Genomic DNA, 57,671 nt, shown 5'->3' on the forward strand with positions numbered 1-57,671 from the left:
TTAAACATGAGACTCATTCTTGGAACATTTAAGGGGGGAAGAGGAACTCACCATTATGAAAGTGCAAGAATAATTACCGGAATTGGAGACTTAATAACTGCACAACCAATTACACCTGACACTCTCCCACATACAGCTCATACAATCTCTCCCACCACATCACCAAATAAAGAAATTAGTCTTGATGCAGTTTGTGAACTCGTAGGAATTAATAAAGTTCGCGCAAGATATGTTACTCGCAGATTAAGCGATGATAATCTTCTTAAAACATCCGAAGTTGATGTAAAAAAAGCTTTTGTATTTTGTCAATGGACTGCAGCTCAAATTTGGTATCCTGAAATATCAACTATTCCCCCCAAAACTGTAAAAAAAATTGTTGATTATTTATTTTCAAGAAAAGATTCTGAAGAAATTGCTCAAACTGCAATTAGAGATTGCCTAGGAATAGAAGATCGAAACCAAGTTTATTATGTTGTAAAAAAATTAGTTCAAAAAGGTTGTGTTTCAAAAACCAAAGGAGAACGAGATAACTTAAAGTTAATGCCAAGAGCAGCTTTACTTCAAACTTATGACGTTCTTAAAACTATTGAACAAGCAATTCAACAATATCTCTCATCAGATCCTAATCAAGCATTATTAAGAAAATTAAACCAAGGACAAACCAATTTGATGAGTCAGTGAAAAGCAGGAAGCGACATAAGAGCAAAAATTGTGGCAACATATTTAGAAAACGCACAGTCTCAAACAAGACCAACTAGACCAACAACAATACCTAATTATTCCGAAACTTATGCAACTCAACAATCACCCACCAGAAGCAGACACCATTAATTAAATAATAAAAATAACAACATCAACAATAATAAATATAATAATAAACCAAACATAAAATGGTCAAAGAAAAAATACAAAAAAATATTTTAATTAACTTTATATTTTAACCTTACTCTTTTTCAGCCTCAGATTTTTCTTTTTCTTCAGACATTTCTCGAGTTAATTTTTTTGCTTCTTGTTTTAATAAATTTAATTCTTTTAATTTTTCTTTCAAATGTTCATGAACTTCTTTTTTTGATTTTCCTTCAAATGTCTCAGAAGAAAATGCCTCATCACCATGTTTTTCTTTAAGCCAATTTGTCATAGTTCTTTTTTTTTCACGAACAAATTTAGTGAATTCTTCTTCAGGTATTGTTTGAATATATTCGACAAGGTCCGCTAAATTATCCATTTTAGTTTCATCATTCACGACAAATGAATGTTCTTCAGAAGTTTCTACTGGCGTTGCACCTAAATTATCAGCCTCTTCAGAGGTAATTTCAAATACTTTTTTTTCTTCACTCATTTATTTCTCACCCATGTTTTAATCCTAATGTTTTCAATTTTCTAAGTAAGGTTTCATATCTCAACCCAACTTTTTTTGCAATCAAAGTTAAATTTCCTTCAGATTCTTTCAAAACTTTTTGAAAAAATTGAATCTCAAATTCTTTTTCAGCATCTTTTAATGAAAAGTTTCTAATTGGAATATCATCAAGTATATCTTTAGATAATTCATCAACATTTTGATATACTTCTTTTAATTTTATTGGATGAAGAACAGATTTATAATTATCAAGTACGTCTTCAATAACATTACTAACTGCCTTTTGTTTTATTTCATACGGTTTAATCATATCTTCTCTTATTTTTGAAACATCAATACCTGCATCTTTAACAAGCCTATGTATTGATCTTCTATCAACACCTATTTTTTTTGCAACCTCAGATACATTACCATAACTCACTCGCAACATTCGTCTTAAAAATTGATTTTTAAAATCTTTTTTTGCTTGTTTAAATTTTTTTGAAGTATCAATGTCAAACTCAACTAAGGGATTTCTAAAAAGTTTTTCTGATATGTCTTGATTTAATTCTTCAATGCTCACACCTAAAAATCTTTGCATAGTAATTTCTACTGCAGGTTTTATTTTTTTAGAAAGCACAGTTTCAAGTCCTTCTTCTAATCTAGGTTCTTTTTCTTGTCTAGATTCTTTTTCTTGTTTAACTGATTCAGAAACTAATTCTTTTTTAGTTTTCTTCATAGCATTGTCTTTAACCATATCAATTGTATTAATTGAACTATTTTATAAGATTTATGATATTTTAGTAAAACCCCGCGAAACATAACTACACTATTTGAGAATAGTCACAAACATTTATAAGCGCGTTTCTCTCTTTTTAGCCTTACAATGGAGATTAAAACTGAAACACCGATAAATCCCAACATAAAAAAGTATTCTAAAGAGGATTTTGATATTGCCCATAAATTTGCAGGCGAAATGTATAAAGAATTTGGCAAGTTTATTGCTTGTTGTGCTTTATTTGGTTCCACTGCAAGAGGTGAGAAAAAAAAAGGTGGAGATATTGATATTTTAATAATTGTTGATGATCTTAGAGTTAACATGAATGATGAAGTAGTTGAAGCGTATAGAATAATTACAGATCAACTTGTTGCAAAACTTAGTAAAGATTTGCACATAGTATCATTAAAACTTACTTCTTTTTGGGAATATGTAAGAGCAGGAGATCCTATTGCAATAAACATTTTACGAGATGGAGTCGCATTAATCGATAATGGTTTTTTCGATCCTGTTCAAGCATTATTAATGCAAGGACGTATTCGACCAACAACTGAAGCAATCTGGAATTATTTTGCAAGAGCACCAAAAACAATTATTAATTCTAAATGGCACATAATGCAAGCAGTGGTTGATTTATATTGGGCAGTTATTGACTCATCACATGCAGTTTTAATGAAAATGGGTGAAATTCCCCCAAGTCCAAATCATGTTGCAGATTTATTAGAAGAAAGATTAGTCAAACATAACCTTTTGGATAAATCTTATGTCTCTACAGTAAGAGAATTTTATAAACTTCAAAAAATGATAACCCATAGAGAAATTAAAGAACTTAGAGGAGAAGATTTTGATAAATATCTCGTCGAGGCTCAAGCTTTCATCAAGGAAATGGAAAGAATAATTGAGATGGGCATGAAACCTAAAAAATAAATTAAATCAAACTCACATCAATTTTCATTCTGACTTTTCTGTCTCAGATCTAATGTCCAAACCATGAATTTCTTTTTAAGTTCACTTATCCTTATTAGATTCATTATGACATATTTGAGTAATAGAGTGAGTAGTGGGGGATATTGTGGTGGTTGTTCTAAAACTTGCAGCCCATGCAAATCAACACAAACAAATCTAGAAACAGCCATTTCTAGTTCTTATGCCAATCCAACCAACACACCCATTTCTCACTCCATTTCTGCTCAAAAAAGTTTAGACACACTAACTTATTCAAATAACTCATCAAATTCATCAGGATATTTTATTTCTCTAGATGCGCGTCCCGAATTTATTCAACCAAGAATAGGTTATGCAGTTTCAAATCAAACACAAACTCCGCATAATTCGTATCAACAAAATCAAGAACAAGAAATAACCCAATCGCCCCAATTAACTTATTCAAAAGGTCCAACAACTACTATTTTAAAATCTAATCGCCCAACAACTCAATTTATTGATAGTTCAAAAGAAGTTAAACCATTAATTGAAGAAACATTTGAACTTTTAACCAATCAAAAACTTCCAACAAACATTGAAATTAATATTTGCACTATTGAAGAATTTAAAAAAGCACATAAATCATTTGGAGGAAAATGGACTCCAGGGATTCAAGGATTTGCAATAAATAACTATCCTAAAACAAGCAAAATATTTGTCTTACAAAATCATTTAGATTCTTTAATGTTAACTTTAGGTCACGAAATTGGCCACGTCTTAACAACTCCTCTTGATAATTTGCATGATGAAGAAGCAAAAGCATTTGCATTTGAAATTGCATGGGTAAAAACCATCATAGAACATGATGTAGGAGATCTAACTCAATGTTTTAATCCAGAATTTAAACCTGCAAACAATGGTTTACACAATATTGCGTTTAATTTTGTAGTTAATTGTGTTAAAAAGGGAGAAAGTGCAATAACAATATATGAAAAATTAAAAGAAAAAGTTTTGACTGTGTTAAACTTAGATTTAACTCTTAAAACAAGTTAATAAAGCCTTAAAACCCTTTTAAATCCTAATTTCGACAAATTTATCTGACTTTTTTGTCTCAGAAGATTATACGCAACCCAATAATCATTTAAATAGTTCTATGTCTTTATAAACAACTATATGATCATACTGTCATATAATAATAGTAAAAAAAAACATCCTAATTTATTGGAGGACTTAAAATGGCTATGAAAGAAGTAAACGAAGCAGATGCTAAACAAGCAGCAGAAGACGCATTAAAAAATGTTTCAACAGATGAAAGAATTGGATTCCATAAAGGTGCACTTTCAACACTAGTTAAAGAAAGAGAAGAAATGGCAAAAATCCTTGGAATTGTAGAACAACTTATGCAAATGCATGTTAGTGCTTTAAAAGAACTTGGTGTAGATTTAGAAGCTATGGCAAAAGATGCTCAGCAAAGTCAACCTGCACAACCTAAAGTAAATGCGGCACCATTAGAAGACGTTATTTAGATAACTAATTTTATTAAAATTTTTTATTTTATTATCATTATTTTTATTATTATCAAACATCAAAAATATTATTCAAATTTATATCAAAAAATTAAACAAATTAAAATTATTAAAAAGATAAGAATGTCGTGTTGAGATCATATATACATTCTAAAAAAAGGTGAAAGGACAGTTTTGTCACAGTATTGATTATTGGACTAAAACAATGTTCATATGTTTGAAACCCATATATGTAATTAAGAAAAAAGTTGCGACGCATCGTGTCGCACAAATTAATTAACATATACGAGGATGATAAATATGTGGGACTATAAACAAATTCCAGAAGTACTTCGCGACAAAATTCCTAAAAGAACAAATGACATATCACTTGCTATGCTTCATGAAATGACCAATTTTATGTATAGTGATTCAGTCGAAAAAAATCCTGATGGAACAGTTAAAGATCATAGACTTAACAAAGATCAAGCAAAAGAGTTATCAGGAAAATTAATGCCTATTATTCAAACTGAAGTAATGGCGGCATTAACAAAAGGAAATTATGGTGGATCTGAAGGAGATTATGATTCAGCAATGGTCGAACAAGTTGCAGGAATGTTAACTGGACTTAATGAATCAGTTGTTTTAAAAAATCTTGAAAATCAAGAACTAACTCCTGACTTAATGACTGGTCTTGCAAAAGCTCCCGGTTCAAACTGGGGAAAAAACGATAAGCAAATGTATGAAACTGCATTAGATCACGCAATACAAGACGACGATCGAAAAACAGAACTTGGAAGTTTTGTAAATGAACAATTAGGTCAATTCGGAGTTAAAGCAAATATGGACCGATACTTAAGTGGTTCAGAAGTTATGAGTGGACTTGAAGCCGCAGCAAAGGGTATTGGAGATCCAGAAAAATATGTTGCAGCAGCTCCTGAAGTTTACAGTTTAAATTAAACTAAAATTTTTTAAAATTTTTATTTTTTTTAAATTTTTTTATAATTAATTACTAACACAACTAAAAAAAACTAAAAAACATATCGCACAAAAAAATAACAAAACAAAAATAAGTGAAACACGATGGGAAAATTATATCAATTAAGAACTGCAAAAGAAGATCCTGTTAAAGCGCTTTACAAAAAACCAGAATATGTTGCGCCAAAAGCAGAAGCAGATCAAACTTATGAATCAGATGTAGGGTCAATTATTGAAACCGCAGTAAATAAAGTAATCCCATTTCCCTTTCAAGAACCAAAAGCAGTTTTAGCAAAAGGTTTAGAAGATGTTGCTTATGAATCCGCTAAAGGAAAACCTTACACTCTAGACACTGCAAGACAAAGATTTGAAAACTATTTTTTTAAAGATCAACTAAGAGACAATTACGGAAACATTTCTCAAGTTGCACGTCAAACCGGAGTTAATCGTAGAACAATTCACAGAAAAGTTAAAGAACATGGTTTAGAAGGTTTTGTTGATGCTTATCGTCCACAAAAAGATGATGAATTAAATTTAGAATCTCAAACAAAATCATTATTCGATGAACAAAAAGTTGCGTCAGCATTAAAACAAACTTTAGGAGATTACAAAGGTAGTTTGCACCCTAATGTATATTCCCCAATAGAACAAAACGTATCAGGACTTGCAAAACAACTTACAACCGAATTAAATGGACAAAACTATGGAATTACTCGTGATGAAAAAATTAGTTCAATATATTCAGGGATTCAAACTGCTGATTTTAAAGAAGCAAAAAATCAGTTTGAAAAAGAATTTATTTATGGCACTCTTGCGGAAACTGGATTTGATAAACAAAAAACTGCAGAGTATTTAGATATTGATCTTAGATCTTTGAATAGAAAAATTAGTGATTTAGGAATTCCAACTTCAGAGGAAGAAGCACACACTCAATTACAAGAAGTTAATCAAGCATTAGTAATGTATTACTCAAATAAAGATCAAACTTCAGAAGAAGAAGCAAGTACAAGAAATCCCAATAACAAACCAAGCATCACAAATTCAACTAAGGATACTGGCAACACTCAAGTAATTAATTTAGATAGTAAAAGATCAGATTTAAATTCCAAGCCTCAAAAACCAAAAACAGAAATTGAAAGGTTACAGGAATTAATTCTAAAACAAGAAGCAGCTTAAAATATATTTTAAGTTTATTTTTTTTATTTATATTACTTTTTCTTTCACACCAATCATAAATTTCTAACCCGAGACAAATTTGACTTAATTTTTATTTCCGACAACTTTGTCACAATATTCTATATTCTCGTCGATAAATAACTATAAATTAGATTCACTTATTAGTATTTAGGCAGAAACAAACTGCACTAATGTCACAGGTGAATATAATGAGATCGTATGGAACAAATCAAATGCCTGCAGTTCAACCAGCAGGTTCAAAAAATTATGCAACTCCTTCAGGATTATTTCCCGCATGGGGATATGATAAAAAATCAGAGAAAAAAAGTAAAGAAAAAAGAAAAAAGTCTAAATCAAAAACTGATCCTGAAGATGAATTAAACGAAGTTTTAGAAGCGTTAGGTTTAGGTGGATTCAATAGTCAATATGGAAATCAACAAATTGCCAATGGCGCAGGAATGAACCCTGCAAATCCAACACAACAAAAATCTGCTCAAGATATGTATAGACATTTTTTTGAACCAGGGTTTGGTTTAGTTCCCAGAGGAAATAGTTATGGAATGCCTCAAAGAATGCAAGGCGGAAACTACGGACCATTAAACAGCGGTCAACCAGCAGGCCAATATCTTGGAGCCCAACAAGGGAATCCTTTTATGGGACAATCAATGCAGAGCCAATATCCAGGAATGCCTGCATTTGATGTTGAAAAAACAAAAAAAGGAGGATACAAATTAACTCCAAAAACTCCTGTTGCAATTAATTTAACATATCAAGCAGCAGATGGAAGTACATACACTATGAGTGGAAGCTCCCCCACAGGAGATCATGAAGCAGTTGCAAGAAATATTGTGACTGGTTTGTATGGTCTAATGACTGACTTTAAAGGATATAGTCCAAGCGCAGGAAAAGCAGAAAAACAATATGGTGGAGGAATGAAAGGAATATTTGGCAAATACGGAGGAGGATCTAAAAGTACCCCTTACAAAGGAGGTTCTGGAGGATATAAAGGAGCTAGCAAAAACTAATGTTCACACCAAGAATCTAAAAGAGGTGACATTTTTTTAAAACTTTTATTTCATAACTCTTTTTTTATTTTTTCTTATATTCTATCCGGATTAAGTTTATATGCACCTTATGACTAAGAAAACTAATTATGTGTGCCTGCGGAAATAAACATGAATATTCAGGAATGAATGCGATGATATCTGATTCTCAGTCTAGAATCCGAGCTTATACTACTAGAGAAAGTCCTATGTATCAATCAAATTCAAACACACTTAGAGTAATGTATGCTCAAACAAATTCTAATCCACTGTATTGATTAATTAAGAATCAAATTAAACAATCCCAAATTAAATATGTTAAATTTAAATATACAATTAACTATTTTACCATAATATAATTGAATTTTAAATAAATCAGGAGGAATATATATGAAATCAGACGTTATTGAAAAAATTGCGGCATTAATGACTGCAGCATTTGGTTTAGTTGCAGCACTTGCGTGGAATGATGCGATCAAAGCTTTGTTCAAAGGTCCTTGCGGAACTGAAGGTTCAGGTGCATTATGTATGTTATCATCTGGAGGTCCATGGGCATATGCAGTTATTATTACTATAATCGCAGTACTTGCAACAATTTGGATTGCAAAATTTGCAGATAAACATAAAGAATAAATTTTGTTAAAAAATTTAATCTAAATTTTTTATTTTTTTCAATTTTACCAAAACAAACAAAAATGATTATTTCAACACAAAAATATTTAAACTCATTCTTCTTAAAATAATATTATGAAACACACATTTAAACTAATTGACAAAATACGAAATTTCATAGTTACATTACCATATCACTTAAATTCAGATCAGGATATAGCTGACGCAAAAAAAGGTTTAGAACAACTTCGAAGATTTGATCGAATGCTAAGAAAAATTATTGATGCGCATAAAACTACTGAACATTTACAAAAATTACATGCGTGTCATGTTGATTCAATTCCTGATTGGGCAAAAAGAGTTAACGATCAGTTTAGAAGATTAGATGGATTTTTAGCAGTATTAGAAGACGACATTCCCAAATTACTTGCAATTCTTGATGGCGGATATAAACTTCAAATTGAGCCTAAAGGAAATAACTGGAAAAATAAAATTGGCGACATGAATTATGGATTTGTGATGGCAGGGTTTACCCGTGCAGAACATGATATGAAAGAATTAAGAGAGGCTGAAATTCTTGAAAGACATCATTTAGAAGAAATTCTTGATGAATTAGAAGATGTTGAAGAGTTATTAAAATAAATTTAACTCAAGTTCTTCAGGAACATATGCAAAACGTTCTAATTTAGATAATTCTTCAGAAGATATTTGAAAAAATCCTGTTTCATCTCGTACATATTTTAATAAATCTGCCCTCACTCCTTGTTTTGAATCAATTAATTTTGCAACTACCGAATTATCAGTTAATTGAAACTTATAATCTGCCTCAACAGACTCCAATAAATATTTTGCAAATGCGCGTTTCATAGGTTTTTGTCCTGTTTCTTGAACTAACAATAACTCAAGAGTCATACTATCTTGCGAACTTGCAATAACCATTAAAGGTTTTGAATCAATAGGAAAACAATTATTAAAGTCATAAGTAAAATCACGTACGTCTGCAAAATTAATAAAAGTTTGAAAAGTTGGAAAACAATAGTTAAATCTTGGAACTGATTTATAAAGTAAAATTGGAAAAACCCCCCTCCCATAATCACCTAATTCAAAGTTAGGTTCTCTACCAATAACTTTTCTTGTATGAATATCTGCAAAATAAGATTCAGGAGCCAATCCTTGCTCTGTAAAAACTGGAGATATAATTGTTGAACCTGCACTAACTGGTTTGACGACATTAAACGCATAAGTTTCTCGAAAATTATGTGCTCTAGTTAATGCAAGATCAATTTTAGTTCTAAACTTATTTGAACCAAATAATCTTATTAAAAAGTTTTTTGAAACTGGTTTTAATTTTACCATAACCAAAAGAAAACAAGTTCTCTTTATAAGATTAAAAATAGAACAATAATAGAACTGAATATTAATTTATTTAAAAGAACCCTATTTTAAAACTCATCAAGTTAAATAAAAATCCTAAATTATCAACCTCATTCTCTAATAAACAATAGCGCCAACTATAACAAATGAATACGCAAGTATCCAGGAAAAATGAGAAATAATTAAAACTTTATTTTTATTCAAAACTCCATAAAAAAACCAAGATATTGAAACAAATAAAAAAAATAACCAAGATGACAATAATATGGATGATGCATTTTTTTCAGCAAAAATTTTTACTATTTGAGGAATCATCATCAGTGGCCCCATTAGCCCAATAGGATACATTACTTTCTCTAAACTTCGTTTCAAATCAATAGATCTAACTAAGTTTCTATACCTAATAATGGGCTCAGCAGTACAACTTAATACAGCCAATCTATGTCGAGCTAACCCCATATCTCTTCGGTTATATTTTATCATAAACTCGCGCAGAATTCACAGGATATATATAAAGTTAACTAAACAGAAATTGTGAGAATAAACAAATCACTCAAGAGAAAAAAACTAAATTAACAATTTTTGTAAAGTCTAAAATTCATTCCTTTAACATTTAGAGTTTCAATTAATTTAAGATTTAAAGGCAAGAATAAGTCATTCATAACAATTAAGCGCGCAGTAGCGTTCATTTCAGCACGCAATTTTGTTTCTATTTCATAAAGTCGATTATCTGGATTAAGAAATATCAAATCAAATTCTTTCAAATCAACATCTAGAAAATTTTTATTCACCAATTTTGCATGTTTCAACCTCAATTTTTCTTTTTTGAGTTCAGTTAAAATATCTTTTTGAATCCTAATAGAATCATCAAATAGTTTTTTATCAAGCTCTACACCCACAGAATCAATCCATAAAGATGCCAGCATGACAACCATTCCATCCCCACTTCCAAGATCAATAATTTTAGAAAACTTACCAATATCAATCTTCCCAAATAATTCTTTGATCATCTCAAAGTCAGTATAACTCCAAAATCCATCACCATCTAAAGTCACTCTACTTGGAACATGTCCTTTCGAAATATAAGTCCCATAATATTTTTTGTAATGTTTATGAATTATTTCAAATTTTTGTTTCAATTTCAAATACCTTAAGAATTAAAAATAAAGTAAAAAAAATATTTAAAAAAATTATTCTTGTTTTCGAATCATAACAAATCCACCAACAGTTAATGCTAACAATAACATAATAGCATAATCTGAAAATTCAGGAACTGCTGCAGGAGGATCTCCCTCACCTTCACCTTGACCACCATAGCCTTCTCCTTCACCACCACCTAAAACTGAAAAGTTTGAGAAGTGAGTAACATTAAAAGATATTGAATCAGCAGCAGAACTAATAAATTCACAATGATCACAAAAATCATCATTTTCAAGTATTGGAGTGAATTCATCAGGCATAATATCTAAACTGTATAAAGTGATTATTGCAGTTCGATTTAAATCGCCTAACAATCCAGATTCAGTATTAATCCCTGCTAAATTTTTGTCAATAATTAAATTATCTGAACCAACATAAAGTTCAGTCCATGAAGAAGCACTAGTTAAATCTTCCCAAACAATAGTTGAATTAACAGATCCCAGTTGCAATCTTGCCATACTATCTGAATCCACAGAAAATGTGGAATTAATAAAAACATTTTCAGTTAAATTAACTGAAGTTGCATTCAAAAGAACTAATCCATAATTAACAAAAGCACTTGAACTATACGAAAATCCAGGAGAATTATATCCGCCAGTAATTGTAACAATAGTTCCGTTAGTTGGATTTGAAAGTTCAGTTGAATTGTAAATGTAATTATTTGTAGTTCCATTCTCTAAAAGAATATCATTCACATAACCAATACAAGTTGCATTCTCAGGTAAAAGTTCAGAATCTACACCTGTACAATTAGTACTTAACGAAGAATCAAGATAAATAGTTTCATTCAGAATTGTTCCTTCAACATCAATTTGAACACATATAACATCAACATCATCTGCACCTAATATTGTTGAAATATAAAAATTATCTTGCTCAATCGCAGAACCCATATAAGAAACAGCTGAATCACAATCAACTCCATCAACAGTTATTGGAGATCGCATTGCCATAAACCCACCAATTACTGCGCCGCTATGAACTATTCTATTTTCTAAAACAGTAGCATCATTTAAATTTTCTAATTTAAGTGCATCACTTTCATAACTAGTTATATTGTTATTATTAATATAATTATTATTAGAATCTGAAATTCTTAAAGCACTAGTATATAAAAAAGAATTACTCATGCCCAATAAAACATTAATTACATTATTTGAGATCTGATTATTTTCCGATTCATTTGTTAAAACAATAGTATTTCCAGTATTAATAAATGTATTTCCTGAAATAATTGAATCATCAGTATTTTGAAATCGTATCATATCATAATTTCCAGGATAACCTGGTCCCTGAGTAAAAGTACCAGTATAATTAAAAATATTATTAGTAATTGATGATCCAGTATCGTTATACAAACAAATAGCACTATCAATATTATTATCATTTGACAATACAAAAGTATTATTGGTAATATTCCAGGATTTAATTAATGGCCCACTCTCACCAGAATAGGTACTCATAAGAATTGGACAATTATTCATAGATTCAGCATAATGATAAAATATACTATTCTTAAAAGTTACATTGGGTCCCATGCTATAAATTCCACCATCCGCCCCAGTTCCAGATTGATAATTATAAACTTGAATCGTATCAATAATGATATTATTATTAGTTTCATCACCTAAAAACATAATTTGACTAAAATTGGTAAGCGTCAAATTTCTAATAGTGATATTTTCAACATCCGGATAAATTGTTAATCCTGCATAAGTTAGATTATCCGTAACAACATACCCCCCACCATCAAATACCACATTACTTTCAGAAATTACAAAACAAGTATCATTAGTTGCAAGTCCACTTGAAGTACTATAATTATTAGTCAAATAATATGTTCCTGAAGCAGTCATATTATCACACCCAGAAATAGTATACGCAAAAACAAAACTTATTGAAAAAATAAATATAACACTAAAAATAAGAAGCTTAAATAAATTTAATTTACCCATACATTACTCACCTTTTTTATTAATAACCTAATAAAACTTAATAATAATAATAATAATTTAACATAAAATAAGATTAGACATTATATAAATATTATGAAAAAAAACTATTTTTGAACTGATTTAATCTCAGCTTGAACCCAATCAGGAAAATCATTAAATTGTTTAATAAATCTAGTCCAACCAAATCTTGCATCATACTGTCCAGCCATTGAATCAACTTCTGACTTTTCAAGTCCATAAAATAATATTGGCCCTGAATAATCTCCTTGATAAGTCTCCCCTTTATCTTCTTGAAAGTCAACCATGGCAAAATAACCAGTTTTATCTCCCAGAGGTAGCATATTGAATGGAATCATTTGCCTGAGCAACCTACCAAAAACTCGAAAAGGATCATGCGCATTTGGAGCGGATTTACTTAACTCAGTCTTTAATTTTTCAACTTGGGCAGGATCATAAAAAATCACATTTTTATTTACAAATTCTTTTACAAAATCTGAATTTTTAACCTTGCCATATTCATCAGGAAAATTAAAATCTCCTTTTTTGATTTGATCAGTTCCTTCAATAAATCCCGAAAGATTTGGCACCAGTGCAAAACTTGAAGTAAGATCACAAGTTGCACCAGGAGAATATGCTCTTCCTGCATGAAACTCTTTAGACCACAAATGAAGTTCTGGAACGCATCCTCCAGTTGAAGGTCTTAAAGCAAATTTTTTGTTTTCAACAACTTTAAGTGCATTGAAAATAAATCCAATTTTACCATAATTAACATCAGGCCCTAGCCCAAATGCTAAAGACCAACTAGGTTTATGTCCCCAAACTCTAGCTCTCCCACTAGTTCCACTACCCGCAGAACCATTATCTTTTTGATATTTTGTACATGCAAGTTTACCAAGAAATAATATTCGAAAAAAACTTTTAGGCTTAGGTTTATCTTTATTGCCTCTAAAGTGAGTTGCTAAATGTGTAGAAAGCCATTTTTTTATGTCAAGATTAGCATTTTCGCTAAAATCAATTAATTGAATACATCTATAAATCAAACTTTCAGTACTTTTAATTAAATTATCAAAATTAGTATCTTGATAACCTTCAAATTGACTTTTTAAATTTTTTAATTTTACTAAATAAGTTTTTAAAAAATCTACTTTTGAACCGAGTAAAATTAAATTTTCATTTTGATCTGATTCTTTCCCAGGATAACCCCCTAATTGAGAATGTTCAAAAAAAGTCATCCCAAATTGTCTTAAAGAATAATGATTTTGCAATCTTGAAAACTCATCATGTAAATTATCCATTTTTTGTTTAAGTCTATTTGTCAAACTATAAATTTCACTATGCACATTACTTTCAAAATCTTTAATTTTATCTCTAGAATCTTTTAAATTTTTTTCTTTTTGTTCTAATTGTTCCAAATGTTCACTTATTGATCCAATTGCATTTTCTAACACCTCAACAAAATAAAAACTATGATCTGCTCTTGTATCCAATACTTCTATTGATTCACAAACATGAGTTTCTATTTCTTTTAATAAATTTAATAACTGAGTTGTTGCTATTTCTTGCACATCAAACAAAAGATTATACTTTTTATTATTATTTAAAAATAAAGATCTCTTATGAGTTAATTCTTTACGCTCCTGTTTATATTCATGGATATATCTAAAACGACCTGATTCATGATCAAGTTCAGTAACATCAACAAGCAAAGTAATTAACTGTTTATTAAGATCAGTTAAATCATCATGAAACATACTTATGCCCCTATCAAGATCAACTCGCTCCCATTTTTCTTTTACCATATGTAAATAGAACTTAACTTGACTAAAAGTGTGTTTTACATGACCAACATAAAGACATGCCTCTTCAGGATTTTTTTTCCATTCATTTAAAGCACGAAGTTTAGCAGCATTTAGAATTTTTTGTTTTTGATGATGTTCCCACCAATTCGAAATATTTGTAAACGGCCACATTTTCTACTCAAATGGCACTCCAGACCATAAACTCCAATCATCACTCGTCCTATATTCACCAACTACATAGTTAGGAGGATTTGCCCGACCAAAATAACTATTTTGTACATCACCAAATGTAGTGCTTGCACCTCCGGGACGACCAAAACTATAAATTGGCGAACCAAATGATTCCCAAGTTCCAGTCATGATTTCTCGTAAATCTCCAGATGCCTCTGAACTAATAGAAGTTATTCCTTTTTCTTTTAAGTATTCTACTGCTTCAATTACTGGAAGCATACCTTTTCCTGCAGCCAAGTGTGAATGTGATCTTCCAAAACCATCAACAACGTGAACATTTCCAATAATTCCAGCATCAGCCATTTCTTTTACTTGACCCATATACCATTTTTGAAATGCTTCAATTCTTTCTTTTTCATTCATTCCAGGTTTTGGTGACTTAAAATGTTTATACCAAAGTCCTAAATGTGATGTATCAAGTGTTGCACGAATGTGTTGTTTTGCTAAATCTTCTGCTTTTTCTTTACTCATTCCAGAAATATAATCGGGATTACTAACCATTGCAGGCCTACCATCTTCACCTAATTTTCCTGCCGGATCTGCAATTTGTCGTTCAGTTAAACGTTGAACCATTTTTTTTCGTCCACCTTTAACTATGTTAATTAATTCTTGAGGGTGCGCTCCATATCCCATTTCAGGTATCATGTTTTCAGGAGTTAAATAAACTGGATTTTTACAATCTTTTGATTGGGATTCGCGCCAGGCATAAACTCCTAATTCTCCTAATGTATTAAAACTTTTTTTAAGCGCATAATCTCCTAAAAGTTCTGCATTTTCTACTAAGTCTTGTACTTGTCTTGCTCTTGTTCTTCCAGAGACTGATGTTTCTCGACCATATGCAATTTGTCTTGTAACTTCATTAAGCATCTCTTTTAGTCTTTCAGTAGGTCTCATCGGATCTCCCGATGGAAGCATTTCTCCAAATTGTTTTCTAAATTTTAATTTTAAATCTTCAAGTGATTCAGGATCTGCTTTTTCTTCTATTTTTTGCCAAAAACTCATTGCTTGCAATATTTTTGTTCTTTGCTCAAGACCTTTATAGTAATGCTGTTCAAACTCTCTTGCACTTCCAAGTGCATTAGAAATTTCTGAATCATTAGTTTTTTTGAAAAATTCTTTTACGAGTTCTCTTTCAGTTTTTTTTGGATGTTTTACTAATTGTTCTTCTTTGTAAATTTTAAATGACATTTTTCTAGTTTCAATATTTTTTTCATTATCCATTTTCCATACTGGAACTAAAAATCGTTTTAAATCAGGATCATTATCATCAAGTGGCCTACCAGTTTTTGAATCAAATTTATGGGGGTATCTTGTTCTCCAAAATTCATCAATTACAAATTCTCCATTTTCATCTTTTAACCATTTTTTTCCTTCAGGTGCTCGCCCATTATCTTCTTTATTTGAGTCTGATTGTACTGGAACCCATACTTCATCATTTTCTTTTACAGTCATAATTTTTCCTGTTCGAGGATCAATTAAATGATGTACTGCTTCCTCTTCTTCGCCAGGATATCCCCAAAACTCTTTTTTAGTATGTTCTCCATGTGCAAGAGATCTTGGAAACTCTGCTGTATGAACTACAATTGATCCACCATTAGCAACATCTGCTGCAAAATCTATATGTTTTTTTATCTCTTCCATCCCATTGTATCTTGCTTGTTCTGAAAATCCATCTCGAGTCATCCCACTCAGATTACTTACGGTTTGATGAGGTACATGAACTGATGTAATTGAAATATCATTTATTTCTGCTAATTGTCTTATTTCTTTTCTTTCTTCAATACCATACTCTTCTACTTCTCCACCACCTGATTGTCCTCCAGGAATCGGTTGAAATTCTACTCGACAAACTCCATCTCGCATCGCAGCAGATAATGATTGAGTAAACCGTCCAGCATTTTGTCCATCAATAACAGTTTTACCAATATCTTTTATACCAACAATAGGGGTTCTTTCAGCAGGTTTAGAATTAGTAAAATCAGCCTGAGTATGATTCGAGTCATAATATCTTTGGTTATTAAATATCATTTTTAATTCGATTAATTTAATTATTATATATTATTTTTAATTTATTAGTTATCCACGTCTGAACCAATTTGTTTTATAACCAATATCTTTTAACATTTTTCTTGTTGCAATTAATTTATCAAGCATTTCTTCATTTCTTTGATATAATGTTTCACCTTTATTGGTTTGATCAAGATGTTGTTTAACAGATTCATATTCATTTGTTACTTTTTCATATAATTCTTTTATTGCATCCTCATATTCATCACTTAAATCACCAGAGTCAGCTAATTGATGCCAACGATCTAAATTATTATACATCTTAGGAGATGTTAAATATTCTACAGAACCATATTCTCGTTCTTGTTCAATTTTAATTTTTATTTTTTCTTTATTAACTGCATCTTCTAAATCGTTTTGATCTTGTTTTTTTTTCTTTTGTTGATCTTCCGCATCTCTCCCTACTTCTTCTTCCTCTTCTTTTTGGTCTTCTTGAACTTTTAATTCTGAAAAACTATCTTTTAGTGCTCGTTCTGCTTCTTCTTTTTCTTTTTTTAGTCGTGTTTCTTCTTTTTTTCGTCGTGCATCTAATTCTTTTAATTTTTGTATTCTTTCTTCAGGAGGAAGTTTTTTAATCTCATCAAGAGTTAATTCTTTTTCAAATTCTTTCTCTGATTCTTTCTCAGCTTCCTTTTGATTTGTTTTATCTACCATGATTTTACCAAGTAACCATTTTATGTGCTTTCTTAAAATTTTTATAAGTATTCCAAATAGCTACATTACCCGGACCTTCAGCACCTTTAAGTTTTCCTTTTAATTCATAATCAGACGGTATTGCTTTTTTCTTTTTACGGGCATCCTTATCAGCATATTTCTCAAGTCCAGGTATAAGTGATGTAAATATTTCTCCAAATCCAGATAATAATGATTTAAATGGATCTGCCATTCCAGGCAACTGAGTTTCTTTCTCAGTTATTTTTTTAAGTTCTTCTGCTTTCAAATCTTCAGGTAATTTTTCACCATGAGATTCTCTTAAATATTTTTTCAATTCATCTCCAAGCGCATCTAATGCATCTTTAATTCCTTGATCAATTGATCCGATAATCTCCAAATCTTCTGCTTCTTTAAATTGCATAAACTTATGTAACTGGTCATTTGTCCAAGCATAACTTCTAAGAGTGATCTCAGTACGCCCTACATGAACTGGACCTTTATGTTGATATCCTTCTGCATGAAAATCCATACTAGGTCTTGTTCTAAAATAAATACTGACGAGAACTATTGAATTTACATCATATTTTGCATTTTCAGATTTATAATCAGGATTCTTACCTGGTTTTCTAAGTAAAATTTCAATATCAGTAATACTTCCCTCAAATGCACCAATTAAATCTTCACTTTCACTTTTTTGTTGACTCATACTTAATTTTTTTACATTTCGAAGATATGGTTTAATCCAATCTAAATATAATTGAATAGAATTATAATGCTGTCTTAAATATTTTAATACAAATGTTTCTCTTGTTTTAAGTTCATGATAGGTTGCTTCTTTCCAAATTAAAAATTGTTTTAGTTTTCGTTTTAATACTTCTTTAACTTTGCGATTAAAATCTAACCCGTTCACATATTTATCAACTTGAGTTGCTTTTAGAGGGGGTGCTGCAAAGAATAAATCAGGCAAAGTTGAAAAACCTAAATTTGCAGCCATTCCATATACGGATGCAGGACTTTTTGCACCGCCATCTTTTAAATCTACCCAATAACCTCTTAATGCAATTTCTGCAGCAACATTTATTGGAGATTGTTTAAAATCTTTATCATTAACAAGTTTATTACTTTCTTCATATAACACTAATCGTTCTTTTAAAATACGTATCTCACGCACAATCATAAATAAATCTTTTAACAACTTACCTATAGTTTGCAAATAATTTGAAACTTGCCCTTGTTGTATGCTAAGTCTACTTTGTGATTGTCCCCAAAACGCACTTTGTTCTGAAGCAGTAAAAATATCTTTAATTTTGATTGCATCATAAAGTCCAAAATCATCTCTTAAACTATTCAGTAACCAATAATATATTTCTTCTACTGATTGACTAAACATTTCTTGAATTAGCTTAAACCTTCTTACAGGTTTAGGATATCCAAGAAGCGGTTTGAATACTTGAGATTTTCCACGTACTACTTCTTCTTTATCAACTGCCGAAAATCCATAGTCCGATAATTTTACCATTTTTTATTATTTCTCCCGCTTGTTCTAGCTCTTTTTGAGACTCCATATTATTTATATATTGTAATGAACCTTTTTGTTTATAAAGATTTATTTTTTCTCTCATGTTTTTATGCGACATTTATTTCCTCCACAAATTAAATATTCAATCTATGCACCCATATATGCGTTTGAATATGAACTGTCAATCATTACACACAGTAATTTTTCAGATTATTTACCAACCTTTTTTAGTAAGCATTTTTCGATTTTTTGATTTATTAGTGCCCCCACGTTTTGGCCGCTTAGGTTTAGGTGCAGGTTTTGATCCAAACTTAGGTTTAGATTTTGATCCTGGTTTAGATTTTGATCCTGCGCGAGTTCTTGGATTTGCAACAGTTCGTCCAACAGACGTAGATGATGCTTTTGCTGAAGCTTTACTTTTTGGTTTTGATACAATTCGCGGTTTAGCAGCAGATCTAGATGCAGGTTTAGCTCCTGAAGATTTTAACGTACCTTTTGCTCGAGCACTAGATCTAGAACTTGATCTGCGAGAAAGTGCTTTTCTCATATCAATTCGCTTATACAAAACAATAACATTACCAATTAAATCAATTAATTCTGAATTTGTTTGAGTAGCTAACTTATTTGCAAATGCTTTTTTTTCAGCACGTGCATTATCTAATGAATCAACAAAAGACATCAAAAGTTTTACTTTAATGAGGCCTCTATTTTTTAAATGAGTTATTAATTCATTAAGCAAATTTTCAGTTATGCCATTTTTTCCTATTCTAATTATTGCAGTTAAAGCCTTTGATTTTGTTTTGAATTCTTTTTTTTGTTCTTTTGATATCATTTTTCCCTCGAATTTATGTAAAATAAATATTAATTAAAAATACTCATTAAAAATACATATTAAAAATTTACAGGATAATTATGTCCTAAATTTTTTCTATTAGTTAATTCTTCTATATGTTTAAATCGTTCAGTGTGTATTGTTGAAAGATCTTTTTCCATTTCTCCAAGTATCATAGATACATAATTTCCACCTAAAAAGTGAGGTAATATTACATAGTCTGCACCATATTTATACAAATCTAACGCTTCATCAATTCTACTTGCAGTAACAAAAACTTTAATATTTTTATTCATTCGTTTTATTGTTCTAAGCAAACATTCATTATCTTCATATTTATTTGCAGTACTCACAACTAATTGAATTCTATCTAAATTTAATCTCTCTATTACTTCATGATCACATATATCCCCATACATACAAGGAATTTTACTTTGAGCTAATGCTTTAATAACATCAGGATTATAATCAATCACTAAAACATTTCTTTCTTTCTCACGTAACGTTTTCAAAATACTATAGCCCACTCTATCATGCCCACATAATACAATTTCATAATCTTTAGAGGGTGTTGTTTTTTGTTGTTCTGAATGTGCATGAGACAATAATGGTTTTAATTTAGGTATGAGTCTTGAAAAAGAGGAATAAATCAAATGTTCATACTTCACTAAATATGATGTTCCAACCATTGTAAGTATCGCAACAAAAATCGTTATGGTCAATAGATCGTGAGATATTTGTCCAAGAATAACTCCTTGTGCGACTAGTATTAATGAAAATTCACTAATTTGTGCAAGACTAAGTCCTGCTTCAAAAACAGTTTTTTTACTATAATCATAAATCGAAATAATGAGCATAATGAGTAACGGTTTTAACACAACTGCAATAAGTGTTAACACAATAATAGGAACTATATTTGCAATCACTCCGTCAAGTTGTAATTGTAAACCAAGTGATGTAAAAAATAAAATAAGGAAAAAATCTCGCAAAGATTTTACTCTTCCAATTATTTCAATGTTATAAGGTAGATTAGCTAAAGTAACTCCTCCAATAAATGCGCCAATTGCAATACTATATCCCACCGCATGAAGAAGTAATGAAAACAAAAAACAAATACTCAAAGATATCAATAATAAAAGTTCTTGATTTCTTGCTGCAAGTTCAAATACTTTTGGAAATAAATATTTACTACATAAAACTGCTATTAAAAATATGGCCAAGCCCTTAGCTAAGAAAATTAACACATATAATACAGTAATTTCTTGTGTTGAACTAAATGCAGTTAATGCGAAAATTGCAAAAAAATCTTGTAATAATAATATTCCAATTGCAAGTCTCCCATGTAATGTTCCTAATTCTTTATTATCAGATAATAATTTAATTACTATGAGCGTTGACGAGAATACAACCATCGCACCCAAATAAACACTTTCAAGTTTACTAAACCCAAGTGCACGAGTAATAAAATAGCCTAGAATAAATACTGTTACCACTTGCAATGTTCCCGTAACTGTGGCAACACCACCCATTTTTTTAATTTTCTTAAAACTAAGTTCTAATCCTACAATAAAAAGAAGAAAAGCAATTCCAATTTCACTTAAAGTATAAATTAAATCAGTATTAATTTCACCAAATAAGTATCCCACAATAAGACCTGCCAAAACATATCCTGGCAAGAGTGGTTGCTTAATTAAGCTTGCAAAGTATGCAAATATTGCCGCAAGTATTATTATTACTCCGATCTCAACAAATAAATTCATTTCTTCACTCTCCTTTTAGTGGATTTAACCAATTTGGGTTTAACTAATTTAGATTTAACTGATTTAGGTTTAATTAATTTAGATTTAACTAATTTAGATTTAACTAATTTAGATTTAACTAATTTAGACTTAACTAATTTAGACTTAACTAAATTAGATTTAATATATGATTTAGCCTGAATTTTTTTAGATTTAACAGATCTTAATTTTAACTGTTTAATTTCGTTAATAAAATCACTAGCAACAAATCCTAGCCCATAACCTGTTTTTTTAAATAGCAAATCTCCAATTTTTTTACATTCATAACTTGCAAGTCCAGCACTCATAAATAAGTCTTCTGTTTGTGAAATAAAGCCAGCACAAATGCCAGCCAGAATATCTCCAGAACCACCAACAGTCATTCCAGGATTTCCACCTTTATTAACTAAAATCTGGTTTTTAGAGATGATCAAATCTATTTGTCCTTTTAGTAAAATAACATTTCCTAAACCAAAAAAATCTCTTAGTCTTACTTGAATAAGTTTTGCCAATTTTAATGAATTTTTACGATCTTTAATTTCTTCTAATAAAACTGTTTTACCTGAATTTTTGAGCAATATTTCAAATTCAGTTCTATGAGGCGTAATTACACAATCACAAATTAAATCTAACTTAACTAATTTAATTGCATCAGCATCAATTACTCCAAGACAGGATTTATTTTTAAGCAAATTCTTTACAAGCGTCTTCCCTACACTCTTGCCAGATCGCAAACCCAAACCAGGTCCGATTAAAACAACATCGCAATTTTGAATCAAAGTTAATATTTTTTTTGTATGACTTACATTCAAATAATCTCCTTTAAATTTATGAGTTATGAGATCTAAACTAAATTTATTAAGTGCCCAAGAAACATTTGATGGAGCAGCAATAGATACTAGATCTGATCCAGTTCTGAGTGCTGCAATTCCTGCTAAACCTACTGCTCCAACAAACTCTTTACTCCCGCCTACAACCAGGACACGTCCATTTTGTCCTTTATGTGAATCTAATTTCCTCACAAGCTTACGCTTTGTTTTCATAAAATCTGATTTTTTTATTACAACCATTTTTTAGTTTTCACAACTTTAATTTTTAAGATTTATTTTTTTAAAATTATTTTCCAAAATAAAATCAAAAAAACACACAATCCAAATATAACTCATAAATTTCGGAGTGCTTTTTCGTTTTTATCAACCCATTTTAATTGTTCTATTGCTTCAATTGCCATACTCATCATTGTTGGATCAGACTGTTCTTTGTATATTTTATTTAAACAAAACATGTATGTATCCATGAGGTCCAATCTAAGAAAAAATGGTATGTCTTTACTTTCTAATTTAAATCCTCGACCATATTTTCTAGCATTTTTAAAATATAATTTTAAAAAGAATTTTGCTTGATCAAAATTAAATTCTTGATCTTTATTTATCGTTGCAAAATAATACATGCTTTTAATCAAATCATATTGTCTTAAATCAGTATGACTATTGTCAAAATCAATAACTGCTTTTACTTGATCTTGATCATAAATTATATTTCCTTCATGAAAATCAGCATGTATAGTAATAACATCTTTTCGACGATAATTTAATGATTTACTATGTTTTTTTAATTTTTTATAATTCTTTTTTAAATATCTGCTATTCTTTTTAACAAACTGATCAAATCCACTTTGCTCTTCATTTTGTTCAATTAATGATAAAAATGATTCTCCACATTCACAATCTTGCCATATTGTTTGCAACATATCAAACGATAAACAACTCACATCCATATTTTTAGGTTTATCTTTAATTTTCTTTTTACTAATAACTTCATGATATTTTACTAAGTGTTTTACTGATTCAATTATTCTGGTATGAACTCTTTGATTGATTTCATCTTTAGTTCCCTTAAATAAATCTTCATAAAATCCCCTGCCATCTATAAATGAAAATAAAGTAAAGAAGTGATCCCCCTTCATAGTAAATGTCCCACCTAATTCATTTTTCACAGGCACCGGAACTGAAAAATTATTTTGGTAAAGATATTTTAAAATATCATGTTCATATCTTATTGATTCGGCTTTTGTATTAGGATTCTCAAATTGTTTTATTGCATGTTTTCGCAAAACAAATCTGCCTTTAGTTGTTCTAACTTCCGCATTAAGATTCATCAAACCATCTTTTATCGTTTTGTATCTTTCTAATTCTCCCAAATTATATCTACTTAGAACTTGCGTTATTTCTTGCCTACTTGTTCTCATTCACTAGCACCTCTTTTCCCTGCATTTTGCGTTTTTTTCTGGCTTTTTTTAGGAGTTACAATTACATCTTTTTTGAGTATAATATTTCCTTCAGAATCTAGCATTACCTTGATTTTATCGCCCTTTTCCCAGCCCTTTGCTTCAACTATAGCCTTGGGCAAGGTCAGTTTATACTGTTTATTCAAATCAAACTGTAATTTTACCACTTTTCACGCTCTTTTTTCTTAAAACGGCTTTATTTTAACTAAAATTAAATCAAAACCAACCACAAAAATAAATTATACATAATCCCAGGCATAATTTAATACCTCAAATAATGCTTCATACAATACCTTAAATTATACATATTGTATATAAATCTTTTGGTTTCTATAAATAAAAACACATCCCAAACAAAAAACACAAAAAAAATCATAACAAAAAAAAGTAGGATAAAATACTACCAAGTTAAAGAATATAAATAAGTCTTAAAATACAATAAATAAAAAAACATAACAACAAAAATAAATTAATTAAAACGAGAGACGATAAATGAATTACAAAAATCACGCACCAAATCAAATTAAAAAAAAATCAAATTGTATTTTTTGTGATCGAGAAAAAGTAAATAGTGAACTCCTTTTTGAAACATCAAATTTTTATGTTAAACACGGACTTTGTCTAATCTCCCCCGGACATGTTATGATTATCCCAAAAAAACATTTTAAATGTTTTGGCGAACTTCCAGATTACCTCGATGAAGAATTTTTAGAATTAAAACAAAAATTAATCAAATTTATAACCAAACATTTCTCAGAACCATTCCTAATAGAACAAGGAAATTGGGCTCAAAGTGTTTTTCACGCACACATCCATTTAATTCCGCACAAAACTAAAAACCATGACATAAATATCATACAAGAAATGGTCATCCCAAGTAAAATACCATTCAAAAAAACTACTTGGAAAGAAATAAAAGAAATTTATGAAAAAGAGAATGGATATGTAATGTATGAACAAAACAACCAATTAATCATTTGCGACATTAAAGGAATTGATGAAAATTCAACAAAACATCACAAATATCTAAGTTATAGAGGATTCCTAACTAAAATTGTCGGATTAAAACACATTTTAGACTGGAGAATCATGACAGAAGAAGATAAAATAATTGATCAAGAAAAAATTAAATTAACAAAAAAAATATTCAACAAATTAAATACCCAATCAAAACTAAATTTAAAATCAGAATCAAATATACTGTTTACCGCAGAACAATCTCAAATTCCACAATAAATCACAATTTAATATTACCATAAAATAAACACAAAATAGAACTAAAATAAAAAATCTAAAATTAGAATATCCTCAAGTACCAAAATATTTATTTATCAACTAATTCTGCTTTTTCAACAATTAAATCACCGCAATTTTTTGCTTCCATTTCTTTGCGAGATTTAATAATTTTTATAGATTTTTCAAAAATAGGTCCATCAAGCATCAAACTTTCAAATTCTCCTCCTTCGCCCGCAACATTAAACCCAAATTTAGAATCAAATTCTGCTAATTTATCAACATCAGAATAATAAATTTCCCTACCCAACCAACTTTCGTCTAAACCTTCTGCTGCAACTCGAGTCATCATAAATTTAAATCCGGAATCTAGTATTTGTTTCATTTCAACTTCTTGATTAATATGCCATAACGGCGAAAATATTTTTAATCCAAGGCAATCACAAATTGTTTCTATTCTTTTTCGTTGATAATTCGAAAACAAAGCTCCACTTACGACCCCTTGAATCCCATATTTTTCTTTAGCAAGAATTAATGCAGTTTTCAAATCATCCAACTCTTTTTCTTTTTCGCCTTTTGTTTCTTGAATAATTAAAGGAACGTTCATCGACTCTGCTTGTAATTTTACCAAATCAATTGCAGGATAATGAAACATAAATGATTCGGAATTTTCACTTTTTATTGTAATAAAACATCCAAGTTTATAATTTTGACGAAGCATAGTCCACGCAGCATAAATCCCATCTTTTCCAGAACTAATAAGCGCACCTAAATTAACATTATGTTCAGGATAAAATTGACGCAGATATTCAGATTTTAATTTAAACCCATTTTTTTTAGTTAATTTAATTAATGCTTTATGTAAATTAGATCCATATTGTGCTGCTTTTTTCCGTCGATAAACAAACTCTTCAGAAAGTCCTAATTTTAAAGCAACTGAACGCAACACAAATTTTTCATGACCTTCACAAATTTTGTATTTAGCAGGAATTTTAAGTGCATATTCTGCCAAATTACAATCAAGTAAAGGCAATCTTAACTCAAGATGATTAAACATAGTTATCACATCATCACGATAAAGATCACGCTCATAAATTTTTATGAGTCCAGAAAGACATTCATTATTCACATTTTGACTTTGTTTATGTCGATTATATCCTGCAAATATTTCTTCACTACCAAGCCCCGAAAATATTACTTTATTTCCATCTTTACTTGCTTGTTCACATGCTGCAAAAAAAGTTAATGCAACACCCACTTTTACAACATTAGAATCTTCAATTAATGGAACTATTTTCTTTAAATATTTTTCAACATCACCTATTTTAATTTTAATTATTTTTAGGTTAAGTCCAATTTGTGCTGCAATTTTTTTAGCATAAAATAAATCTTCAGGTTCTTTTAATGCAGGATCCTCAAAAACTGTTGTATAACAATCAAATTCATATCCTTTTTGTTTTAGAATCCAAGCAATTATTGTAGAATCAATCCCTCCTGAAAAAAGTAATGCAAATTTTTTATTAGGAACTCTTTTAAGAATTGCTTTATGCAATAAATCATCTACCTTTTTTTGAATTTCTTCAAAACTAGATTGTAATTCAGGTTCTATTTTAAAATATTCGCGTTCTTTAAAACTAATTTTTTGCGTACTTAAATCATAAATTAAAATTTTTCTAGGATTAAGTTCGAGTACATTAACATATCCAATTTTTTCTAATGCTTTTTTTTCTGAGCTAAAAGAAAACTTTTTTACTGGACTATACCATAAAGGTTTTATTCCAATTAAATCTCGAGCTAAATAAATTTTTTTATCAGAAAAATATACAAACGCATAAACTCCATCAAGTTCTTTTAAAATTGAATCCAAATTATCAATTCCTTTTTGTTGAATTAATTTAAAAATTAATTCTGCATCATTTTTTGCTTTAATTTTATATTTCAAACAAAGTTCTTGCCAATTATATATTTCACAATTAGCCGCAAATACTACTTTTTCATCACCACTACCAAATTCAAATGGCTGCAATACTGGCTCATTTTTACAATCAACAACCGAATGAAGAACATGACCAATACAAACCGAATCAACATATTTAATATCAGATCCATCCCTGCCCCTATATTGAATTAATTTTAATCCGTTTTTTACAGTTAAAACTAACTTGTCTTTAACAGTTTCTGAATCCACAACACCTAAAATTCCACACATAAAATAAAAAAATAGAATGACTATTTTTAAATCTTACTGAGTAATTCAATTTAAAACTTCAAAAACTATACGCACCAATTGCTGCTTGTCTTTGAGTTGTTGGAGGTTTTGCTATTGCTTCTAATTCGGAAAATTCCATAACAGAAGGATTACAATGATTTTCAGTTAATCGTTCAGCTAACTTCGGTTTTGAACTCATCAATGTAGCATAAGCACTAGATATGTCCCCACCAACTAATTCAGACGATTTCACCATAACAGTATGTGTTTTTCCTGCAATTTTAACAGTGCAAACCCCATACACAGAATCACCCGCCACCCGACAATTTATTTTAGTTCCTGGAAGAAGTTCAGTTTTATATCGTTGCACACAATTTTGAACATATCTTGCAACTTCATCAACAACTGGCACACCAGATACAGGACATTTACCCTCACAACCCTCATTTGGACTAGTTACAGGATTAAGTTCTGCCTCAGTCATCAAATATTGAGAAAGATCAATTCGCAGACTAGGTTTAACTCTAACATCAGGTCTACTAAAAACAACTTCCGCCTCAACAGTTTTTGGAGCTTCAACCAATTGAGTTGCAATTATTTCTTCTTGTAATAATTCATCCAACATCGCTCGCTCTCTTTGTTGCGCACTCATTCCAGTAGCACAAGCATTCAACGTCAATGCCGCAACAACCATACTTGCAATATATCCTAAAGATCTCATTTATTTCACCCTTGTAAACTTGTTTATTCTGATTAAACTACATAAACCAACATAACTAGATTAAATTAACCTAACAAAAATTGGCCATAATTAGAAATATTTATATAATAATGAAACTTTAAACAATTTTATGGAAAAAATGAATTCAAAACAAGAGAAAATCCTATCCATACTAGACAAAGATGCTCGTTTAAGCCACTCTAAGATAAGTCAATTATGCGGAGTACCTAAAAGCGTAGTTACCTATAACATAAATCAACTGATACAAACTCAAATCATCAAAGGATTTACCACTTTAATTGATCATTCAGCATTAGGTTTTGTTGAATTAAGAGGATACATAACAACTTATGATACTAATATAGACAAAGAAAAAAAATTTATCGATTATTTAAAAAAATTAAAAAATACAGGAGTAGTTGTTAAAAGCGCAGGAGATTATAGCATAGTGGTTAGTTTCTACACAAACAATCTTTCTAATTTCTGGGTTGAATGGTTCGATATTCTTAAATTACACAAAGAAGTTATTAACAAATATTTTTTTAATATAATTATTGAAAAGCAAATGTTTCCGTTTTTTGCAGATATCCAAAAAAGAACTAGTTCTCAATTTATTATTGGAAATAAAAAAGCTCAAGAAATTGATGATACTGATAAAAAATTAATTGATTTTTTAACAAAAAATTGCAGGCAACCAATTCATGAAATGGCAAACGCATTAAATCTTAAAAGTAGTTCAATTATTTATCGCATTAAAAGATTAGAATCAAAAAATATCATTTTAGGATATTATACCATATTTGATTTATCAAAATTAAATAAAGAATATTGCAGAGTTCACTTCCAATTTGATAATCTGTTAAAATTTGATAATTTAATATTAAACTTAAAATCAACATCACAAGTTTTAAGTTTTGCAAAAACAATTGGTGCAGGAAATGAACTCGAAGTTGATTTTGTAGTTGATAATCTAGATGAGCTAATTAAAACAATAAATAATTTTAGAGAAAAATTTCCTGGCTTAATTAGAGGATATAAATATTTTAGAATAATTGATATTTACAAATGGAACCACAAACCTAATTTTTAAGAGGAAAGCATCAATAGTGTTACCTTGACAACTAACCCTAATAAAATTATTAAAATATAACAAATGATCCCATAAAATTTATAAACCACCCATCCCAAATTAAATATTATGAATAACACAATTATTTTTTGGAGACACGCAAAAACATTGAAAGATAGTTCAATTCCAGTTAGTCAATGGATTCTTACAGAAGACGGAGTAAAAAATGCTCAAGAAGTGGCAGAAACTAAAGTTTTTGATGATGTTGATATTATAATTACTTCTACAGAACCTAAAGCGTATGAAACCGCACTTCCAGTTGCAACTAGACTTAAAAAAGAGATTATTAGAATTCCAGAACTTAGTGAAATCAATAGAGATAAAGGCAAAATGATGTCTAAAGATGAATATGATTTCATGAAAAAAAAGATTTTTGAGGATTTAGATTACACAGATCATGGCTGGGAAACTTGCAATAGTGCTTTAAATCGATTTTCTACTGCAGTAAAAAAAATAGATGAACAATATGAAAATAAAAGAATTCTTATTGTGGCTCACGGAACTGTCATGAGTTTATTTTTTGCATCTCTTCAAGGCAAACTTGATAACTTAATGAGTCGTTGGAAAGGTCTTGGTTTTTGTGACTTTGGAATTGTTAAAGATAACAAAGTGTTAAAAGATGTTATATAAATAAACATACTGCATACGCATACAAACAAATCTAACAAAAAAAATTCAAGAAAAAAATAAAAATTAAATTATTTTTTCAAATTTATTCTTTAATCCCATAAATTGGATAATATTTCTCTTTAAAATAATTAATTAAATCAACATGAGTTAATTCACGACCAGTTGCTTTTTTAATTATTTCAGGCGTGCTCATCGTGCGCCCATGTTTATGAATTTTTTCTCGCAACCAATTTCTAAATCCATCAAATTTTCCTTTAGAAAATTGTTTTTCAATATCAGGAATTTCTTTTTTGATTTGATTAAATAACATGGCAGAATACATCGTTCCAATTAAATAAGTTGGAAAATATCCTAAAAATCCACTACTCCAATGAACATCTTGCAATACTCCTTCTGAATCATTACGAGGAGTAATTCCTAAATATTGTTTATATCTTTTATTCCACTCTTTTGGTAAATATTTTACTTTAATTTTTCCAGCAAATAAGTCTTTTTCAATCTCATATCTTATAATAATATGGATTGCATAAGTTACTTCATCTGCTTCAATTCTAATAAATGAAGGTTCAACTTTATTTACTTGAAACAAAAATTCTTCAAATCCTAATTTTTTTAACTCAGGAAATTTAGCCGCAAATTTTTTCCAATAAAATTTCCAAAAAGGTTTTCCCCTCATTACTTGATTTTCCCAAATTCTTGATTGAGATTCATGAATACCAAATGATGGTGCATCACATAATGAGCCTCCGGAAAGATTTGCACCCATTCCGAGTTCATACAAAGCATGTCCCGATTCATGTGCAGTTGACGTAAATGAAAACAAAGGATCACTTTTTCTATACGCAGTTGTTTGACGCACATCATTATAAGACATCCTAGTAGTAAATGGGTGTACAGATTTATAATCAAAAAATCTATCAGGACAATCAACAATGTAGCTAATAACATCCGCAACTGCTTCTTTTTGTTTGTCTACTGAAAATTTAAGTTTTGCAAATTTATTTTTTTGTTGTTTATACTTTTTAGATGATTTAATTTTATTGATTATTTCAATTAATTCTTTCTTAAACTGATCAAATACAGGATCTATTTGAGCAATTGTTGTTCCCTCTTCATAATCTTGCAACAATACATCATACGCATTTCTTTTTGAATCAATTAGTTTTGCTTCTTTTTTCTTCATAGCAACAACTTTTTCTAAATATGGCTTAAACAAACCATAATTCTTTTTTTCTCGTGCAACTTCCCAATAATGTTCTGATTCCGCAGATAATCTTGCAAAATCTTCAACATGTTTTTGAGGAATTTTACGTTGTTTTGATAAATCAATTTTAAATCTTTCAACTAAGGAACAATCAATTTTAGAGAGTTGATTCTTATATTTAAACAAAAAATTAACAAGCGAATATAACTTTGAATCCGTAGCTTTTGAATGTGCAAGCACACCTAAATAAGCTAATTGATCTCCTCGTTCTTCAACTGCAGAAACTGGCATTTGTGTTGCGCGATCCCAATGAAGTAATGCAGAAACACCAAGCAAAAGTTTTAACTCTTTATCTTTTTCTTTGAGTTCTTTAATTTTCGTAACAAGAATTTGTTTAGAAACTAATTTAGTTTTTGTTTTAGCTTTTAATTTCATTTTTACCTCTTTTATAATGATGAATAAAATAATCAACCAACATTAATTAATATAATCAACCAAAATTATATTCATAATAATAAATTAGTATTTTAACCATTTATAATATTTTCTAATTTAAAAAATAAATTTATCACTCAACCAGTATTTAAAAAATAAACAAGCTAAACTTAATTGTAAAAAAACAAGAAGATCGCATAAACTAAATAATTACACTAAGCATATCAATTTTTCTTTTGATATTTTTTCTTTTTCACAAACTTTTCATATTCTCCCAACATAAATTTATTATTTGGGCATTTTAACAGTTTACAAAAAGGTTTATGATGGCCCATTCGCCATTTTGCATTATGAAAATGACAAGGTTCATCAACTATTTTTTCACCTACAGGCAATTTATGAGGAAAATAATGAGGAGGACAAAATCTAGTTTTACTAATTATTGTTTTATCAAGTATATTCATAAACCACGGTTCACCTTTTTTCTTAGGTTTTTTAAAACTTGATTTTTTATTAATTTTTTTTTCTTTTTTATTCAAACTGCAATCACCTAAAACACGCCAAGTCCAATATCTGCAACCACAACTTTTTTTCCAAACTGTTCTAGCCCAGGTTTTGTATCATGAATAGCAATTATTAAATCTGCATTAATACTTTGTTCAGAATATTCTCCAGTATCAGGATTAACTCCTGTTGGAACATCAATTGAAATCTTTTCTACTTTTCTTGAATTAATCCATTGAACTGCAGTGGTAATTGGTTCTCTTAATTCACCTTCAACACCAATGCCAAGTAATGCATCAACAACAACGTCACACTTCAAATCAGCAACCGATTTTACAAAAATTTCTTTGTTTTCTTCTTTTTGAATTTCATACAATCTTTTAAGATTAGTTTCTGCTTCAAATTTTAAACTACTTGCATCACCTATAAAACTTAATTTAACCTTATATCCACAGTCAGCCAAGTATCTTGCCGCAACAAAACCATCTCCACCATTATTGCCATGAAAACACATAAATAAAATTCTTTGATCTTTATCATAACGTTTTTGAATTTCCTCAGAAATAGCCTCGCCTGCTTTTTCCATCAAGTCAAGTTTAGACATCCCATTTAATTCTGCTTGATTTTCTAATTCAATCATCTCAGCGGTTGTTATCATAATTTAAGAAAAAGTTTCATTATTTATATATTTTTAGAAAACTACCTTGCTCGAGGTGCAAAATTTCTTAATTGCATTTGTACAAGTTTAGGTTTTTTTGCAGGACCTTTAACTCCCACATAATTTTGAGTTAAGGTGGGACTTGCATATAATCCAGAATTAAATTGTCCTGCCTTACCCGCATATGCACTTGATGCTTCATAATACCCATCAGGTTTAATTTTCCCATTCATAGCAAGTTTATGTGCTTTACTAATTCCTCTACTGTATGCAAGTTTTATCCATAATTCTTTCATTTCAGGAGGTTGTAATTTAGAATATGCTTTTTTGAATTTCAATCCCAATTTAGAATCATCTCCTTCAGAATAGTCTTCAAATCTATAATCTAAATAATTCAAAAATGCTCCAGCAGATGCCGCATTAAATGAATTTCTATACGCAACATTTTGCCAAACATCTTCAACTGCAGTTGCAACTGTTTTTGAATCATACTGTTTTAATACAGAACCAGGATTTAACAAATCAAATAAATCCTCAGGATTATCTGAATTTCTCGCAAGTACTATTTTTAATGTTTGACTGAATTCTTCATTATCGTATTTTGCAAGTTGTTGATAAAAATGAGATACTTGTTTTTGACTTCTGCCATGAGTTAAATTAATTACCCGTTCAACATATCCTTTAAGTGAAGATAAGTATCTATTAACTTGTCGATCTTGTTTTCCTTCAAGTCTTAACTGCGCATAAATTTCACTTCCTGCAGGCCAAACTTTTTTACTTTTAATTGTAGCAGTATTAGTTTCCATTTCAAGATTCACTAAATCTTTTAAATCAAACACTGCTTGATTAATATCTCTTAAATCTAAAAGTAGAGTTGAATCACCAAATAATAAATCAAAGTGAGGCGCAACACAAGCACCATACATTTCACGAAATCCCCTTGATTTACTACTTTGAGAAATTAATGTTTTGGTAAGTTCTACAGGTGCTTCTTTTTTTAATTGCCAAGGCCCACAAGCACCAACTGAATTACACCCATCATGTTTTCCCACATAAGTTCCACCTTTAGTTTCTTGCCAAAGTATTCCTTCCAAAAATAATGGATCAATAGTGCTGTTACAAGCTTGCGCATATTCGATGTTAGTATAAAATTTAGGATAGATTAAATCTCTAAGTTTATTATTCATAATATAATGTTTAACTTCTTTAGGAGTCCACTGAGTTCCTTTTGCAATTCTTTTAAGTTCAGCATCAGATAAAACAAAAAAGTCTCCTTCAACTTCCATTTGTAGCCCGTATTTCAAAAAAAATTCATGCAAATTCATATCTTCAAGATCTTTTGCTACTTGCACAGGTTTGAACTGTTGCATATTATCAGAAATTGATTTTGCACTCAAATCAAAGTCATCTATTTTTGGTTCAGGTAATTCAAGATTGGGTTCTAAAAAAGTAGTACTATCTGAACCGGCAGACCCGAGTAATTTATTAAATTCAAAACTAGCACTGCTTTCTAATTGAGTAGTATCAACGGTTCGAACTTGAGCTTGATTTGATTTTAAATCAGGAACTTGAATTTGATCATCCACACCAGATCCACCACCAAATAAAGAACTAAAAGCAATTTTTGCTGCTAAACCTACTATAGCATAAGGATACACCTTTCGCGGATTAAGAAGTCTTTCTCTCACCACTTTTTGATATATTGTTCTTACTAGCCCCATAATATCAAAACGCTTGAATTTTTCATCATATTTAAATGTTTCCATTAATTACCACTGCAAAGTGACTAAATAACCAAAAAGCTTATAAATAGGTAAAACCATCAGAATAACCAACGCCACAAATATAAAAAAAATATAAAAAAAACAATTTCATTTTCTTAACACAAATTTAATTCGATCACCCTCAAAAAGTTCATGGTCAAGACCCACTTGTTGATGATCAAATTTGACACTACCCCCAACAACAACAGCACAAATAAAATTTTCTAAAAAATCTTTATGCACTTTTGTTGCAAGGTCTTTAATCATAGCACCAGATTCAATTGCCAAAGGAAGTTCATTATTTTCAGTATAAACCCTCATAAGTCCAGTCAAGTCCCACAACTTTTCTTTCAATACATCTAAATTTTTATTAAGCTTAACCGATACGGGTAGTACTTTATAGCCTTCACGAACTAATTTTTCATAATTTTTCTTCGATCCTGGCAAATCTGCTTTATTCCCTACAATCAACAATGGTTTATCAATATTAGATTTAGTTAATTCAAACAAAATCTCAGTTAATTCTCTAACAGATCTTGACAAATCACACATTAGCACAAGTCCATCTGCTTCACGTATCACTCCAAGGAGTCTCTTCCCTCCTCCGCGATCTTCACTCGCACCTTTAATCAAACCAGGTATTTCAACTAATTGAATCTCTATTCCATCGTAAATTAATGTCGAAGGTATCGGTTTTAATGTTGTGAATGCATAATTTGCTATTTTGATTTGTTTGTCAGTCAAGTGTTTAATCAATGAACTTTTCCCAATATTGGGAGGTCCAACAAGCATTATTTGCGCTTCACCTTCTCGCTTAATACCTAACCAATCTCGATGTCTCACCTTACTTCGAATCTTTGTTCCTTCAATTAACTGCTTAACCCAATTTCTTAGATCTGCATAAGGTCCACTCGAATAATTAGGGAGTTCAGATAATGCTTTTTTCAATTCTTTTGTTCTTTGATTTCCAAATTTATCTTTTATTCTTTCTTGAATTAATTTTTTTTGAACATGATGCGGCATCGGCATACTTATCACCTTTTCTAGTTGTTTATCCTCCAAAATACAACAAAAAAAGAAAGATTTTGACATAAGTCTTAGAAAAAACTGCACAATAGCAATCAATCTAAAAATAATCATTCGCGTAGCCTTAGTAAAAAAATACCAAACAACAAAATTGAAGTTAACGAAAATAAAACTGCAAATTTTAGTTTCATCTCAAAAGTTTAAGAACAAAATAAACAAAAATCAAATCAACAAAAACTAAAGAGCTAAAGCTACGCAGAAATTATACCTGCAGCAGCATTTGCTTTAAAAGAAATAAATACGAAAAACAATTTAACAAAATCAATAATTCTAGTTTTTGATTGATTTGTTAAACTCATAAAAATAAAAAAAGTCGAAATAGTATTTAAGAGTTTTGATCCCTATTCTCGACGACAGAATAAAAAATAAAACAATCAAATATACAATAAAATAATTTATATTATAAAAAAATAAATAAAATATTATAAAAAAAATATAATATAATAATAAAACATTATAATAATATAATATAAGGAAAGAAAATGTTTCTACCAAATAAAAATAACAAGTTACAAAAAAGAAATATTTATAAATAATGAAAACTTCGGTTTATTTTGTGATTGCTATGGTATATGGAATGATTAATCAATGATACAGCCCATTCGCCTAGCTTTATTTGTTTTCTACCGCGGCCAAGTTTTGAAAGACACGACGACGCTCTAACAAAACTTAAAATTCATTTTTTTGGGTTGTTTCAAATTTATACGACTATTAGAGTGATTAATGTCTCACAAATTAATTTTAAAGCAGATGAATGCTTTTAAATTTTCAAAAAATATGATTAAAAAGATTAAAAATTAAACAAAAATTATCACAGGTGATTATTATGAAATCATACAAACCCCAAACAAACAAAGGAAAAAAAACAAAGACAGTTGTCATTGCAGTTGATGACTTAAAAAAAACCTACAAAACTCACAAAAGAGATGAAGGTTTATGGAATGCAGTTAAAAGTATTTTTAATCGCGTCTATGAATACAAACAAGCTTTGAAAAGTGTAAGTTTTGAAATTAAAAAAGGCGAAATTGTAGGACTTATAGGACCCAATGGTGCAGGTAAGTCAACCACAATTAAAACTCTTTCAGGAGTTCTTTTCCCAACTGAAGGAAAAGTTACAGTATTAGGTTATACTCCTTGGAAAAATCGAGTTAAATATGTTGAAAATATAGGTGTTGTTTTCGGTCAAAAACCTCAACTCATGTGGGATTTACCACCAGTAGACTCTTTTGCGTTAAGTAAAGAACTGTTTGACATCCCAAAAAAGGAATTCGAAAATAGACTCAAAAAAATGACAAAATTATTAGGAGTAACTTCAATTACAAATACGCCAGTAAGAGATCTTTCATTAGGAGAAAGAATGAAGTGCAAAATAATTAATGCATTACTTCACAACCCTAAACTTGTTTTCCTTGACGAGCCAAGCATCGGACTAGATGTAATTGCTAAAGATTTGCTAAGAGATTTCATACTTGACATAAACAAACGAGAAAAAACAACTTTTGTAGTAACAACTCACGACATGCAGGATATTGAACGACTTTGTAAACGAATAATTATTATTAATCATGGAATAATTGTTTATGACGGATTATTAGATACAATTAAGAAAAAATATCTTAATTCGAAAATAATTCATGTAAAGTCTGAAAGTCCAGTTAAAGGATTTAAGATGAAAGGTTGTAAAATAATCAGTCAAGAAAAATATGAATTAAAGATCGAAGTAAATACAAAGACAACTCATATCAAAAATGCAATTGATAAGTTATTAAAACTGTTTGAATGCGCAGATTTGATTATTGAGGATCCCCCTATTGAAGAAATTATTCAAAAGATCTTTAGTGAAAAAAATCAAGGAAAGATTACAGTAGATAATTAACACACCGCAAAGGATAAATCAATTTAATTGCAGTTTTCAAAAAACAAAAAAAACAATTGATTACTGCAAAACTGATTTATCTATTTAATTATTAAAAAAGAAAAATGACATTTAAACAAACGAAAGAAAAACTAAGAAGAGAATGGCAAAAAAGCACAGGAACTGTTTTTGCAGGAATAAAAATTGCACTTGCGTATAAGTTTGAGTTTTTTATTGCATTAGTTACAACTCCAATCTCTTTGTTTATCTTTTACTTTTTATGGAAATCAATTTATGCATTTTCAGAAGTTTCAATAATAAGAGGATACACATTTGAAGAACTAGTAACTTATTTTGTGCTGAGCATGATTGTTAGTTTCTTTGTATGGAGTGATGTTGATGCATGGTTAGAACATGAAATTGTAAAAGGTAATATGGTTGGTTGGTTACTTAGACCTATTAGCTATCTTCGTAATGAGTTTTGTTTTGAAACTGGTTTGAAGATGTTAAGTTTTGCAATTCAAGCAGTGCCAATCGCAATAGGTGCACATTTTATCCTGGATTTAAATTTCACATCCTGGATTTATTTAGGAATTAGCGCATTTACAGTACTAGTTGCATCATTAATTATTTTCCTAATTAGTTTTTTAATTGGTACTTGTGCTTTTTGGTTACAGCGTATTCGCGGTGTTCGAAGACTTAAGCGAGGATTTATTTTATTGTTAAGCGGAGGTTTACTTCCTTTAACATTTTTCCCAAGTTGGTGGGAAAACATATCACATTTCCTTCCATTTGAATATATGCGATTTGTCCCAATTAACATTTATTTAGGCAAATATACATTTACTGGAGCAGGATTTGAAAATATCCTAATAGTTGTAGGAGTTCAAGTGGCATGGGCCTTATTTTTATACATTTGTGCTAAGATTTTATGGAAGTCTGCAATTAAAAAGTTTTCAGGATCAGGTGCTTAAAATGAGATTTAGACGATACTTAAAAATTTGGAAAAAAAGTTTAGCACTTGAACTTAGTTCAGATATGGCTTACAAGTGGAACTTTATCATAAAATGTATAGCTATGGCTCTTGTTGACTTATTAGGTCCTTTAATTGCAATTTTAATCTATAATACTTCAAGTGGTATTCCTGGTTGGACTTTTGAGGAGTTCATTTTTTTTACTGGAACATTCACATTAGTATTTGGTTTAAATCATGCATTTTTTGTAAAGTTTCCAATCAGAGTTATCGAAAATGTTCGTAATGGAGAATTCGATCAATTTTTGATAAAGCCATTTAACCCATTATTATTTTTAACATTTAGTGCATGGGATCTTGATGGGTTTGCAGAAGTTGCAGTAGGATTATTTTTAATAATTTGGTCAGGACTTAAGTTAAGTGCAGTAATGACTGCGACAGGTATTTTTTGGTATATTGTATTAATACTATTTGGAGTATTATTCCATTATTCAATAATGATTTTGATTTCAGCTATTTCGTTTTTAGTAGTAAATAGTTGGGGTTTATTTGATTTATTTTGGGGTGCTTCAAAATTTGCAAGATATCCATTAAACATTTTTGGCGCTACAACTCAATTTACGATGACATTTATTTTTCCAATGGCAATATCAGCACATTATCCTGCAACCGCAATACTTCATGGAGTAACAGCGTTAGGTTTAATTAAAGTTATTTTACCAGTTATTGGATTTTTTAGTTTTTCATTATTGCTTTGGAATTGGGCTATGAAAAATTATACTAGTGCAGGCGGATAAATTAAACAAAGCAATTAACAAGACCAAACTAAACTCTAGAAAATCTTTTTTATTTTTTTTGAATTTTTTATTTCTAAAAATAATCACTTCACACATTTAACTTATGATTTAGTTAAATCATAATTAAGTTAAATTATAATTAATTTTAATTAAAATTATTTTTTTATTTTCACTCCAGATCCAGGTAGTGCTCGAATAATATCATCTAAGTCTCCACCAATTATTTTCTGAATTTTTTTTGAAATCGCACCTGGTTTTTCATCACCACCATTAGTTAAAAAAACATGTTTTTCACAATGTACCTTTATCGCAGGTTCTGGCCCACACATTATTTGTCCTTCTTTTGTCATTCCAATTGCAAGACTTAATTTTGGTTGAAGATAATTAGTCTTACCTCGAATCATAAAAGCTCCTTTTGGTAAATGTTCACCTGGATTTGCATCTTTTGTTACTTGATCAGGGTTCACATAAAATGTTTCAGTTGAGCTAAAACCCATTTTCCAAGCACGACTAAAACAAAGAGTTGCATCTGCAGTTTCTTGTATTGTTTGCACGGCATCTTTTTTTAGATCAACATCCGTACCACCTGATTTAATAACAAAAAATGGACTTCCCGCCATATCTGTATGAAACACTAAATCAGTTTTATCGGTTCGTTTCTTAATTACGATTTCATTTGTAGTAGAATCACGCCCACCAACAACCAAATATCCTTCACTACTTTTGAACCATCTTAAACTCTCATACCACTCTTTTTTTCGTTGATTATCAAATTTTTCTTTTTCTTCTTTTTCACGAGTTTCTAAATCACTTATTTTTTCTTCTGCTTTTTTCTCTGCATCTAATAATTTCTTTTTACTTTTTTCAATCGCTTCTAACGCTCCTTTTAACTTTTTTCGAGCTTTTTTAGCTTTTTCAAAGTATTCTTGAGCATTTTGATCCACAGTTTTCTTAACATTGAGAATAATTTCCATAAAATCCAATAAACTCTACTCATTTTTAAATGTTTTTAGATAGGTCACTTCAAAAACACAAACTAAAACAAAAAAGTTCATTCAAGACAAAACCAAACCTATAATCAAACTCAAAACAAAATCAAAATAAATCCAAAATACACCCAAAACAAACCCAAAACAAAGTCAAAAACTAACAAAATGCACAGTAATCTTTATAAGCAACCACCTCTAAAATCAAGAATATGACTCCTGACTCAGAAATCTTAACTATAATGTTCATAGATATAGCAGGATATACTAAAAAAACAACTCAATTAAGTAGAACTCAGTTTAAACTCATGCATGATTATTTTGATTCTATTTCAATTCCCACATTTCAAAAATATTTTGGAAGAGTTATAAAAAAAATAGGGGATGCGTATTTAGTTACATTCAAATCAGCTACAGATGCAGTTATTTGCGGTATTGAATTAATTCATTCATTTAAAGAATTTAATAAATTAAAAAAAATTCCTCAACCATTACACATCAAAGTTGCACTTCACGCAGGCGAAGTAATAATTAGAAATCAAGACATTTATGGTGATGCAGTTAATACTGCTGCTCGAATTGAAGGTGCTGCAAAAGCAGGTCAAATAGTTTTTAGTGAAAGTGTTTTTTCTATGATGAATAAAAATGAAGTTAATCACATATTTTTAGGAGCACATAAATTTAAAGGCGTTAAATATCCCGTAAAACTTTTTCGTGTAAAAACTAAATATGATCAATACTTACAAAAAAAACGAAGAGAAAAAATATTAAGAAAAAAGAAAAAAAGAAAAATCACTGAATTTTTCAAAAGATTATTTGCAATACTAATTATTTTTGGTTTAATTAGTTTACTTATGTGGTTTCTTTACAATTATGTTTGATTTAATCCAAATCTAAAAATCAAAATTTATTTTTAAGGTTTAATTTGTTTATGAAAACGGCCTTTATATTTTGCTTTACCTTCACATCTTTGAAAAATTAATTGACATACTTTAGTTCCAACACATAATTTTAAAGGAATTGGTCCAGCATTAAAAATTTCTAATACTTGTTTATTATTAATTCCTGGTTGCATAAAACTAGCAGTAATGTGAACTGTAAGACCAACTCTCGCAAATCTACTTCTTCCTTGAAGCCAACCACACATATCTTCAGGTATTGATATTTTTTCTCGAGTGATTCCAAGTATCATCTCACCTGGCATTAACATATAGTTTTTTGCAGTTATTTTTTTTGTTACTCTATGAAAATCTGCTTCATTGGTTACTTCAAAAAAATCTACATTTTTTTTAAAAACTCTAAATTCATCTGCCAAAGTTAAATCATATGATGCAGGACCTAAATTTAAATTTTTAAATGGAGTTATTTTTATTCGCTTTGATTTTATTTCTTTTAGAATTTCAGTTTTTGTTAATATCATTTATCTCACCTTAAAAAAAAATAGCAATTCAGTCTGCTAAAATTCAAAAAACTAATTCCCTGCATTAATTAAACTAATAAGTCAATGCTCCTTGTGCAAGACTAATTACAAAAAATGCAGTAGTCATCATAATCAAACTATGTTTTAATCCGGCTTTTACTTCTCCTTCAGATAATTTACCCAAAACCATCCCTGCGAATAATCCTTGAATCAATGATAACATCAGAAAAACACCACGTATACTTACAAACCAGCGAGCCATTGTTCCAAAAAATGTACCGACATCACTAAATTTAATATCAACTTTTTCAGTAACAGCAGAAAGTTCCGATCCGCCCATAGCGCCGCCTCCCTCAATCTCACTACTACCCATTCCTTCTATATCATTCACATCAGCAGATGACATATTTACGATATAAGGAATTAATAAGTTTTGAATTACAACTAGTACTGCGACAAACACAACAAAAATAATATAACTTTGAACTATTTGTCCATGAATGGATGCTTTTCTTTTTTCTTTAATTTTTTTAATTGCAATTACTGAATCTGTTACTTGAGTTAATACATCTTCAATATTTCCACCACTAGTTTCCGCTTCAATAACTGTGGATATTGCACGACGTATAATATTATTTTTTGTTTCTCTAGAAAAATTATTCAATGCTTTATGAACAGGTATTGCCCATTCTACTTGATTTGCTAACTTAACAACATAAGGAGTTAATGATCCATAATCCATTTTTGAAACATAAATTATTGCTTTGGAAATTGGCATTCCACTCTTTACACTTCCAACCAAATTTCGTACAAATTCAGGAAACTGTGCTTCTATTTCTTTTTGTTCTTTTCTAAATGCAAAAAAATCTACCCAAAACTGACTCCAAGCAATTGATGCTGAAACAATTATTAAAGGAATAAACCAAAGTGTTGACTTAAATTGTATAAAATCTACAACTAACACAGCTACACCTAATAAAATTGCCAAAATATGTCTTAGTTCGAATCGTAAATGCATTTTAACCTTTTATATTTATTAGTTTAAATTATATTAATAATTATTTTCTTTAATTATGTTTATATTTATTTTCTTAAATCATATTATTATTTATTTTCTTTAATTATGATAACAATTCATATTGATATTTATAATCATATTGGAAAAAATTAATCAATTCGCAAATATAATTAAATAAATAATTTCTAAATTTAATTAGCTAATTGCAATTTAACTATCTGGTTGCGACATGGATAAAAACATTATAAATAAAACATTCAAAATAGGTATGACAATATATGTTCCGACTACAATTACAACTTCTACATCAACACCGCCTACTTGCCCACCAAGCATTCCAACTAAAGATAATGCAGCTACAAAAAATAGCGGTGCAGCAATTAGTAGTCCAGTGTAAATATCGGAAAATGTAGCTATTGTTTCAGTATATTTTTCACGTTCTAATTTATATTTATCCATTAACTCATTACTTTTTTGAGTTAAAAAATCTTTAATATCTCCTCCACTTTGAATAGTAGATACAATTCCATCAAAAAATTCTCTAAAATCATCAGACGGGGTTGTCGCGGAAACTGTTCTTAATGCAGTAATAAAATCATACCCAAATACTTCTACATAATTTACAATTTTTTCAATTTCAACACTTATCTCACCATATTCTTTACTTTTTGCTATAAGTTTAAACATTTTTGTTGGTGGAACTCCTGATGAAGCAACTGAAGACATATGATTTACTGCAAACGGTAAATTTGAATTAATGCTTGCTCGACGCGTTGAAATAATACTTGGAGGATATTGCCAAAAACCAACTGCTGTAACTACCATAGCAATTAATGTAAAAGCAAATGTTCTTGCAGCAACCATTTTAAATGGCAAACCTGATACTCCAAAAAATACTGAAAAAAATCCTAAACCTAAAATTCCTGAAAAGATTACAAAAAATACCATTAAATTTACATACGTATTAGATAAAATTTTCAAATTAGCCAATCGAATATTGTTATATAGTGTTTTAAAAAGATCAGGGAATGTTTCAAGTAACCACAAACTCAATCGTTTAATAGTTACATTTGCTAATTGACCCCAAATAGATGGCTTATATATGGCATAGGATTTTCTTGATTCAAGTATTGCTCTTATTCGTTTTGCTTCTTTTTGAAGCATTGTAGCAGTAATATGTTCTACTTGATCACTCACTTTCACATGAGTTTTACGCCGTACTCGTTCAAGTTCCAACGTTGATAGAGGAACATTTTTTTTAATTTTTGAAATATATTCATCTTTTTTTGATTTAAACAATTTCTCTTTAATAAATGCCCATCCGAAAAAAGTTCCCAATACATCGTTAAATGATTCTTCTTCTTTTTTAATCAAAGAGGTTTTTTTATCAGCAGATTTATCTTTTTTAGAATCAAGTTTAACTCCTTCAATCGCAGATTTTCCTCTAAAAATTCCTAAAATTTTATCCCACAATGTTTGTTTGTGAGTTTTTGAAACATCTTTTTTACGAGATTTAACTCCTTCCTTTTTAGAGATGGAGTCTAATTTTCTTCGTTTAAAACCCAATAAATTCAATAATTGCCTAAATATAGAAAACTGCTCAACATTCAATTGATGTTTTGCAGAACTTACTTGTTTATTTTCTTTAACGCCTGCTTCTTTTTCTTTAATCGAAATTATCGGACTTGATTTTTTCTTAGACGATGACTTGACAGCAGATCCAGGTACAAATATTTTTTTCAAAAACAAAATTAGTTTTTTAAATAATGTTGGTTTTACTTCAACAACTGCAGAAATATCATTTTGAGACATAGATTCATCACTATCTTGCATTGATACTCCATGAATTTTTCTTTTAACTAATGGTTTTTGTAACGGTGGAACTGGTGCAAGTACAGAATCTAATTTTTTTGATTTTATTTTAGGAATGACTTCAACAGAATCAGGTTCAACTTTCATTCCAAATTTAATTTTTGAATAATTATGATCATTATATGTTTCATAAAATACTTGAGTGTTTAATGCTTCTATTTTGTTTAATAAATCATAAATATAACTATTGTAATATTTTATCCAGTCTTTTTTCGTTTTTCCTTTTAATAATTTCTCACTTAATTTTTCATATTCAAAGTACTTTAAATGTCCTTTTTGATATTTAGAAAATAGTTTTTCAAGTTCTAATAAAAAATTATTTTTTTGATACTCGTAAGTATTTATTTCATCTACAAAATCACTTATTTTCTTCAAAAGTATTTTAATATTATTCATTTTAAATCAAAAAAAACTAAATTTTTTCTTTTTTTTCTAATCCCGATAAAATTTCTTTATTAGCGAGGGATATTTTAAGTATTCTATCCCTAATATATTTAGCTTCTTCTCGCTTTGCTTTTGCTTCAGTTTCACTTCTAGGTTTTGAGTAAACATCTTCTGAATATAATTCAAATAAAGTATTTATCTCTTCAATATTCTTTTTCACGATTTGTAATTGTTGAGAAATTTTCATTTTACGTATTTTCCCCATAAAACATAATCAAACAAAAAATTATATTCATTAAAAACAGATAATCTTGCTCGAAAATAATGATGTTAGTTCATACTAATTATTATTTATTTAATTATTCCAAATTGTTTTAATACCATTTTAGGATTTTTGTAGTAATTATTGATAACTTTACTAAATGAATGAAAGTTTGATAAATTTCTATCAGCCATTGTTTTCAAAAGTAATGATCGTTTCTTTAATTCCATTTCAAGTTCTTTATCAGTAAGTCCAGTAACTTGAGTTATTTTTTTAAAAACTACTGAGTTATGATTATAATTTATTACATCTTTTACAGAATCCCAAACAAAAAGAGGATTATATTTTGCAGCACCTAAATTTCCTTCTACTGTTTCTATTTCATCAAGTTCTTTCATTCGTCTAAAATTTCTTGTAGGTGTTTTAACATGAGCACACACAATAACTAGATCTAAACTTTCAACAAGAGACGGAGATAAATTAATAGGAGGAGTTTCAAGTCTCTTAACTAAAGTTGGTACTGACGCTGCGTGGAAAGTTGCAAAACTTGGATGTCCAGAGGCCATTCCTTGAAATAAAACATATGTTTCTTCACCACGAACTTCTCCTACAATTACATAATCAGGAGCTTGCCTAAATGTTTCTCTTAACAAATCAAAAAGAGTTATTTCCCCTACTTGTTGACCTAAAACATTAGGTATCCCAAACCCACTCCTTGTTACTGCAGGTAACCAATTTATATGAGGTAAATTCAATTCTCGAGTATCTTCAATAGAACATATTCTTGCTTCAGGAGGAATAAATGTAGCAATTGCATTTAAAAAAGTAGTTTTTCCTGATGCTGTTTCTCCAATAGTCATTACATTAAATTTGTTTTCAATTGCCATCCATGTAAACGCTAATGCTTCAGGGCTCGTTGTTTTAAATTGAATTAAATGAACTGGCGTCCACGGCTCTTTAGTAAATTTCCTAATAGTAAATGTCGGTCCTCTAGTTGTTATATCTTCAGTATAAGTTGCATTTACCCTTGATCCATCAGGTAATGTCCCATCAAGCAAAGGTTTTGCATAAGAAATATAACGACCACTTCGTTGAGCAAGTTTTTCTACAAAATCAGTTAAATAACTTGATGAATTAAATATAACTGTGGTTTTTAAATTTTGATATTTTCTATGAACAATGTACAGTGGAAAATGAAGGCCATTACATTCAATATCTTCAACATAATAATCATTTAGTAAAGGTTCCATTTCATTAAAACCAACGCTATTTCTATAAACATAATACATTATTTTTTTATATGTATCAATAGAAATTTTAGCACCTAACTCAATTAGAATACTTTGAACATTTTGTTCTAAATATTTAACAAGTAAATTTGTCTTTGCAGCTTTAACATAACTAATATTAATAATTTCTTCAAGTCCAAGAATAATTAATTCTAGTAATTCCTTTTCTGCTTTATCAAGTACTGGTTCTTCTACTTCATAAATTAATTCATTTTCTTTTTTATCCCAATAAATATGAATAAATGCAAATGGAGGTAAAACTGGATATCTCACATTAATTGCTGCAGGATTATCAAAAGGAGGTAATTTAATTAATCTGGGTCGAAGATCAATATAGAATGTATCTGTTTTAATTTCAGTTAAATCAGTTTCAATTTCAGCATCATCTGCGGAATCATCTGAAGAGTTACTTTCAGCTTTTTTAATTGGTTTAACAATTTCATATGCTTTTTTTGTTTGTGCAGCAAGTTCTGTTGAAGAAAGATTCTTATTATCATCAGATCCTTGTTCTATTTTAACATCTTCAGGCTCCTTACTTAAACTTTCTTGCATCATTTCAGATTCAGAATTTTCTTGAGTTGATTCTTGAGTTAAATTAGCAGGATTAACATCGGCAGTACTACCAAGATTCCCTATGGGCTTATTAAGTGAAGCTTCAGTTTGTTTTAAAGTAGGTTTTGGAATTTGTTCGGGAGCGCCATTCACTGCTTCAGAATTTACATTTTCTTGATTAGCAGGCAAAACATTTTCTTGACTGCCTGAAACTACAGGTCCTTGCTCAGTTGGAACTACCTTTCCTTGACTAGCTTGATCAACAACTTTTTCTTTTTGTTTTTTCCATAAATGAAAGTCCATATTTATCGTCTCAATATAATTTTAAAAAAATTATTTTTAAACTTTTAATGTTAATAATTTTCAATAATAATAATAATGCATATCATAATTATCTAATTTTTGCTTGAATAAAATCACGATTACTTTCTAAATTAAACTCAATTATGGTATATGCAACTTCATCAGTATTATTAATAAAATATAATACGGTTGCACTCCCCATATTTACGCCAGAATCTTCAAGTTTTGAAAAACCAGTATAATTCCAGCTTCCTTCTGAAAGACCAATATCAAAACCACCAATTTCGGTAAATTCAGTATTGGAATCAACATTTGTGAACGTAATATTTTTAATAAGATCTGTAGAATTTAATATACAAGTTCCACGATCTTCACATTTAATTAAATAAATTGTTAAAAATTTATTTTGCAATAAATATGAATCAGTTAATTCTACTGCAGTAACATCTGAGTTTGCAGTAATTTTTAAATCACCCAAATCAACTTCAGACCCTGTTTCTACAATTCGCGCTTCAGTTAACATATCCCAAGTAAGAGCTCCTTCTTCAACTCGCAAATTTCCTTTTTCAATTTCTAAAGGAACTACTCGTTGTGACCCGGCACCTTCTTGACTTACATCTTTAATATGTTCGTTTACTGCTAAAAAAAGATTTTTTGTTCGAGTAAATGAGGTTTTATCTTGTAATTTTTCAATTACAGGAGTTCCAGCTCTTATAACAATGGTCATCACAACTGTGATTATCAAAATATACAAAATTGCAGAAATCCATATCTGTCCTCTTTTCCTCCTATTTTTGAAAAATTTCATCGTATGATTAAAAAATAATTATAATAATTTAATTTTAAATAATTAAGATATTTTGAATTTTTTTGAATTATGTTTTTTACAACCTTCAGGATAAAATTCAACTACTCCACTTACGGACACATTAGTTAATTCAAGTTCTCTTTTTTCCCCATGTCCAATCCCTGCAATAAATTCTTTATGATAATAATCTCCAGATTCAATTATCAAATATTCAATACTATCACCTGCTGAATTTTCTAATACAAAAAATAATTTATCTTCATCCAAATCCAACTCGGAAATTTTATATGAATAACTTCCACAATTCATAACTGATTCAGTTCCTTCTGTTGAAAATGCAATTGATGAACTATATGTTTTATAAATATATGAACCTAAAAAAATTGCGAGTACTATGAACAAAGTTATTAAAAACATCATTAAACTATATTTTTTACTTCTAGACTCTGCCATTATCATGTCACTTCTATATTATCAAAATTAAAAAAAGATGAAAAAAAATTTAAAATTATAGCTTTACCAAATTTCACTACAATTAACAAGAGATTTATATTTTTCAACATTTCCAGAACAAGGAACTACTGTATCTCCAATTCGAACATAAGGAGTATACACAACTTGTGCTGGAACTCCCATAGCTGCGTATTCATAACTAAAATTTCCTAAGTCAGCACCATTAGCAGTTAACTCGATACCTAAAAAACCGGTTTGAGGAACTTTACTATTTTCACCAATAACTCTTATGGAAACGTTTTCAATTGTTCTTGATCGCCTATTTTCTAAAATTGACCAAATAGTATAATTACCTGAAACTGTTTTATTATAACAAATTTGACTTACTCCATCAATAGATACAATATCCAAATCAATTTCTGATGAACACATTATTTCTCGATCACTTCGATCTTTTGCAGCATCTGCAGTATCTTCAACATATCCTCTTCCCCAGTTCATTACTACTGCACCTAGTGCTACTGCGAATGCTATGAGCAGGACTGTTGCGATTAATGGAGATACTCCTTTTTTTGTCGCAAAGAATTGTACGGTTTTCTTTTCCATTTCTGTCACCTCATTGCCTCATCATGATGTCAATTAACTTATTTAATCTTGACTCTTCTGAATGCATTGTTTTGATATATGGAACTGCACCAACGATCAGTACTGCTAATCCCATTACAATAAGAACATTTAATAATGTTCTAGAAATATAGCCGTTGATAAAACCTAATACTGCAACAAACATAAAACAAAAATAAAGTATTAAACTTTTGTTCATTACAAGCATTGACTTTTCTCTATTTAAACGGCTTTTTTCTACTTCCAACTCCACAACTTCTCGCGGAATTTTCTTACCTCTTTTTTTAGTTGCCATTTGTTTACCTCCTTTTCAGGGTTTAAGTATTGCAATCTTCAATAATTGTTGAGCTTGCTTTTCTATCAGCGCAAATTATTGTAAAATCTTCACGCTTAACTATTGGAATCACTTCAACCATTCCCAATTCTTGTGTTATTCCTGTTACTTCTATTTGTTTGGTCCGATCAGGATTCAAACTTATTTCCGTGCTGTTTGTGCTTAATGGTTTCTTGTCAGCGTCATAAATTCTATAATCTATCAAATCTATCCTTCTATAGTTCCTATTTTGAATCTGTATATTTAAAACTTGCGTTGTTAGGTTCTGACAAACGCTTTCGACGCTTAAACTTACTTGTCTGCACTCGTCAGTATTAAAAACTGTTTTTTTTATTTCATTTGTAGATTCAGTTGTATGATCGACCATAAAACTATACATAAATGCACTTAATGCAACTGCAAACGCCATGACAAGTACCCACGAAATAAATGGTCCTGCTGCTTTTTTATTTATCAAAAAACTAAATCCAAAACTATTTTTACCATAAACTTTAGATCTGTTTAAACTTTTTTTCAAAACCATTTTTTCATTTTTATTATTATTAAATTTCATTTTTAAAAATTCGAATGTTATCTCCTCGTTTGGATTTCATTAAATAAGCTAATTGATGTGGTTCATCAGTTATATCAAAAACATACTGAACAGGATTATTTTCATCATCATAAAATAACACACTGACTTTTTCTTCAACAGCATTATTTGTAGTTAACAATTCTTCACTACGATTTAAGGTTTGATTTAATTCAACAATTACAATTTGATTAAACATCTCATTCACTATAAATCGTTCATCCCCATTAACAAGAACATAAAACAATTCAATTTGCAAACCATTCAATCTCGAAAAATCACGAAAACTAGTTTCAAAAGATTTAAATTCAGAAGTTAAATTTTCGCCACTCACCAAAGCATGATTAATTACAACAGGCGTTTCTATTTCAAAATTTGATTTTAATTTTGTGAATGTTTCTCGAGTTTGTTTTATTCCTGAATTTGGTTTAAGTATAAGCATTGCTAACACTATTAATAGCACTGCAGTAAAAAGATAATATTGTGCTTTTTTATTTTTTAAAAAGTGTTTTATACATACCATAAATAAATTCACATCATTTTCAATAAATAAATTATGTTATTTGAATAGTCACATTAGGTCTTCCATCGGAAGTTAAACCATTATTTCTTATTACTAGTTTATATGATCCCGTGCCAACTTTTTTGTCTCCACTCAAAACTAAATCAATATATCTTAAGTCAGTTCGAAGTAAATATTCTCCTGGTTCTCGTCTAAATCCAAAAGCAGGACTAACAACATCTAAAAATTCATCATCATCAAGTTGATCTTCTACTGAACCCGCATCAAAATCAGGTTTTGTCATAAATATTTTTATTGAATGTTCTGACGTATCTGCAACAATTCGATTAAGACTTATACTCGAATCTTCTTCAGATGCAACTCCAAGTTTATAGGTTGAAGGACCACAATAATTCAAATGAGTATCACTTCCAGAAATACCAGTACAAGGGAAAGTTATATTCAAAGTTTTATTTGTAACAACGCCTGTTAAACTTTCACTAACAACAAAAATTCGAACAGATGTAGCCGAAACATTATTTTCATCATAAGATATTGCATACAACTCATTAGTTCCTTCACTTAATAAAATATTTTCAAATGTTGCAGTGGAGGTTACTGATTGATTTGCGCTAACATACACTGAACCATTCTCCATTTCTGAAATTATGCTAACATTAGAACTTGAATCTACTTCAACTACCACATCAATTAAGTCAGATAAAAATGATTGTCCGCTAGTAGGGGAAATAATTGATACAGGAATTCCAATAGTATCAACATTAAATTGATAGTGACTCACATTACCCCAATTTCCTGCATTGTCTTGAGTTTTGACATGGAAATAATATGTTCCATCAGCTAAATTTTCATAACTTACTTCCCACTCATTACCCATATCAACTTTTTTAATTTCAATCGCAAGTTCATAATCTTGAGTTAAATCAACTAATGAATCATCTGTTTGATTAACATAGAAAAGTTTTGTATTTTGATTTATGTCACTAGGTTTTGTTGTAGTTCCAATCGAAATATTATTTGTATTTTCGTCACCAACAACACCTGAAATAACCAAAAAAATATCATAAGTTTCATTACTTACTGTTTCATTAAACATCAAATCAACAGAATAAATATCCGCATCATCTGATGAGTCTGAATAAGCAATATCTCGTTCAAGTAATACAACATTTGAAATAATAGTATAATCAGAATCATTAAATTCATCTAAATCCGCGTCGTAATCATCAAATCTTACAACATATGCCTGAACTAAAACATCTTCTCTTAAATCTTCTACTTCTTCAAATAATTTGATTTTAATTTTTAATGATTGATTTTGCGTAAAATTATCTAGTAATTGTGAATAAAATTGAGTAGTTTCTACATCCGAATCTTCTTTAAGCATAAATGAATTTCCATTTGAATTCATTTCTTGTAATTCTTCTTCATATCTTTGTTCTAAAAAATCATCAGGCGCAGTTCCTGGTTTTTGATCAAGGACATAACTGTAGCCTAAAATTCCACTTTGAATCGATGGAACTCCACTATTATTAATATCAACTGCAGTAAAATTAAAAATAGGATTATTATTATTGTAACTAGTTTCATTATCTGGATGAGTCATACTTTCAATTATTGTTGAATTTGGATTTGTTATATCTACTACTTGCCCATCAGATATTGCAGCCAAAGCGCTTAGGTTATATGGGTTGTATGCTTCTACTTCAAACTTGTATTCAAACCCTTCAGTTAAATTAAGTCCAGTCACAGTAACAGAAGTATTTATTCCAACAGAAGTATAATTTCCATTATTAAATTCTAACCACAAAGAACCATTTTCATATAGCCTATATCTATAATAAGTTTCAGAAATTTCATCAAATGAATTAGTCCAATGAGCACTTAAAGTAGTATTGCTATTTACCCAATCAATATCTTCTCCACTTAACCCATCATAAACAGTCGGAACACTCGTCGGAGGAGTATAATCTTGAATTAATCTATACTCAATTGTTGCATTATAAGTTTCAATATTTCCTGCATTATCTTTTACTTGATAAAATACTGTTTTTTCAGTATCAAAACCAGAACTTAATGTCCATGCTTTCTCAGAAACACATTCCTGCCATTCAGATCCAGCAATTAAATTGTGTGCCCACCAAGCAATATCATCATCTCTCATCGCAGCACTTAAAATATCAACATATCCGTTTTCATCTAAATCAACTAATGCTAAAGCAAAAGAACCATTAAAACTACTATTAATAACATGTTTTGTAAAATTCTGATTTCCATCATTTTCCCACCAAGCAACACCATCATCAATTGCTACCGCAAAAAAGTCTAAATCTCCATCACTATCTAAATCAATAGATTCAATATCTTTAGCTCCATTAAAATTAGTGTCAATATCATGTTGGGTAAAACTTTCACTCCCATCATTTTCCCACCAAACAACATCATCACTCATCCCTGCAGTACCTAAAATATCAAGATCCCCATCAAAATCAAGATCAACAGCATTAACTGCAGAAGCACTTATGAATGAATCATTAATTGTGTGCGAGACAAAATTTTCATCACCATCATTTTCCCACCAAACAACTAAATCTTCTGAAGCTACTGCTCCAATAATATCATAATCAGTATCATCATCTAAATCGACAAGTTCAAATTCAAAAATTTGAAATAATTCAAAACTATTATTTATAATGTGTTGAACAAAATTTTCATCACCATCATTCTCCCACCAAACAATATCATCCCCATTAACCGCATTACCTATAATATCAATATCCCCATCACCATCTAAATCTACAGAATCCACAATTCCTGCAGCCGAACTAAAACTATCATTAATCATATGCTGAACAAAATTCCCAACACCATCATTTTTCCACCAAACAATATCATTAACACCTGCTGCAGAACCCAAAACATCAATGTCTCCATCACCATCTAAATCTACAATTTCTATGTATTCTGCACCATCAAAACTTTCGTTGATGCCTTGTTGAGTAAAACTTTCAGTTCCATCATTCTCCCACCAAACAACCGAATCATTTTGATAAGCAACGCCCAAAACATCAATATCCCCATCACCATCTAAGTCTCCAAAATTAACATCTCTTGCGTAATCAAATGACCCATTTATTATAAATTGCGTAAAATTAATAGCACCTTGTAATGCTTCAAAATTATCATTTGCAAATCTACATTGATTGATCCCATTACTATCCGAATAATCAAGTTGCAGCATTACATTTGGAGATCCAGTTATTGTACTGCTCCCATTTTCTCCAGTAATAGATATGCTTCCAGTTGGATTTGTATTATCAAGAGTAACAGTTACAGGATTTGATTGGAAGGTATTTCCTTTATTATCATTAACATTTGCTCTAAATGTTTGTTCTAAATTATTTGCATTCATAACTAATATTTCTTTTTCATATATTCCATCATGATCAAAATCATTTAATGTATAAGTATAATTTCTTAATGGGTTTCCATCAAAAGTTACAGTATAACCAACTGCTCCTGCATCATAACTAAATGTAATCAAATCTCCTGTTTTTACAATTGATTTATCAACACTAAAATCTCCAACAGGAACTGGCGCTACAACTCCACAAATATTTGCAAATGAATAAGGTGAATAGTATGTGTTTCCACCATATTCTATTCGTCCAGAAATTAATACACTATCTTCGGAAACTCCTGCATATAGACTAAATCCATCACAAAAAATACTATTTCTAATAAATGAATATTCTAAATATGAATTTGTTACATTTGAATTTTCAACTCGACTATCAATTATAGTTGTTGGATCAATAAAACTATTGTTAATTACAGAATTATAAATAATTGAATCTTCAATTATTGAATCTTCAATCACACAAGGAGTATCATAATCACCAACATATTTTAAGGTCGAATTCGTTATATTACTATTTGTTACAGTGCAATTGATAATTGTTGAATCTTGAATATTTGAACTTAAACCAATCAATGCAGTCACATTAGAATTATTTAAAATTGAATTGGTTAAATTAACAAATAATAAATTTGATAAAACAATTGTCGAATCAACAATTAACGCATCATTTTCAATCAAAGAATATTGAATTAAACTATCCTTAATAATGGAAACATCCCTAATAACAGAATTATTAACATCTGAATTATTAATTATGGATCCAATATTTTCAATTGTTGAATTCCACCAAGAAGTATTTTGAATGTAATGATTCCAAACAACATTTATTTGTTCAGACAAAGTAGGAATTTCTCTATTACCCGCATAATCTTCAGAATAATAATTTATCGCCCATTGACGAGTACTATTCACAACACCAAAAACAGTAACTTCAGTTGTTAGATTTGTTTGTTCGATCAAATTAGTATTATTATCTCCAAATTCAGTATCACAAGCAGAATCATAAATACTGTAATTACAGTAATAAGTATAATGAACCCCGCTCAATGTATCTGTTGCATTCAATAAAATTTCAGGATCATCATCCATATACCAATATCTTGAAGGAACATATGGACTAGTATCAGATATGTTATCAGTAGTTGTTGGTCCTTGAGTATCAATTATAAATTGAAAATCATGAATATCATGAGTTCCATTAATTGTTGCAAATAAATCCAAAGGAACAATTTTCAAATCATAACTCCCCTCATCAAAACTAGAAGTATCCATAGTATAATTTAAATCAGCAGTAGTTCCATCTAAATTCCAAACATCAGTAACATTACTCCAATAAACATAATAATTTATTGAATAAATACCTGATTGTTTTGTCCAATTCAAGTCAACACTACTTGAATGATATTGTGTAGCCCCAGGAATAGTAATATTTAATGGACCACAATCACTCGCAGACAAACCTGTCGAAGAATTAAAATCTTCATAATAAAAATTTCCTTCATTTTCTCCAGTTCCCGAATCTAATACACAAAACTCATTTGCGGCAGTCGTTCCATTTTCTTTAACCGCATACAATCCAGAATAGAAATGGTTCAACCAAACATTAGAGTTATTAAAACTATCAAATATGATACTTTGATTTGATGCATAAATTTTATTTCTAGAAATATTAAAATTTTCTCCATTAAATAAATATAATCCATCAGTAATATTTTGAAATGAATTATTACTTATTTGATTAAAATCTGAAATATTATAACTGTATACTCCAAACAAAAAATCAGAAAAATCATTACTCAAAAATGAATTATTTTCAAAAGATTCATTCATATCCATCAAAAATAAACCATAAAGCGAAGGATTACGTCCTGAAATATTATTATATTCAAAACTATTATTACTAGAACAACCCGCAAGAAAAATACCATATCGAGTTATATTATACAAATGATTACCATAAATTGAATTATTTCTAGCACCCATAAAACCAATACCTGCTTGAACAAAACTAATATTATTATCATAAATAACTAAATTAGAAACCAACTCCCCAAATTCACTACAATTAGTAACTATATTAATAATTCCAGTACTTCCAGTACCCGTTCCTTCTAAATTATTATTAGATATGTTTCCGCCATCAATTGAATATAATAAAATAGCTTGATCTGAAAAATTTGAAAGATTATTTCCATAAATAATCGGATTAATTGCATTTGAAATACTTATTGATGAATCAACATCAAACAAATTATTAGAAATATTAACATTAAGTGCATCCTCAAATATTATAGGATCAGAACTCCAATGATCACCTTGAATAGTAACTGACGAACTATTATTAAAAACATTATTTGTTATGATCTGATCCGACCCTTCTGCATAAATTGCCCAAGAACTTGCATTCATAATCACATTATTTTCAATTCTTAAATCAGTTATGTTATCAAAATTCAAAGGAGAATCATAATTTTGAAATGTGCAAGACTTAACATGAATTCCTTCTATATCATCTTGATCAATCACGGAATCTGTTGATCCATTAGTATCAAAAATAGTATTGTTACAATAAAGACTGGTGTTTCCAGTTGTTAAATTTAAAACCCCTCCAAAAAGATAGTTATTAAAATTATATGTTCCAGGACAAAAAATCAAACTATAATTAATTGATAAATTCTCAACAGGAGTAGTACAAGAATCTATATAATAATTATTAGGATAATTATCTAAAGAACTACCAAATGATAAACTAGAATCACAAACTAAATTATTATTAGTATCTAAGCATCCTTCTCGAGGACTATCATAATCTGAATAAAAATTACCTTGATTTGACAAATTAAAATTATTATTTACACCCAAATTTCTTATTGTTTCAGAATTATTTACAAAATTATTATTCCAAACTAAATTATTATCTGACCCGACTGCCATCATTAATGCATAATTATCAAAATCTGAAAATAAACTATCTGAAACATTATTATAGTCTGAACTAACAACAAAATTAACTCCTGCATTAAGATTATCTAAAAAAGTTAAATTAAATAATTTATTATTATCAGAAGAGGCAATATAAACTGAACCATCATTTGAGACATCTTGATTTAATCGAAATGTAAGATTACTAAAAATAGAATTATCAGTTCCACTTAAATAAATCGCATCATCCGAATTAAACTCAAATATTGAATCATATATTTCTAAATAATGTGAACTAGATGTAGTAACACCATAAAGAGCGGAATCATTTATCCATAATTGTTCTAATTTAGAAAATGGAGTATTTATCAAATAAACCCCCTTTTGATAATTAGTTAAATTACAATTTTTTATATGAATTCCTTCTAAATTATTTAAATAAAATCCGTTTCCAACACCCGCACCAGTAAAAACAGTATCATTACAATAAACACTCAGATTGCTTTGTAAAAAATCAACAACACCTGAAGATGAGTCAGTGGTTATAGGATAAGTATCATTACATAAAATAACACTGTATTCTATATTGGGACTAGTATCTGGATTTTTACAATCTCCAACATAATAATTAGAAGGTAAATAATCAGTTAAGCTACCAAAAACTCTAACAGAATCACAAACTAA

Annotated in this window: 52 protein-coding genes and 1 pseudogene (2 of these 53 cut by a window edge); 17 read left to right on the forward strand and 36 right to left on the reverse strand. The window is 29.5% G+C overall.

All coding sequences use genetic code 11. The features are described from left to right. On the forward strand, positions 1-681 hold the 3' portion of the coding sequence (locus HN587_07545) for a hypothetical protein (protein MBT7903691.1). The gene continues 360 nt to the left of window position 1, outside the view; 681 of the gene's 1,041 nt are visible here — the last part of the coding sequence; the start codon falls outside the window, past its left edge; the stop codon is at positions 679-681. A gap of 262 nt (positions 682-943) precedes the next feature. Here the strand turns inward: HN587_07545 and HN587_07550 are convergent, their stop codons facing one another. Both HN587_07550 and HN587_07555 read right to left on the reverse strand, forming a co-directional pair. Next, the gene (locus HN587_07550; GenBank protein ID MBT7903692.1) at positions 944-1,339 is read right to left on the reverse strand and encodes a hypothetical protein; all 396 of its coding nucleotides are present in this window, start codon (positions 1,337-1,339) and stop codon (positions 944-946) included. A gap of 7 nt (positions 1,340-1,346) precedes the next feature. Then, complete coding sequence (locus tag HN587_07555; protein MBT7903693.1) at positions 1,347-2,093, reverse strand: hypothetical protein; 747 nt, start codon at positions 2,091-2,093, stop codon at positions 1,347-1,349. A 129-nt stretch (positions 2,094-2,222) separates the two neighbouring features. Between HN587_07555 and HN587_07560 the strand changes: the two genes are divergently transcribed. The 9 genes from HN587_07560 (at position 2,223) to HN587_07600 (ending at position 8,994) form a co-directional block, all read left to right on the forward strand. Then, positions 2,223-3,041 carry a hypothetical protein gene (locus HN587_07560; protein ID MBT7903694.1) on the forward strand — a complete coding sequence of 273 codons (819 nt, stop codon included), beginning with the start codon at positions 2,223-2,225 and terminating at the stop codon, positions 3,039-3,041. A gap of 105 nt (positions 3,042-3,146) precedes the next feature. Then, positions 3,147-4,091 (forward strand): hypothetical protein, encoded by a 945-nt coding sequence (locus HN587_07565; protein ID MBT7903695.1) that lies wholly within the window; start codon positions 3,147-3,149, stop codon positions 4,089-4,091. Between the two features lie 182 nt (positions 4,092-4,273). Continuing rightward, positions 4,274-4,564: a hypothetical protein gene (locus HN587_07570; GenBank protein ID MBT7903696.1), complete on the forward strand. Its 291-nt coding sequence runs from the start codon at positions 4,274-4,276 to the stop codon at positions 4,562-4,564. Between the two features lie 300 nt (positions 4,565-4,864). Next, positions 4,865-5,503 carry a hypothetical protein gene (locus HN587_07575; protein MBT7903697.1) on the forward strand — a complete coding sequence of 213 codons (639 nt, stop codon included), beginning with the start codon at positions 4,865-4,867 and terminating at the stop codon, positions 5,501-5,503. A 123-nt stretch (positions 5,504-5,626) separates the two neighbouring features. After that, on the forward strand, positions 5,627-6,697 hold the full coding sequence (locus tag HN587_07580; protein ID MBT7903698.1) for a hypothetical protein: 1,071 nt from the start codon (positions 5,627-5,629) through the stop codon (positions 6,695-6,697). A gap of 209 nt (positions 6,698-6,906) precedes the next feature. Next, positions 6,907-7,722 (forward strand): hypothetical protein, encoded by an 816-nt coding sequence (locus HN587_07585; GenBank protein MBT7903699.1) that lies wholly within the window; start codon positions 6,907-6,909, stop codon positions 7,720-7,722. A 128-nt stretch (positions 7,723-7,850) separates the two neighbouring features. After that, entirely contained in the window at positions 7,851-8,018 is a 168-nt protein-coding gene (locus tag HN587_07590) for a hypothetical protein (protein ID MBT7903700.1), read from the forward strand. A 112-nt stretch (positions 8,019-8,130) separates the two neighbouring features. Further along, on the forward strand, positions 8,131-8,373 hold the full coding sequence (locus HN587_07595) for a hypothetical protein (protein MBT7903701.1): 243 nt from the start codon (positions 8,131-8,133) through the stop codon (positions 8,371-8,373). Positions 8,374-8,487: 114 nt separating this feature from the next. After that, positions 8,488-8,994, forward strand: coding sequence for a hypothetical protein (locus HN587_07600; protein MBT7903702.1), 507 nt, complete (start codon positions 8,488-8,490; stop codon positions 8,992-8,994). On the opposite strand, the gene HN587_07605 is transcribed toward HN587_07600, so the two are convergent. From HN587_07605 to HN587_07670, 14 genes and pseudogenes are all read right to left on the reverse strand, one after another. Beyond that, positions 8,986-9,708 (reverse strand): hypothetical protein, encoded by a 723-nt coding sequence (locus HN587_07605; protein MBT7903703.1) that lies wholly within the window; start codon positions 9,706-9,708, stop codon positions 8,986-8,988. The genes HN587_07600 and HN587_07605 overlap by 9 nt on opposite strands. Positions 9,709-9,843: 135 nt before the next feature. Next, positions 9,844-10,209 carry a hypothetical protein gene (locus HN587_07610; protein MBT7903704.1) on the reverse strand — a complete coding sequence of 122 codons (366 nt, stop codon included), beginning with the start codon at positions 10,207-10,209 and terminating at the stop codon, positions 9,844-9,846. An 89-nt stretch (positions 10,210-10,298) separates the two neighbouring features. Further along, complete coding sequence (locus HN587_07615) at positions 10,299-10,865, reverse strand: hypothetical protein (protein ID MBT7903705.1); 567 nt, start codon at positions 10,863-10,865, stop codon at positions 10,299-10,301. Between the two features lie 51 nt (positions 10,866-10,916). Then, positions 10,917-12,881, reverse strand: a complete 1,965-nt coding sequence (locus HN587_07620; GenBank protein MBT7903706.1) for a hypothetical protein — start codon at positions 12,879-12,881, stop codon at positions 10,917-10,919. Positions 12,882-12,985: 104 nt separating this feature from the next. After that, complete coding sequence (locus HN587_07625; protein MBT7903707.1) at positions 12,986-14,851, reverse strand: hypothetical protein; 1,866 nt, start codon at positions 14,849-14,851, stop codon at positions 12,986-12,988. A 3-nt stretch (positions 14,852-14,854) separates the two neighbouring features. After that, positions 14,855-16,939 carry a hypothetical protein gene (locus HN587_07630; GenBank protein MBT7903708.1) on the reverse strand — a complete coding sequence of 695 codons (2,085 nt, stop codon included), beginning with the start codon at positions 16,937-16,939 and terminating at the stop codon, positions 14,855-14,857. Positions 16,940-16,987: 48 nt separating this feature from the next. Next, entirely contained in the window at positions 16,988-17,632 is a 645-nt protein-coding gene (locus tag HN587_07635) for a hypothetical protein (GenBank protein MBT7903709.1), read from the reverse strand. A gap of 4 nt (positions 17,633-17,636) precedes the next feature. Then, entirely contained in the window at positions 17,637-19,151 is a 1,515-nt protein-coding gene (locus tag HN587_07640) for a hypothetical protein (GenBank protein MBT7903710.1), read from the reverse strand. Beyond that, entirely contained in the window at positions 19,114-19,269 is a 156-nt protein-coding gene (locus HN587_07645; protein ID MBT7903711.1) for a hypothetical protein, read from the reverse strand. The genes HN587_07640 and HN587_07645 overlap by 38 nt, the downstream gene beginning before the upstream one ends. Before the next feature lie 96 nt (positions 19,270-19,365). Beyond that, positions 19,366-19,983 carry a YhbY family RNA-binding protein gene (locus HN587_07650; protein ID MBT7903712.1) on the reverse strand — a complete coding sequence of 206 codons (618 nt, stop codon included), beginning with the start codon at positions 19,981-19,983 and terminating at the stop codon, positions 19,366-19,368. A 59-nt stretch (positions 19,984-20,042) separates the two neighbouring features. Further along, the gene (locus HN587_07655; protein MBT7903713.1) at positions 20,043-21,743 is read right to left on the reverse strand and encodes a hypothetical protein; all 1,701 of its coding nucleotides are present in this window, start codon (positions 21,741-21,743) and stop codon (positions 20,043-20,045) included. After that, entirely contained in the window at positions 21,740-22,831 is a 1,092-nt protein-coding gene (locus HN587_07660) for an NAD(P)H-hydrate dehydratase (GenBank protein ID MBT7903714.1), read from the reverse strand. Before HN587_07660 ends, HN587_07655 begins: the two co-directional genes overlap by 4 nt. Positions 22,832-22,923: 92 nt before the next feature. Then, the gene (locus HN587_07665) at positions 22,924-24,009 is read right to left on the reverse strand and encodes a phosphotransferase (GenBank protein ID MBT7903715.1); all 1,086 of its coding nucleotides are present in this window, start codon (positions 24,007-24,009) and stop codon (positions 22,924-22,926) included. A gap of 71 nt (positions 24,010-24,080) precedes the next feature. After that, a pseudogene (locus HN587_07670) lies at positions 24,081-24,215 on the reverse strand (AbrB/MazE/SpoVT family DNA-binding domain-containing protein). Positions 24,216-24,540: 325 nt separating this feature from the next. On the opposite strand from HN587_07670, the gene HN587_07675 reads away from it, so the two are divergent. Next, complete coding sequence (locus HN587_07675; GenBank protein MBT7903716.1) at positions 24,541-25,284, forward strand: HIT family protein; 744 nt, start codon at positions 24,541-24,543, stop codon at positions 25,282-25,284. Positions 25,285-25,372: 88 nt separating this feature from the next. Here HN587_07675 and HN587_07680 read toward each other — a convergent pair whose 3' ends face one another. Together HN587_07680 and HN587_07685 are read right to left on the reverse strand one after the other, a co-directional pair. Further along, a complete protein-coding gene (locus tag HN587_07680) occupies positions 25,373-27,490 on the reverse strand; it encodes a diphthine--ammonia ligase (GenBank protein ID MBT7903717.1) in 2,118 nt (705 codons plus the stop codon). 58 nt (positions 27,491-27,548) lie between these two features. Further along, complete coding sequence (locus HN587_07685; GenBank protein ID MBT7903718.1) at positions 27,549-28,211, reverse strand: hypothetical protein; 663 nt, start codon at positions 28,209-28,211, stop codon at positions 27,549-27,551. Between the two features lie 130 nt (positions 28,212-28,341). Between HN587_07685 and HN587_07690 the strand changes: the two genes are divergently transcribed. Together HN587_07690 and HN587_07695 are read left to right on the forward strand one after the other, a co-directional pair. Beyond that, entirely contained in the window at positions 28,342-29,301 is a 960-nt protein-coding gene (locus HN587_07690) for an Lrp/AsnC family transcriptional regulator (GenBank protein ID MBT7903719.1), read from the forward strand. A 108-nt stretch (positions 29,302-29,409) separates the two neighbouring features. Then, the gene (locus HN587_07695) at positions 29,410-29,970 is read left to right on the forward strand and encodes a histidine phosphatase family protein (protein MBT7903720.1); all 561 of its coding nucleotides are present in this window, start codon (positions 29,410-29,412) and stop codon (positions 29,968-29,970) included. Between the two features lie 82 nt (positions 29,971-30,052). Here the strand turns inward: HN587_07695 and HN587_07700 are convergent, their stop codons facing one another. From HN587_07700 to HN587_07720, 5 genes are all read right to left on the reverse strand, one after another. Further along, a complete protein-coding gene (locus tag HN587_07700; protein ID MBT7903721.1) occupies positions 30,053-31,609 on the reverse strand; it encodes a carboxypeptidase M32 in 1,557 nt (518 codons plus the stop codon). Between the two features lie 224 nt (positions 31,610-31,833). Next, positions 31,834-32,148 carry a hypothetical protein gene (locus HN587_07705; GenBank protein MBT7903722.1) on the reverse strand — a complete coding sequence of 105 codons (315 nt, stop codon included), beginning with the start codon at positions 32,146-32,148 and terminating at the stop codon, positions 31,834-31,836. 11 nt (positions 32,149-32,159) lie between these two features. After that, complete coding sequence (locus tag HN587_07710) at positions 32,160-32,771, reverse strand: NAD(P)H-hydrate epimerase (protein ID MBT7903723.1); 612 nt, start codon at positions 32,769-32,771, stop codon at positions 32,160-32,162. 41 nt (positions 32,772-32,812) lie between these two features. Beyond that, on the reverse strand, positions 32,813-34,537 hold the full coding sequence (locus HN587_07715) for a hypothetical protein (protein ID MBT7903724.1): 1,725 nt from the start codon (positions 34,535-34,537) through the stop codon (positions 32,813-32,815). Between the two features lie 105 nt (positions 34,538-34,642). Then, positions 34,643-35,563, reverse strand: a complete 921-nt coding sequence (locus tag HN587_07720) for a GTP-binding protein (protein MBT7903725.1) — start codon at positions 35,561-35,563, stop codon at positions 34,643-34,645. A gap of 883 nt (positions 35,564-36,446) precedes the next feature. On the opposite strand from HN587_07720, the gene HN587_07725 reads away from it, so the two are divergent. The 3 genes from HN587_07725 to HN587_07735 all read left to right on the forward strand — a co-directional run bounded on the left by HN587_07725 (position 36,447) and on the right by HN587_07735 (position 39,245). Further along, positions 36,447-37,496, forward strand: a complete 1,050-nt coding sequence (locus HN587_07725) for an ATP-binding cassette domain-containing protein (protein ID MBT7903726.1) — start codon at positions 36,447-36,449, stop codon at positions 37,494-37,496. A gap of 104 nt (positions 37,497-37,600) precedes the next feature. Further along, positions 37,601-38,449: a hypothetical protein gene (locus HN587_07730; protein ID MBT7903727.1), complete on the forward strand. Its 849-nt coding sequence runs from the start codon at positions 37,601-37,603 to the stop codon at positions 38,447-38,449. 1 nt (position 38,450) lies between these two features. Continuing rightward, positions 38,451-39,245: a hypothetical protein gene (locus HN587_07735; protein ID MBT7903728.1), complete on the forward strand. Its 795-nt coding sequence runs from the start codon at positions 38,451-38,453 to the stop codon at positions 39,243-39,245. A 155-nt stretch (positions 39,246-39,400) separates the two neighbouring features. Here the strand turns inward: HN587_07735 and HN587_07740 are convergent, their stop codons facing one another. Next, the gene (locus tag HN587_07740) at positions 39,401-40,219 is read right to left on the reverse strand and encodes a DUF814 domain-containing protein (GenBank protein MBT7903729.1); all 819 of its coding nucleotides are present in this window, start codon (positions 40,217-40,219) and stop codon (positions 39,401-39,403) included. Positions 40,220-40,443: 224 nt separating this feature from the next. On the opposite strand from HN587_07740, the gene HN587_07745 reads away from it, so the two are divergent. Further along, positions 40,444-41,112 carry an adenylate/guanylate cyclase domain-containing protein gene (locus HN587_07745; GenBank protein MBT7903730.1) on the forward strand — a complete coding sequence of 223 codons (669 nt, stop codon included), beginning with the start codon at positions 40,444-40,446 and terminating at the stop codon, positions 41,110-41,112. 32 nt (positions 41,113-41,144) lie between these two features. On the opposite strand, the gene dcd is transcribed toward HN587_07745, so the two are convergent. The 12 genes from dcd to HN587_07805 all read right to left on the reverse strand — a co-directional run. Further along, positions 41,145-41,651, reverse strand: a complete 507-nt coding sequence (dcd, locus tag HN587_07750) for a dCTP deaminase (protein ID MBT7903731.1) — start codon at positions 41,649-41,651, stop codon at positions 41,145-41,147. 73 nt (positions 41,652-41,724) lie between these two features. Continuing rightward, complete coding sequence (locus HN587_07755) at positions 41,725-42,669, reverse strand: type II secretion system F family protein (protein ID MBT7903732.1); 945 nt, start codon at positions 42,667-42,669, stop codon at positions 41,725-41,727. A gap of 210 nt (positions 42,670-42,879) precedes the next feature. Further along, positions 42,880-44,937, reverse strand: coding sequence for a hypothetical protein (locus HN587_07760; protein MBT7903733.1), 2,058 nt, complete (start codon positions 44,935-44,937; stop codon positions 42,880-42,882). Positions 44,938-44,953: 16 nt separating this feature from the next. Then, positions 44,954-45,172, reverse strand: coding sequence for a hypothetical protein (locus tag HN587_07765; protein MBT7903734.1), 219 nt, complete (start codon positions 45,170-45,172; stop codon positions 44,954-44,956). Between the two features lie 104 nt (positions 45,173-45,276). Next, positions 45,277-47,331, reverse strand: a complete 2,055-nt coding sequence (locus HN587_07770) for a type II/IV secretion system ATPase subunit (protein MBT7903735.1) — start codon at positions 47,329-47,331, stop codon at positions 45,277-45,279. 88 nt (positions 47,332-47,419) lie between these two features. Next, positions 47,420-48,058, reverse strand: coding sequence for a hypothetical protein (locus tag HN587_07775; protein ID MBT7903736.1), 639 nt, complete (start codon positions 48,056-48,058; stop codon positions 47,420-47,422). A 123-nt stretch (positions 48,059-48,181) separates the two neighbouring features. Continuing rightward, on the reverse strand, positions 48,182-48,592 hold the full coding sequence (locus tag HN587_07780) for a hypothetical protein (protein MBT7903737.1): 411 nt from the start codon (positions 48,590-48,592) through the stop codon (positions 48,182-48,184). A gap of 63 nt (positions 48,593-48,655) precedes the next feature. Continuing rightward, positions 48,656-49,198 (reverse strand): hypothetical protein, encoded by a 543-nt coding sequence (locus HN587_07785; GenBank protein MBT7903738.1) that lies wholly within the window; start codon positions 49,196-49,198, stop codon positions 48,656-48,658. Between the two features lie 10 nt (positions 49,199-49,208). Beyond that, positions 49,209-49,511 (reverse strand): hypothetical protein, encoded by a 303-nt coding sequence (locus HN587_07790; protein ID MBT7903739.1) that lies wholly within the window; start codon positions 49,509-49,511, stop codon positions 49,209-49,211. Between the two features lie 22 nt (positions 49,512-49,533). Continuing rightward, positions 49,534-50,103, reverse strand: coding sequence for a hypothetical protein (locus HN587_07795; protein MBT7903740.1), 570 nt, complete (start codon positions 50,101-50,103; stop codon positions 49,534-49,536). Continuing rightward, on the reverse strand, positions 50,093-50,644 hold the full coding sequence (locus HN587_07800) for a hypothetical protein (protein MBT7903741.1): 552 nt from the start codon (positions 50,642-50,644) through the stop codon (positions 50,093-50,095). Before HN587_07800 ends, HN587_07795 begins: the two co-directional genes overlap by 11 nt. 31 nt (positions 50,645-50,675) lie before the next feature. Further along, a protein-coding gene (locus HN587_07805) for a hypothetical protein (GenBank protein ID MBT7903742.1) crosses the window boundary here: on the reverse strand, positions 50,676-57,671 show its 3' portion. It continues 3,960 nt past the right edge of the window; the window shows 6,996 of its 10,956 coding nt (coding positions 3,961-10,956); the start codon falls outside the window, past its right edge — the gene reads right to left on this strand; the stop codon is at positions 50,676-50,678.

It is taken from the genome of Candidatus Woesearchaeota archaeon (assembly GCA_018675335.1).
Taxonomy (GTDB): Archaea; Nanobdellota; Nanobdellia; order Woesearchaeales; family UBA11576; genus JABJCP01.

What these genes read in the sequence shown, in the direction of transcription:
- HN587_07550 (MBT7903692.1), bottom strand. Translation starts at nt 1,339, where the DNA reads ATGAGTGAAGAAAAAAAAGTATTTGAAATTACCTCTGAAGAGGCTGAT.
- HN587_07555 (MBT7903693.1), bottom strand. Translation starts at nt 2,093, where the DNA reads ATGGTTAAAGACAATGCTATGAAGAAAACTAAAAAAGAATTAGTTTCT.
- HN587_07560 (MBT7903694.1), top strand. Translation starts at nt 2,223, where the DNA reads ATGGAGATTAAAACTGAAACACCGATAAATCCCAACATAAAAAAGTAT.
- HN587_07565 (MBT7903695.1), top strand. Translation starts at nt 3,147, where the DNA reads ATGACATATTTGAGTAATAGAGTGAGTAGTGGGGGATATTGTGGTGGT.
- HN587_07570 (MBT7903696.1), top strand. Translation starts at nt 4,274, where the DNA reads ATGGCTATGAAAGAAGTAAACGAAGCAGATGCTAAACAAGCAGCAGAA.
- HN587_07575 (MBT7903697.1), top strand. Translation starts at nt 4,865, where the DNA reads ATGTGGGACTATAAACAAATTCCAGAAGTACTTCGCGACAAAATTCCT.
- HN587_07580 (MBT7903698.1), top strand. Translation starts at nt 5,627, where the DNA reads ATGGGAAAATTATATCAATTAAGAACTGCAAAAGAAGATCCTGTTAAA.
- HN587_07585 (MBT7903699.1), top strand. Translation starts at nt 6,907, where the DNA reads ATGAGATCGTATGGAACAAATCAAATGCCTGCAGTTCAACCAGCAGGT.
- HN587_07590 (MBT7903700.1), top strand. Translation starts at nt 7,851, where the DNA reads ATGTGTGCCTGCGGAAATAAACATGAATATTCAGGAATGAATGCGATG.
- HN587_07595 (MBT7903701.1), top strand. Translation starts at nt 8,131, where the DNA reads ATGAAATCAGACGTTATTGAAAAAATTGCGGCATTAATGACTGCAGCA.
- HN587_07600 (MBT7903702.1), top strand. Translation starts at nt 8,488, where the DNA reads ATGAAACACACATTTAAACTAATTGACAAAATACGAAATTTCATAGTT.
- HN587_07605 (MBT7903703.1), bottom strand. Translation starts at nt 9,708, where the DNA reads ATGGTAAAATTAAAACCAGTTTCAAAAAACTTTTTAATAAGATTATTT.
- HN587_07610 (MBT7903704.1), bottom strand. Translation starts at nt 10,209, where the DNA reads ATGATAAAATATAACCGAAGAGATATGGGGTTAGCTCGACATAGATTG.
- HN587_07620 (MBT7903706.1), bottom strand. Translation starts at nt 12,881, where the DNA reads ATGGGTAAATTAAATTTATTTAAGCTTCTTATTTTTAGTGTTATATTT.
- HN587_07625 (MBT7903707.1), bottom strand. Translation starts at nt 14,851, where the DNA reads ATGTGGCCGTTTACAAATATTTCGAATTGGTGGGAACATCATCAAAAA.
- HN587_07630 (MBT7903708.1), bottom strand. Translation starts at nt 16,939, where the DNA reads ATGATATTTAATAACCAAAGATATTATGACTCGAATCATACTCAGGCT.
- HN587_07635 (MBT7903709.1), bottom strand. Translation starts at nt 17,632, where the DNA reads ATGGTAGATAAAACAAATCAAAAGGAAGCTGAGAAAGAATCAGAGAAA.
- HN587_07640 (MBT7903710.1), bottom strand. Translation starts at nt 19,151, where the DNA reads ATGGTAAAATTATCGGACTATGGATTTTCGGCAGTTGATAAAGAAGAA.
- HN587_07645 (MBT7903711.1), bottom strand. Translation starts at nt 19,269, where the DNA reads ATGTCGCATAAAAACATGAGAGAAAAAATAAATCTTTATAAACAAAAA.
- HN587_07650 (MBT7903712.1), bottom strand. Translation starts at nt 19,983, where the DNA reads ATGATATCAAAAGAACAAAAAAAAGAATTCAAAACAAAATCAAAGGCT.
- HN587_07655 (MBT7903713.1), bottom strand. Translation starts at nt 21,743, where the DNA reads ATGAATTTATTTGTTGAGATCGGAGTAATAATAATACTTGCGGCAATA.
- HN587_07660 (MBT7903714.1), bottom strand. Translation starts at nt 22,831, where the DNA reads ATGGTTGTAATAAAAAAATCAGATTTTATGAAAACAAAGCGTAAGCTT.
- HN587_07665 (MBT7903715.1), bottom strand. Translation starts at nt 24,009, where the DNA reads ATGAGAACAAGTAGGCAAGAAATAACGCAAGTTCTAAGTAGATATAAT.
- HN587_07675 (MBT7903716.1), top strand. Translation starts at nt 24,541, where the DNA reads ATGAATTACAAAAATCACGCACCAAATCAAATTAAAAAAAAATCAAAT.
- HN587_07680 (MBT7903717.1), bottom strand. Translation starts at nt 27,490, where the DNA reads ATGTGTGGAATTTTAGGTGTTGTGGATTCAGAAACTGTTAAAGACAAG.
- HN587_07685 (MBT7903718.1), bottom strand. Translation starts at nt 28,211, where the DNA reads ATGAGATCTTTAGGATATATTGCAAGTATGGTTGTTGCGGCATTGACG.
- HN587_07690 (MBT7903719.1), top strand. Translation starts at nt 28,342, where the DNA reads ATGGAAAAAATGAATTCAAAACAAGAGAAAATCCTATCCATACTAGAC.
- HN587_07695 (MBT7903720.1), top strand. Translation starts at nt 29,410, where the DNA reads ATGAATAACACAATTATTTTTTGGAGACACGCAAAAACATTGAAAGAT.
- HN587_07700 (MBT7903721.1), bottom strand. Translation starts at nt 31,609, where the DNA reads ATGAAATTAAAAGCTAAAACAAAAACTAAATTAGTTTCTAAACAAATT.
- HN587_07710 (MBT7903723.1), bottom strand. Translation starts at nt 32,771, where the DNA reads ATGATAACAACCGCTGAGATGATTGAATTAGAAAATCAAGCAGAATTA.
- HN587_07715 (MBT7903724.1), bottom strand. Translation starts at nt 34,537, where the DNA reads ATGGAAACATTTAAATATGATGAAAAATTCAAGCGTTTTGATATTATG.
- HN587_07720 (MBT7903725.1), bottom strand. Translation starts at nt 35,563, where the DNA reads ATGCCGATGCCGCATCATGTTCAAAAAAAATTAATTCAAGAAAGAATA.
- HN587_07725 (MBT7903726.1), top strand. Translation starts at nt 36,447, where the DNA reads ATGAAATCATACAAACCCCAAACAAACAAAGGAAAAAAAACAAAGACA.
- HN587_07730 (MBT7903727.1), top strand. Translation starts at nt 37,601, where the DNA reads ATGACATTTAAACAAACGAAAGAAAAACTAAGAAGAGAATGGCAAAAA.
- HN587_07735 (MBT7903728.1), top strand. Translation starts at nt 38,451, where the DNA reads ATGAGATTTAGACGATACTTAAAAATTTGGAAAAAAAGTTTAGCACTT.
- HN587_07740 (MBT7903729.1), bottom strand. Translation starts at nt 40,219, where the DNA reads ATGGAAATTATTCTCAATGTTAAGAAAACTGTGGATCAAAATGCTCAA.
- HN587_07745 (MBT7903730.1), top strand. Translation starts at nt 40,444, where the DNA reads ATGACTCCTGACTCAGAAATCTTAACTATAATGTTCATAGATATAGCA.
- dcd (MBT7903731.1), bottom strand. Translation starts at nt 41,651, where the DNA reads ATGATATTAACAAAAACTGAAATTCTAAAAGAAATAAAATCAAAGCGA.
- HN587_07755 (MBT7903732.1), bottom strand. Translation starts at nt 42,669, where the DNA reads ATGCATTTACGATTCGAACTAAGACATATTTTGGCAATTTTATTAGGT.
- HN587_07760 (MBT7903733.1), bottom strand. Translation starts at nt 44,937, where the DNA reads ATGAATAATATTAAAATACTTTTGAAGAAAATAAGTGATTTTGTAGAT.
- HN587_07765 (MBT7903734.1), bottom strand. Translation starts at nt 45,172, where the DNA reads ATGAAAATTTCTCAACAATTACAAATCGTGAAAAAGAATATTGAAGAG.
- HN587_07770 (MBT7903735.1), bottom strand. Translation starts at nt 47,331, where the DNA reads ATGGACTTTCATTTATGGAAAAAACAAAAAGAAAAAGTTGTTGATCAA.
- HN587_07775 (MBT7903736.1), bottom strand. Translation starts at nt 48,058, where the DNA reads ATGACCATTGTTATAAGAGCTGGAACTCCTGTAATTGAAAAATTACAA.
- HN587_07780 (MBT7903737.1), bottom strand. Translation starts at nt 48,592, where the DNA reads ATGGCAGAGTCTAGAAGTAAAAAATATAGTTTAATGATGTTTTTAATA.
- HN587_07785 (MBT7903738.1), bottom strand. Translation starts at nt 49,198, where the DNA reads ATGGAAAAGAAAACCGTACAATTCTTTGCGACAAAAAAAGGAGTATCT.
- HN587_07790 (MBT7903739.1), bottom strand. Translation starts at nt 49,511, where the DNA reads ATGGCAACTAAAAAAAGAGGTAAGAAAATTCCGCGAGAAGTTGTGGAG.
- HN587_07795 (MBT7903740.1), bottom strand. Translation starts at nt 50,103, where the DNA reads ATGAAATTTAATAATAATAAAAATGAAAAAATGGTTTTGAAAAAAAGT.
- HN587_07800 (MBT7903741.1), bottom strand. Translation starts at nt 50,644, where the DNA reads ATGGTATGTATAAAACACTTTTTAAAAAATAAAAAAGCACAATATTAT.